Origin of the sequence: Oceaniovalibus guishaninsula JLT2003, assembly GCF_000299575.1 — a bacterium.
Lineage (GTDB): Bacteria > Pseudomonadota > Alphaproteobacteria > Rhodobacterales > Rhodobacteraceae > Palleronia > Palleronia guishaninsula.
The window spans coordinates 55,171-109,687 of record NZ_AMGO01000046.1; the positions used below are offsets into that span (position 1 = coordinate 55,171).

General features: G+C 68.1%; 53 protein-coding genes, 1 tRNA gene, 1 other RNA gene, 1 pseudogene and 1 riboswitch (2 of these 57 running past the window's edge). Of the genes and pseudogenes, 28 read left to right on the forward strand and 28 right to left on the reverse strand.

Annotation, left to right across the window (positions count from 1 at the left end):
* A protein-coding gene (locus OCGS_RS09585; RefSeq protein WP_007427041.1) for a gamma-glutamylcyclotransferase family protein crosses the window boundary here: on the reverse strand, positions 1 to 519 show its 5' portion. Its footprint begins 81 nt before the window's first position; the window shows 519 of its 600 coding nt (coding positions 1-519); it begins with the start codon at positions 517 to 519; its stop codon lies beyond the left edge, outside the window.
* Positions 520 to 581: 62 nt separating this feature from the next.
* Positions 582 to 682: riboswitch (glycine riboswitch) on the forward strand.
* 113 nt (positions 683 to 795) lie between these two features.
* Here OCGS_RS09585 and gcvT point away from each other — a divergent pair.
* From gcvT to gcvP, 3 genes are all read left to right on the forward strand, one after another.
* On the forward strand, positions 796 to 1,926 hold the full coding sequence (gene gcvT / locus OCGS_RS09590) for a glycine cleavage system aminomethyltransferase GcvT (protein ID WP_007427042.1): 1,131 nt from the start codon (positions 796 to 798) through the stop codon (positions 1,924 to 1,926).
* Positions 1,927 to 1,934: 8 nt separating this feature from the next.
* Entirely contained in the window at positions 1,935 to 2,297 is a 363-nt protein-coding gene (gene gcvH, locus OCGS_RS09595) for a glycine cleavage system protein GcvH (RefSeq protein WP_007427043.1), read from the forward strand.
* A 69-nt stretch (positions 2,298 to 2,366) separates the two neighbouring features.
* Positions 2,367 to 5,201 carry an aminomethyl-transferring glycine dehydrogenase gene (gene gcvP, locus OCGS_RS09600; protein WP_007427044.1) on the forward strand — a complete coding sequence of 945 codons (2,835 nt, stop codon included), beginning with the start codon at positions 2,367 to 2,369 and terminating at the stop codon, positions 5,199 to 5,201.
* A 7-nt stretch (positions 5,202 to 5,208) separates the two neighbouring features.
* Here gcvP and OCGS_RS09605 read toward each other — a convergent pair whose 3' ends face one another.
* Entirely contained in the window at positions 5,209 to 6,486 is a 1,278-nt protein-coding gene (locus OCGS_RS09605; protein ID WP_007427045.1) for a DUF2254 domain-containing protein, read from the reverse strand.
* Positions 6,487 to 6,575: 89 nt separating this feature from the next.
* Here OCGS_RS09605 and OCGS_RS09610 point away from each other — a divergent pair.
* Both OCGS_RS09610 and parA read left to right on the forward strand, forming a co-directional pair.
* Positions 6,576 to 6,651: transfer RNA gene (locus OCGS_RS09610), tRNA-Ala, on the forward strand.
* A 72-nt stretch (positions 6,652 to 6,723) separates the two neighbouring features.
* On the forward strand, positions 6,724 to 7,362 hold the full coding sequence (gene parA / locus OCGS_RS09615; protein ID WP_007427046.1) for a ParA family partition ATPase: 639 nt from the start codon (positions 6,724 to 6,726) through the stop codon (positions 7,360 to 7,362).
* A 54-nt stretch (positions 7,363 to 7,416) separates the two neighbouring features.
* Here parA and OCGS_RS09620 read toward each other — a convergent pair whose 3' ends face one another.
* Positions 7,417 to 7,623: a cold-shock protein gene (locus OCGS_RS09620; RefSeq protein WP_007427047.1), complete on the reverse strand. Its 207-nt coding sequence runs from the start codon at positions 7,621 to 7,623 to the stop codon at positions 7,417 to 7,419.
* 251 nt (positions 7,624 to 7,874) lie between these two features.
* On the opposite strand from OCGS_RS09620, the gene OCGS_RS09625 reads away from it, so the two are divergent.
* Complete coding sequence (locus tag OCGS_RS09625) at positions 7,875 to 8,231, forward strand: BrnA antitoxin family protein (RefSeq protein ID WP_007427048.1); 357 nt, start codon at positions 7,875 to 7,877, stop codon at positions 8,229 to 8,231.
* Between the two features lie 76 nt (positions 8,232 to 8,307).
* Here OCGS_RS09625 and OCGS_RS14850 read toward each other — a convergent pair whose 3' ends face one another.
* The 5 genes from OCGS_RS14850 to rimK all read right to left on the reverse strand — a co-directional run bounded on the left by OCGS_RS14850 (position 8,308) and on the right by rimK (position 13,660).
* Positions 8,308 to 9,123: a type II toxin-antitoxin system death-on-curing family toxin gene (locus OCGS_RS14850; RefSeq protein WP_162136608.1), complete on the reverse strand. Its 816-nt coding sequence runs from the start codon at positions 9,121 to 9,123 to the stop codon at positions 8,308 to 8,310.
* Between the two features lie 2 nt (positions 9,124 to 9,125).
* Positions 9,126 to 10,781, reverse strand: a complete 1,656-nt coding sequence (gene ettA / locus OCGS_RS09630) for an energy-dependent translational throttle protein EttA (RefSeq protein WP_007427049.1) — start codon at positions 10,779 to 10,781, stop codon at positions 9,126 to 9,128.
* A gap of 110 nt (positions 10,782 to 10,891) precedes the next feature.
* Positions 10,892 to 11,557 carry a hypothetical protein gene (locus tag OCGS_RS09635; RefSeq protein ID WP_007427050.1) on the reverse strand — a complete coding sequence of 222 codons (666 nt, stop codon included), beginning with the start codon at positions 11,555 to 11,557 and terminating at the stop codon, positions 10,892 to 10,894.
* Between the two features lie 61 nt (positions 11,558 to 11,618).
* Positions 11,619 to 12,653 (reverse strand): succinylglutamate desuccinylase/aspartoacylase family protein, encoded by a 1,035-nt coding sequence (locus OCGS_RS09640; RefSeq protein ID WP_007427051.1) that lies wholly within the window; start codon positions 12,651 to 12,653, stop codon positions 11,619 to 11,621.
* 101 nt (positions 12,654 to 12,754) lie between these two features.
* Positions 12,755 to 13,660, reverse strand: coding sequence for a 30S ribosomal protein S6--L-glutamate ligase (gene rimK, locus OCGS_RS09645; RefSeq protein ID WP_007427052.1), 906 nt, complete (start codon positions 13,658 to 13,660; stop codon positions 12,755 to 12,757).
* Positions 13,661 to 13,807: 147 nt separating this feature from the next.
* On the opposite strand from rimK, the gene OCGS_RS09650 reads away from it, so the two are divergent.
* Positions 13,808 to 14,287, forward strand: coding sequence for an MOSC domain-containing protein (locus OCGS_RS09650; protein WP_007427054.1), 480 nt, complete (start codon positions 13,808 to 13,810; stop codon positions 14,285 to 14,287).
* Between the two features lie 6 nt (positions 14,288 to 14,293).
* Here OCGS_RS09650 and OCGS_RS14590 read toward each other — a convergent pair whose 3' ends face one another.
* The 3 genes from OCGS_RS14590 to OCGS_RS09665 form a co-directional block, all read right to left on the reverse strand.
* Entirely contained in the window at positions 14,294 to 14,779 is a 486-nt protein-coding gene (locus OCGS_RS14590) for a CAP domain-containing protein (RefSeq protein WP_007427055.1), read from the reverse strand.
* Positions 14,780 to 14,844: 65 nt separating this feature from the next.
* On the reverse strand, positions 14,845 to 15,648 hold the full coding sequence (locus tag OCGS_RS09660; RefSeq protein ID WP_007427056.1) for an inositol monophosphatase family protein: 804 nt from the start codon (positions 15,646 to 15,648) through the stop codon (positions 14,845 to 14,847).
* A gap of 71 nt (positions 15,649 to 15,719) precedes the next feature.
* Positions 15,720 to 16,100: a helix-turn-helix domain-containing protein gene (locus tag OCGS_RS09665; RefSeq protein WP_040610878.1), complete on the reverse strand. Its 381-nt coding sequence runs from the start codon at positions 16,098 to 16,100 to the stop codon at positions 15,720 to 15,722.
* A 211-nt stretch (positions 16,101 to 16,311) separates the two neighbouring features.
* On the opposite strand from OCGS_RS09665, the gene OCGS_RS09670 reads away from it, so the two are divergent.
* Positions 16,312 to 17,304 carry an NADPH:quinone oxidoreductase family protein gene (locus OCGS_RS09670; protein WP_007427058.1) on the forward strand — a complete coding sequence of 331 codons (993 nt, stop codon included), beginning with the start codon at positions 16,312 to 16,314 and terminating at the stop codon, positions 17,302 to 17,304.
* On the opposite strand, the gene OCGS_RS09675 is transcribed toward OCGS_RS09670, so the two are convergent.
* Positions 17,289 to 18,143, reverse strand: a complete 855-nt coding sequence (locus OCGS_RS09675) for a LysR family transcriptional regulator (RefSeq protein WP_040610894.1) — start codon at positions 18,141 to 18,143, stop codon at positions 17,289 to 17,291. The genes OCGS_RS09670 and OCGS_RS09675 overlap by 16 nt on opposite strands.
* Positions 18,144 to 18,272: 129 nt before the next feature.
* Between OCGS_RS09675 and OCGS_RS09680 the strand changes: the two genes are divergently transcribed.
* The 3 genes and pseudogenes from OCGS_RS09680 (at position 18,273) to OCGS_RS15565 (ending at position 19,955) form a co-directional block, all read left to right on the forward strand.
* Entirely contained in the window at positions 18,273 to 18,485 is a 213-nt protein-coding gene (locus tag OCGS_RS09680; protein ID WP_007427060.1) for a DUF1127 domain-containing protein, read from the forward strand.
* A gap of 143 nt (positions 18,486 to 18,628) precedes the next feature.
* Complete coding sequence (locus tag OCGS_RS09685) at positions 18,629 to 19,399, forward strand: Bax inhibitor-1/YccA family protein (RefSeq protein ID WP_007427061.1); 771 nt, start codon at positions 18,629 to 18,631, stop codon at positions 19,397 to 19,399.
* Between the two features lie 112 nt (positions 19,400 to 19,511).
* Positions 19,512 to 19,955, forward strand: a pseudogene (locus tag OCGS_RS15565) (DUF6653 family protein).
* A 71-nt stretch (positions 19,956 to 20,026) separates the two neighbouring features.
* Here the strand turns inward: OCGS_RS15565 and rpmG are convergent.
* The 8 genes from rpmG to guaD all read right to left on the reverse strand — a co-directional run bounded on the left by rpmG (position 20,027) and on the right by guaD (position 25,904).
* Entirely contained in the window at positions 20,027 to 20,194 is a 168-nt protein-coding gene (gene rpmG / locus OCGS_RS09695; RefSeq protein WP_007427064.1) for a 50S ribosomal protein L33, read from the reverse strand.
* 102 nt (positions 20,195 to 20,296) lie between these two features.
* Positions 20,297 to 20,672, reverse strand: an RNA gene (gene rnpB, locus OCGS_RS14600) — RNase P RNA component class A.
* 11 nt (positions 20,673 to 20,683) lie between these two features.
* Positions 20,684 to 21,364 carry an N-acetylmuramoyl-L-alanine amidase gene (locus OCGS_RS09700; protein ID WP_338009675.1) on the reverse strand — a complete coding sequence of 227 codons (681 nt, stop codon included), beginning with the start codon at positions 21,362 to 21,364 and terminating at the stop codon, positions 20,684 to 20,686.
* The gene (locus tag OCGS_RS15095; protein WP_007427066.1) at positions 21,364 to 22,134 is read right to left on the reverse strand and encodes a hypothetical protein; all 771 of its coding nucleotides are present in this window, start codon (positions 22,132 to 22,134) and stop codon (positions 21,364 to 21,366) included. The genes OCGS_RS09700 and OCGS_RS15095 overlap by 1 nt, the downstream gene beginning before the upstream one ends.
* 37 nt (positions 22,135 to 22,171) lie before the next feature.
* A complete protein-coding gene (gene gatA, locus OCGS_RS09710) occupies positions 22,172 to 23,659 on the reverse strand; it encodes an Asp-tRNA(Asn)/Glu-tRNA(Gln) amidotransferase subunit GatA (protein ID WP_007427067.1) in 1,488 nt (495 codons plus the stop codon).
* The gene (gatC, locus tag OCGS_RS09715) at positions 23,656 to 23,943 is read right to left on the reverse strand and encodes an Asp-tRNA(Asn)/Glu-tRNA(Gln) amidotransferase subunit GatC (protein ID WP_007427068.1); all 288 of its coding nucleotides are present in this window, start codon (positions 23,941 to 23,943) and stop codon (positions 23,656 to 23,658) included. Before gatC ends, gatA begins: the two co-directional genes overlap by 4 nt.
* A gap of 30 nt (positions 23,944 to 23,973) precedes the next feature.
* On the reverse strand, positions 23,974 to 24,624 hold the full coding sequence (locus OCGS_RS09720) for a ceramidase domain-containing protein (protein ID WP_007427069.1): 651 nt from the start codon (positions 24,622 to 24,624) through the stop codon (positions 23,974 to 23,976).
* Positions 24,621 to 25,904, reverse strand: a complete 1,284-nt coding sequence (gene guaD / locus OCGS_RS09725; RefSeq protein ID WP_007427070.1) for a guanine deaminase — start codon at positions 25,902 to 25,904, stop codon at positions 24,621 to 24,623. The genes OCGS_RS09720 and guaD overlap by 4 nt, the downstream gene beginning before the upstream one ends.
* Before the next feature lie 119 nt (positions 25,905 to 26,023).
* Here guaD and mgtE point away from each other — a divergent pair, with 119 nt between their 5' ends.
* Positions 26,024 to 27,412: a magnesium transporter gene (gene mgtE / locus OCGS_RS09730; RefSeq protein WP_007427071.1), complete on the forward strand. Its 1,389-nt coding sequence runs from the start codon at positions 26,024 to 26,026 to the stop codon at positions 27,410 to 27,412.
* Positions 27,409 to 27,984 carry a 5-formyltetrahydrofolate cyclo-ligase gene (locus tag OCGS_RS09735; RefSeq protein WP_007427072.1) on the forward strand — a complete coding sequence of 192 codons (576 nt, stop codon included), beginning with the start codon at positions 27,409 to 27,411 and terminating at the stop codon, positions 27,982 to 27,984. Before mgtE ends, OCGS_RS09735 begins: the two co-directional genes overlap by 4 nt.
* A gap of 2 nt (positions 27,985 to 27,986) precedes the next feature.
* Here OCGS_RS09735 and OCGS_RS09740 read toward each other — a convergent pair whose 3' ends face one another.
* Positions 27,987 to 28,481: a copper chaperone PCu(A)C gene (locus tag OCGS_RS09740; protein WP_007427073.1), complete on the reverse strand. Its 495-nt coding sequence runs from the start codon at positions 28,479 to 28,481 to the stop codon at positions 27,987 to 27,989.
* A 137-nt stretch (positions 28,482 to 28,618) separates the two neighbouring features.
* Between OCGS_RS09740 and OCGS_RS09745 the strand changes: the two genes are divergently transcribed.
* From OCGS_RS09745 to OCGS_RS09760, 4 genes are all read left to right on the forward strand, one after another.
* Positions 28,619 to 29,434 (forward strand): TIGR00282 family metallophosphoesterase, encoded by an 816-nt coding sequence (locus tag OCGS_RS09745; RefSeq protein WP_007427074.1) that lies wholly within the window; start codon positions 28,619 to 28,621, stop codon positions 29,432 to 29,434.
* Positions 29,435 to 29,503: 69 nt separating this feature from the next.
* Positions 29,504 to 31,282 carry an SLC13 family permease gene (locus tag OCGS_RS09750; RefSeq protein ID WP_007427075.1) on the forward strand — a complete coding sequence of 593 codons (1,779 nt, stop codon included), beginning with the start codon at positions 29,504 to 29,506 and terminating at the stop codon, positions 31,280 to 31,282.
* The gene (locus OCGS_RS09755; protein WP_007427076.1) at positions 31,282 to 31,608 is read left to right on the forward strand and encodes a hypothetical protein; all 327 of its coding nucleotides are present in this window, start codon (positions 31,282 to 31,284) and stop codon (positions 31,606 to 31,608) included. The genes OCGS_RS09750 and OCGS_RS09755 overlap by 1 nt, the downstream gene beginning before the upstream one ends.
* Before the next feature lie 54 nt (positions 31,609 to 31,662).
* Positions 31,663 to 32,403 carry a YebC/PmpR family DNA-binding transcriptional regulator gene (locus OCGS_RS09760; RefSeq protein ID WP_007427077.1) on the forward strand — a complete coding sequence of 247 codons (741 nt, stop codon included), beginning with the start codon at positions 31,663 to 31,665 and terminating at the stop codon, positions 32,401 to 32,403.
* Between the two features lie 60 nt (positions 32,404 to 32,463).
* Here the strand turns inward: OCGS_RS09760 and OCGS_RS09765 are convergent, their stop codons facing one another.
* Complete coding sequence (locus tag OCGS_RS09765; RefSeq protein WP_007427078.1) at positions 32,464 to 32,736, reverse strand: DksA/TraR family C4-type zinc finger protein; 273 nt, start codon at positions 32,734 to 32,736, stop codon at positions 32,464 to 32,466.
* A gap of 161 nt (positions 32,737 to 32,897) precedes the next feature.
* Between OCGS_RS09765 and OCGS_RS14595 the strand changes: the two genes are divergently transcribed.
* Together OCGS_RS14595 and OCGS_RS09775 are read left to right on the forward strand one after the other, a co-directional pair.
* Positions 32,898 to 36,230 carry an ExeM/NucH family extracellular endonuclease gene (locus OCGS_RS14595; RefSeq protein ID WP_007427079.1) on the forward strand — a complete coding sequence of 1,111 codons (3,333 nt, stop codon included), beginning with the start codon at positions 32,898 to 32,900 and terminating at the stop codon, positions 36,228 to 36,230.
* Positions 36,231 to 36,263: 33 nt separating this feature from the next.
* The gene (locus tag OCGS_RS09775; RefSeq protein WP_007427080.1) at positions 36,264 to 36,767 is read left to right on the forward strand and encodes a VPLPA-CTERM sorting domain-containing protein; all 504 of its coding nucleotides are present in this window, start codon (positions 36,264 to 36,266) and stop codon (positions 36,765 to 36,767) included.
* Between the two features lie 4 nt (positions 36,768 to 36,771).
* Here OCGS_RS09775 and OCGS_RS09780 read toward each other — a convergent pair whose 3' ends face one another.
* The 4 genes from OCGS_RS09780 to OCGS_RS09795 form a co-directional block, all read right to left on the reverse strand.
* A complete protein-coding gene (locus tag OCGS_RS09780; RefSeq protein WP_007427081.1) occupies positions 36,772 to 39,915 on the reverse strand; it encodes an efflux RND transporter permease subunit in 3,144 nt (1,047 codons plus the stop codon).
* 19 nt (positions 39,916 to 39,934) lie between these two features.
* The gene (locus OCGS_RS09785; RefSeq protein WP_007427082.1) at positions 39,935 to 41,113 is read right to left on the reverse strand and encodes an efflux RND transporter periplasmic adaptor subunit; all 1,179 of its coding nucleotides are present in this window, start codon (positions 41,111 to 41,113) and stop codon (positions 39,935 to 39,937) included.
* Positions 41,114 to 41,239: 126 nt separating this feature from the next.
* Entirely contained in the window at positions 41,240 to 41,659 is a 420-nt protein-coding gene (locus OCGS_RS09790) for a MarR family winged helix-turn-helix transcriptional regulator (RefSeq protein WP_007427083.1), read from the reverse strand.
* Complete coding sequence (locus tag OCGS_RS09795; protein ID WP_007427084.1) at positions 41,656 to 42,081, reverse strand: SRPBCC family protein; 426 nt, start codon at positions 42,079 to 42,081, stop codon at positions 41,656 to 41,658. Before OCGS_RS09795 ends, OCGS_RS09790 begins: the two co-directional genes overlap by 4 nt.
* Positions 42,082 to 42,185: 104 nt before the next feature.
* Here OCGS_RS09795 and OCGS_RS09800 point away from each other — a divergent pair, with 104 nt between their 5' ends.
* Positions 42,186 to 42,779 carry a LysE/ArgO family amino acid transporter gene (locus tag OCGS_RS09800; protein ID WP_007427085.1) on the forward strand — a complete coding sequence of 198 codons (594 nt, stop codon included), beginning with the start codon at positions 42,186 to 42,188 and terminating at the stop codon, positions 42,777 to 42,779.
* Positions 42,780 to 42,811: 32 nt separating this feature from the next.
* Positions 42,812 to 43,669: a DMT family transporter gene (locus tag OCGS_RS09805; RefSeq protein ID WP_052026169.1), complete on the forward strand. Its 858-nt coding sequence runs from the start codon at positions 42,812 to 42,814 to the stop codon at positions 43,667 to 43,669.
* Here OCGS_RS09805 and ligD read toward each other — a convergent pair.
* Both ligD and ku read right to left on the reverse strand, forming a co-directional pair.
* Positions 43,666 to 46,122 (reverse strand): DNA ligase D, encoded by a 2,457-nt coding sequence (gene ligD, locus OCGS_RS09810; protein WP_007427087.1) that lies wholly within the window; start codon positions 46,120 to 46,122, stop codon positions 43,666 to 43,668. The genes OCGS_RS09805 and ligD overlap by 4 nt on opposite strands.
* Positions 46,123 to 46,950 (reverse strand): non-homologous end joining protein Ku, encoded by an 828-nt coding sequence (gene ku, locus OCGS_RS09815; RefSeq protein WP_007427088.1) that lies wholly within the window; start codon positions 46,948 to 46,950, stop codon positions 46,123 to 46,125.
* Between the two features lie 116 nt (positions 46,951 to 47,066).
* Here ku and OCGS_RS09820 point away from each other — a divergent pair, with 116 nt between their 5' ends.
* The 7 genes in view from OCGS_RS09820 to OCGS_RS09850 are tightly spaced (at most 52 nt apart) and all read left to right on the forward strand, a layout consistent with a single transcriptional unit that may run on beyond the window.
* Positions 47,067 to 47,579: a 2Fe-2S iron-sulfur cluster-binding protein gene (locus tag OCGS_RS09820; protein ID WP_156801031.1), complete on the forward strand. Its 513-nt coding sequence runs from the start codon at positions 47,067 to 47,069 to the stop codon at positions 47,577 to 47,579.
* The gene (locus OCGS_RS09825; protein ID WP_007427090.1) at positions 47,576 to 48,562 is read left to right on the forward strand and encodes an FAD binding domain-containing protein; all 987 of its coding nucleotides are present in this window, start codon (positions 47,576 to 47,578) and stop codon (positions 48,560 to 48,562) included. Before OCGS_RS09820 ends, OCGS_RS09825 begins: the two co-directional genes overlap by 4 nt.
* Complete coding sequence (locus tag OCGS_RS09830; protein WP_007427091.1) at positions 48,559 to 50,742, forward strand: xanthine dehydrogenase family protein molybdopterin-binding subunit; 2,184 nt, start codon at positions 48,559 to 48,561, stop codon at positions 50,740 to 50,742. The genes OCGS_RS09825 and OCGS_RS09830 overlap by 4 nt, the downstream gene beginning before the upstream one ends.
* 27 nt (positions 50,743 to 50,769) lie before the next feature.
* Positions 50,770 to 51,516, forward strand: coding sequence for an SDR family NAD(P)-dependent oxidoreductase (locus OCGS_RS09835; RefSeq protein ID WP_007427092.1), 747 nt, complete (start codon positions 50,770 to 50,772; stop codon positions 51,514 to 51,516).
* A gap of 10 nt (positions 51,517 to 51,526) precedes the next feature.
* Positions 51,527 to 53,161: an alpha-glucosidase gene (locus OCGS_RS09840; protein ID WP_007427093.1), complete on the forward strand. Its 1,635-nt coding sequence runs from the start codon at positions 51,527 to 51,529 to the stop codon at positions 53,159 to 53,161.
* Positions 53,162 to 53,213: 52 nt separating this feature from the next.
* Positions 53,214 to 54,383: a M20 aminoacylase family protein gene (locus OCGS_RS09845; RefSeq protein ID WP_007427094.1), complete on the forward strand. Its 1,170-nt coding sequence runs from the start codon at positions 53,214 to 53,216 to the stop codon at positions 54,381 to 54,383.
* Positions 54,380 to 54,517, forward strand: partial view of an SDR family NAD(P)-dependent oxidoreductase gene (locus OCGS_RS09850; protein ID WP_007427095.1) — the 5' end (the start) only. 609 nt of this gene lie beyond the right edge of the window; only the first 138 of its 747 coding nucleotides appear in the window; its start codon is at positions 54,380 to 54,382; the stop codon falls past the right edge of the window. Before OCGS_RS09845 ends, OCGS_RS09850 begins: the two co-directional genes overlap by 4 nt.

The following is a 54,517-nucleotide window of genomic DNA, read 5'->3' on the forward strand; positions in this document are numbered from 1 at the left end:
GGTATCGACCAGCGCGGTCTCCGCTGGGTCGAGCCGCCGCGCGCGGGGATAGAGCGGGGCCGCGCGGTCGTCGGCCACCGCGCCCCAGCCATCGGTCGTGGCGAAGAATCGCGCGACGCCTTCGGCCCCGAACTGGCGCGCATAGCCCTGCACCACCACGTCGAGATAGCTGAGCAGGACGGGACGCGCGGGGCCGGGCAGGGCATGGTGCGCGGGGATGGCATAGACGGCGATCGTCGTGTCGGCCCGCAAGCCGTGATCGACGCGGGGTGCCGGCAGGCGGTCATAGCCCGCCTCGCGCGTGTCGAGCGCCTGCCAGTCGGCGCCGGGCACGGGGGCGATCATGCCTTCGACGGCGTGACCGGGGGCCGGAACGGCCGTCAGAAAGGCGGCGCGGCGGCGGTCGGTCGTGCGCCAGACCCGCCGCCAGCCATGCAGGATCGCGGGCCGCGCCGGGGCGTAGTCGTGCGTGGTCAGGTTGACGAGGCTGCCATAGCCGAAAAAATGCGGATCGGTCATCGGCGGTGACTGGCAAGGCATGGCGGGGATTGCAAGGCGGCGCGTGCCGTGCATAAGCTGGCGGCGCAGCGACGGGAGAAGCCGGACCATGCCAGGCATGGCCCCGGTGCCGAAGGAGCAACCGCCCCGGTAAACTCTCAGGCAAAAGGACCGCCGCCGCGACGGACTCTGGAGAGTGGCGCAAGCCCGCCGACGGGATAGCGATCTCAGGCGACAGGACAGAGGGGGCATTCGGGGGCGCGGTGGCGCCGCAACTGGAATGCTGGGGGTGATGACATGACCGAAACGCTGCGCCGGACGGATTTGCACGATCTGCATCTGGAGCTGGGCGGCCGCATGGTGCCTTTCGCGGGCTATGCGCTGCCTGTGCAATACGCGCCCGGCGTGATGAAGGAGCATCTGCATTGCCGCGCCCAGGCAGGGCTGTTCGATATCGGCCATATGGGCCAGGTGGTCGTGCGGCCGCGATCCGGCGATGTCGAGGACGCCGCGCGCGCGCTGGAAGGGCTGACGCCCGCCGCCATCGTCGGGCTGCCCGAGGGGCGGCAGCGCTATGCGGTGCTGACCGCCGACGATGGCGGGATCCTGGACGACCTGATGGTGGCCCGGCGGGCGGACCATCTGTTTCTGGTCGTCAACGCGTCGCGCAAGGCGGACGATCTGGCGCATCTGCGCGACGGTCTGACGGATTGCGATGTGATCGAGGTGGCCGACCGCGGGCTGCTGGCGTTGCAGGGGCCGCTGGCCGAGGCGGCGCTGGAGGCGCTGGCGCCCGGCGCCGCGGCGATGCGGTTCATGGACGTGGCGACGCTGGACAGCGATTTCGGCGACCTGTGGGTGTCGCGGTCTGGCTATACCGGCGAGGACGGGTTCGAGATTTCGGTACAAGGCGGACAGGCCGAGGCGCTGGCGCGGGCGCTGCTGGCGCGGCCGGGCGTGGCGCCCATCGGGCTGGGTGCGCGCGATTCGCTGCGGCTGGAAGCGGGGCTTTGCCTTTACGGAAACGACATCGACGCGACGACCACCCCCGTCGAGGCGAACCTGCTGTGGTCGATTCCGAAGGTCCGCCGCGCGGGCGGGTCGCGGGCGGGCGGCTATCCGGGCGTGGACGTCATAGAGCGGCAGATCGAGGAAGGCCCCGCGCGGCTGCGCGTCGGGCTGCTGCCCGAAGGGCGCGCGCCGATGCGGGCGGGAACGCCGCTTTTCGCCGGGCAGGACGATGCCGACCCGATCGGCGAAATAACTTCGGGCGCGTTCGGCCCGAGCCTCGAAAGGCCGATGGCGATGGGTTATGTCGAAACCGGCCGCACGGCCGTCGGCACGTCCCTGTTCGCCGAGTTGCGCGGCCGCCGCCTGCCCGTCGCCGTCGCGGAACTGCCGTTCCGCGCCCCCACCGTCAAACGCTGAGGTCCAAGATGAAATTTACCGAAGAACACGAATGGTTGCGCCCCGAGGACGAGGAAGGCGTCGTCACCGTGGGCATCACCGAACATGCCGCCACGCAGCTGGGGGATCTGGTCTTCGTCGAGCTGCCCGAGGAAGGCCGGATGGTCGCCCGCCACGACGAGGTGGTCGTCATCGAAAGCGTCAAGGCCGCGTCCGACATCATGGCGCCCGTGGACGGCGAGATCGTCGAGGTCAATTCCGCCTTGATCGACAACCCCGCTTTGGTGAACGAGGATCCGCTGGGCGACGGGTGGTTCTTCAAGATGAAGGTCGCGGACATGGCCGATCTGGACGCGATGATGGACGAGGCGGACTACAAGAAGTTCGTCTGATCCGCCCGGCCGCCGCGCATGGGTATTTGAAGAAAGATGAAGGGGGCGCGCGTCGCCCGAGGAGCCGTCATGCCGTTCGAGCCTAGCGACTATCAGCCCTATGACTTTGCCAACCGCCGGCATATCGGTCCGTCCCCGTCCGAGATGGCGGCGATGTGCGACGTGCTGGGGGTGCCGGACCTCGATACGCTGATCGACGAGACGGTGCCCGCGGCGATCCGACAGCAGGAGCCGCTGGAGATCGGCGCGCCGATGTCCCAAAGCGCGCTGCTGTGGCATGCGGGGCAGGTAGCCAAGCAGAACCGCGTGCTGGAATCGATGATCGGGCAGGGCTATCACGGGACGGTCACGCCGCCCGCGATCCAGCGCAACATCCTGGAAAACCCGGCCTGGTACACCGCCTATACCCCCTATCAGCCCGAGATCAGCCAGGGCCGGCTGGAGGCGCTGCTGAACTATCAGACGATGGTGTGCGACCTGACCGGGCTGGACATCGCCAACGCGTCGCTGCTGGACGAGGCGACGGCCGCGGCCGAGGCGGTGACGATGGCACAGCGCACCGCCAAGGCCAGGGCGGGCGCGGTCTTTGTCGATGCGGAATGCCATCCGCAGAATATAGACGTGATCCGCACCCGCTGCGCGCCGCTGGGGATCGAGGTGATCGTCGGCGATCCGTCCGAGATGGACGCGGGGGCGGTGTTCGCGGGCGTGTTCCAGTATCCGGGCACGCATGGCGGGCTGACGGATTTCACGCCGCAGATCGCGGCCCTGCACGAACGCGGCGCGCTGGGCATCGTCATCGCCGATCCGCTGGCGCTGACGCTGCTGAAGGAGCCGGGCGCGATGGGAGCCGACATCGCCGTCGGATCGACGCAGCGGTTCGGGGTGCCGATGGGCTATGGCGGCCCGCATGCGGCCTATATGGCCTGCCGCGATGCGCTGAAGCGGGCGATGCCGGGGCGGATCGTGGGCGTCAGCGTCGATGCGCGGGGCAACAAGGCCTATCGTCTGGCCCTGCAAACGCGCGAGCAGCATATCCGGCGCGAAAAGGCGACATCCAATGTCTGCACCGCGCAGGCGCTGCTGGCGGTGATGGCGTCGTTCTATGCGGTGTTCCACGGCCCCGAAGGGCTGCGCGCCATCGCGCAGGGCATCCATTTCAAGGCGGTCCGCGTGGCGGACGTGTTGCGCAAGGCGGGCTTCGACGTTCGGCCGCAGGCGTTCTTCGATACGGTCACGGTGGATGCGGGCGCGCGGCGCGATGCCATATTCGACGCGGCGGCGGATCGGGGGATCAACCTGCGCCGTGTCGGGGCGACGCGGCTGGGCATCGCCGTGGACGAGACCACGCGCGACGACACGCTGGAACGGCTGTTCGCGGCCTTCGGTGCCCGCGACATGGCGGGCGAGGGCGGCGCGGCCATTCCCGACGGTCTGTTGCGGCGGTCGGATTACCTGACGCATCCGGTCTTTCACATGAACCGGGCCGAGACGGAGATGATGCGTTATATGCGGCGGCTGTCGGACCGCGATCTTGCGCTGGACCGGGCGATGATTCCGTTGGGAAGCTGCACGATGAAGCTGAACGCGGCGGTCGAGATGATGCCGATCAGCTGGCCCGAATTCAGCGCGATCCATCCCTTCGCGCCCGCCGACCAGACCGAGGGCTATGCCCGGATGCTGGCCGATCTGGCCGACAAGCTGTGCGCCATCACCGGATACGACGCGATGTCGTTGCAGCCCAATTCGGGCGCACAGGGGGAATATGCCGGGTTGCTGACGATCCGTCGCTATCACGCGACGCGCGGCGAGGGGCATCGCACCGTTTGCCTGATCCCGGTGAACGCGCACGGCACCAACCCCGCCAGCGCGCAGATGTGCGGCATGAAGGTTGTGGTGGTGAAATGCACCGAGCGGGGCGACGTGGATGTCGAGGATTTCCGCGCCAAGGCCGAAGCGGCGGGCGACGACCTGGCCGCCTGCATGATTACCTATCCCAGTACGCATGGCGTGTTCGAGGATACGGTGCGCGAGATCTGCGCAATCACCCACGACCACGGCGGGCAGGTCTATCTGGACGGCGCCAACCTGAACGCGATGGTCGGCCTGTCGAAACCGGGCGAGATCGGCAGCGATGTCAGCCACCTGAACCTGCACAAGACGTTCTGCATCCCGCATGGCGGCGGCGGCCCCGGCATGGGACCGATCGGCGTCAAGGCGCATCTGGCCGAACACCTGCCCGGCTATGGCGAGAATGGCGGCGCGGTCAGCGGCGCGCCCTATGGAAGTGCGTCGATCCTGCCGATCAGCTGGGCCTATTGCCTGCTGATGGGCGGCGAGGGACTGACGCAGGCGACGAAGGTGGCGATCCTGAACGCCAACTATATCGCCGCGCGGCTGGAAGGCGCGTTTCCGATCCTCTATCGCGGGCAGAACGGACGGGTGGCGCATGAATGCATCATCGACGTGCGCCCGTTCGAGAAGTCGGCCGGCGTGACCGTGGACGACATCGCCAAGCGGCTGATCGACAACGGATTTCATGCGCCCACGATGAGCTGGCCGGTGGCCGGCACGCTGATGGTGGAGCCGACGGAATCCGAGACGAAGGCCGAGCTGGACCGCTTTTGCGACGCGATGCTGTCCATCCGCGCCGAGATCGCCGACATCGAGGCGGGACGTGCCGACCGGGACAACAACCCGCTGAAGCACGCGCCGCACACGGTCGAGGATCTGGTGGGCGACTGGCACCGGCCCTATAGCCGCGAGGTCGGATGCTATCCGGCGGGGGCGTTCCGGGTGGACAAATACTGGCCGCCGGTAAACCGGGTGGACAACGTGTTCGGCGACCGGAACCTGGTCTGCACCTGCCCGCCGGTCGAGGCGTATCAGGACGCTGCCGAATAGCTGCCTGTCACGTCGGGGCGGCCGCCTCGTCGCTGCGATGGGGCGAGACGGCATGCACTCGCGCCCGGTCCTCGGCCAGCAGCAGCGCGTCGTCTGAAAAAGCCAGCGCGCGGCGCGAGACGATCCGCGCCGCCTCGCGCATTTCGGCGCTGTCGTGGCGTGCCAGCCGGGCCAGCGCACGCTGCACCTGCATCTGAACCTCGACCAGTTGGGCGCCGTCGCGGGCGATGAAGTCGAACCCCGCGAAGACCAGATCGAGGGCGGTCATGGGTTTTACATGCAGACGCGGCAGATCGGGTTCGGGGCGGGGGATCGCCTCGTCCTCCCACGGCGTTAATATCCGCAGGATCCGCAGAAGCACGGCGATGGCCGTTCGCGGATCGTTGATACCGGGCGACAGGGCGCGCTGTGCGATCTCGGACAGCACCTGGATGCCGAATTGCGGATCCTGGTCGTAGGATCGCGCGTCGCCGATGACCACGGCCTCGCGCAGCTTCTTCTCCTGCTCGTCCGTGATGCCCCAGATCGCCATGCGCAGTAGCGGATCGCCCGGATCGACCCAGTCGCCGGGGCTGGCGATGACCCAGATGTCGCCGTTCGACTCCTCGGCCAGATCGTTCAGCGCCACGGCATCGACGTATCGGACATAGCCGTGATTTTCGGCCAGCAGCGCGGCCGCGGCGTCGGGAATGGTGTCGCGCCGGATCAGGGGCACGCCGCCCAGACAGGGGCAGGACAGCCGCAGCTTCAGCGCCTCGATGGTCACGTCCTCGACCCGTTCCTCGGTCTGTTCCATCGAGCCGAGGCCCGACAGATGCTCGATCCAGCGGACCATCGCCACGATGACGATGGCAATGACGAGGATGGTGAAGAAATAGACGATGATGAAGTCGCGGTCGGAATAGGCCCCGGCATTCAGCATCACGATGGACATGATCGCATAGACGAACGCGCCCATGAACGTCGCCAGCACCGTCTGCGTGCGCCCATCGCCGCGCAGCAGCCGGTGCGCGCGGGGCGTGGCCTGGGAACTGGCGTAATGATGCGCGGCCACCATCACCGAAAGCGAGAACGTCGTCACCGTCAGCATCGAATTTGACAGGATCGACAGCAGCCGCGCCACGGCGTCCTCGGTTATCTCATAGGACAGATGGTCGGGCAGCAGCCCGGACGAGATCGACGAGACCCCCGCCGAGACCAGCGCGAGCGCCGACAGGATCGCGATGCGCGCCCAGATCGCCCGGGCCCATATGCGCAGGGTCCAGACCCAGTGCGTCAGCTTCATCCGGGCCCCTTTCGCGATTCCGCTGCGCACCTTATGGCGCGCCCGGTCGCTTGACAACGCGGCGATGCTGCGCCATTCAGCGCGCCAGTGGGGTCGTAGCTCAGTTGGGAGAGCGCGTCGTTCGCAATGACGAGGTCAGGGGTTCGATCCCCCTCGACTCCACCAATTTTCTTCTTGAAACGCGCGATTGCCGCCGGGGCCGGTCCGGGCTATGCTGCGGCGCGGCAAGGGGGTATTATGGGTCAGGTCATCACGGTTGCTCAGCAAAAGGGCGGGGCGGGCAAGACCACGCTGGCCGTGACACTGGCGGTCGCGTTCGCGCGGCAGGGATTGTCCGTTGCGCTGCTGGATACCGACCCGCAGGGATCGCTGGGACGATGGTACATGACCCGGCGCGAGGCGGGCGATCCGGGCATGGATTTTTCCACCGCTAGCGCCTGGGGCGTGGGGTACGAGTGCGAGAAACTGCGCCGCCAGCACGACCTGGTGATCGTCGATACGCCGCCCAAGGTGGATGCCGACCTGCGGCCCGCCCTGCGCGAGAGCGATCTGATCCTGGTGCCGGTCGCGACCAGCCAGGTGGACCTGTGGGCGGTGGATTCGCTGCTGGATCTGGTGGCGCGGGAGCGGCGGCGGGCGCTGATCGTGCTGAACCGCTTCAAGGCGGGGACGCGGCTGGGCGCCGAGATCGACGCGGCGCTGGCCGAGCGCGAGATGGGCCGGATGCGGGCCGTTCTGGGCAACCGCGTCGCCTATGCCGAGACGCTGGGACAGGGGCTGTCGGTGCAGGAAAAGGGCCGCGGCGCGTGGACCGGCGAGGTCGAGGCGCTGCGCGACGAGGCGGCGGAAGCCTTGCAGATCAACGCGTTGGCATAGAAAAAGGGCGCTACGGTTTCCCGTGCGCCCCCTGTCGATCGGATCCGGTCGGCCTCAGGCCAGTTGGATGTTCGTCGCCGATTCGCGACCGTCGCGGCCGGTTTCGAGGTCATAGGTGACCTTCTGATCGTCGGCAAGGCCGGTCAGGCCCGCACGCTCGACGGCGGAGATGTGGACGAACACGTCCTTGCCGCCCGTCGCGGGGGCGATGAAGCCGAAGCCCTTGGTGGAATTGAACCATTTCACGGTGCCGTTGGGCATGTGATGTCTCCTGTCAGTGTCTCTGTTCGCGGAAGTGCAACAGGGCGGCAAAGCTTGCCTTGATCGAGTGCGCTGAAGCCCGGAAAGGAAGACAGGGGATCGATAGAGGTCGTCTTAGCAATGCCGATCATGCCAGACCGCACGGCCCGAGGCAAGCGGTATGAATCGCGTCGGAGTCCCGTAGGATTTCCGTGCGACGCTGCGCGCGCGGCGTTCGGGGCGCGTTAACCGGTCTGCGGCAGGGTGGGCGCATGGCAAGAAAACTCACCAAGACCGAACGCATCGTCCGCGCCCGCATGATCCGCAACCTCGACCGGTTCGACGACGAGGGAACGATGCAATACGCGATCCGCGACCATTGCCCCGAAGCCTGGGCGCTGATCGAAAGCGACATCGACGTGGAGGAACGCAAGGTGCACGTCACCCTGCGGCTGGACGCGTCGGTGGCGCAATTCTATCGCGCGATGGGCAAGGGCTATCAGGCGCGGATCAACCGGATCCTGGCGACCTGGGCGCAGATGAAGATCTTGAAGGTGAACGAGCTGGAACGGGAGTCGGCGGCGGGGCTGGAGGAGATGCGGAGGATCAGGGAGGCGCGGGAGGGATGACATCGCCTAGAAGCAGACGGCATTGGATCGTTGAATTTTTGAGAACGAATTACTCGTATAATCTCACCATAGACTTCTAGCGATTGGCAAGACGAAGTAACGGTGCCTCGTACTCTCCAATAAGGGTTTTCAACGGATCAGCCCCTTTAAAGAAGACCTGCGCATCGTAACCGTTTTCCGCGGTCAACCCCGTCGCTTTTCGGATTGACATAAGTGCCTTGCGACCAACCTCTTTACTTTCAGAAGGATACCCCACCTTCAAAACTCTACTATCGCCTTTATAAACATCAATGTAATTTCCATTTGGGTTTCGCAAAGAACATCCATGCTGCTCCAGTATCCGTCTTAGTTCACGATACGTGATTATGTAGGATGTTGAACTATCACGCTCACGAAACATAGTTTTAAATTTTGAAGAAATTTCTGTGACAGTTAGATATCTCCCCTCTCTTGAGTTTAAACTCGCAATATCAACCATGAAGTCTTCAATCTCACTTATATCGACGCGGGGAACGTACCCACTTTCCAGCATGAAAAAGACAGATGATAGAAAGGCTGTGCGTTTGTTGGCATCATAGAATGGGTGGTTATTTACTAGCCCAAATATCAGGGAAGCTGCGATTTCCCATTCTGTATCGTAGACAAATGATCCTCCGGCTGAGGCTACTTGTCGACTAACGGCAGATGAAAGTAGCCCAATGTCTTTAGGGCCGAAGCCGCCTAAGCCTTCGCCTATTCTGTAGAAATGGTTGCAGATAAGATAGTGGGCATCTAATACATCCTCGCAGGAGAGATGATAGCGGTCCCCGGAATAGTCAAACTCATCAATTTGCTGCAAGTGCCATGTATAGTTGTTCCAGAGGTCTGGATGAATCTGCGTTTCTTCTAACACGGCTACCTCGCGAACTTCTTGAACTTCACCCGCTTCGGTTCCAGCGAATCCACGCCCAGGCGGCGTTTCTTGTCTTCCTCGTAGGCTTCGAAATTGCCTTCGAACCATTCGACATGGGCGTTGCCCTCGAAGGCCAGGATGTGGGTGCAGAGGCGGTCGAGGAAGAAGCGGTCGTGGCTGATGATGACGGCGCAGCCGGCGAAGTTTTCCAGCGCATCTTCAAGCGCCCTTAACGTTTCCACGTCAAGGTCGTTCGTGGGTTCGTCCAGCAGCAGGACGTTGCCCCCGGATTTGAGGAGTTTCGCCATGTGCACGCGGTTGCGTTCGCCCCCCGACAGCAGGCCCACCTTCTTCTGCTGGTCGCCGCCCTTGAAGTTGAACGCGCTGCAATAGGCGCGGCTGTTCATCTGCGCATCGCCGAGGTCGATCACCTCGCCGCCGCCGCTGATCTCCTCCCAGACGGTCGCCTGGGGGTCCAGCGCGTCGCGCGACTGATCGACATAGGCAAGGTGCACGGTATCGCCGAATTCGACGGTGCCGGAATCGGGCCGTTCCTGACCCGTCAGCATGCGGAACAGCGTCGTCTTGCCGGCGCCGTTGGGGCCGATGACGCCGACGATGCCGCCGGGCGGAAGCGAGAAGGTCAGATCCTCGATCAACAGCTTGTCGCCCATCGCCTTGGTCAGATTCTCGACCTCGATCACGCGGTTGCCCAGGCGTTCGCCGTTGGGGATGATGATCTGCGCGCCGGACAGACGCTCGCGCTCGGACTGGGAGGCAAGCTGTTCGTAGGCGGTGATGCGGGCCTTGGATTTCGCCTGGCGGGCCTTGGCGCCCTGGCGCATCCATTCCAGCTCGCGCTCCAGCGTCTTCTGCTTGGACTTGTCCTCGCGCGCTTCCTGCGCCAGCCGCTTGGCCTTCTGTTCCAGCCAGGCGGAATAGTTGCCTTCGTAGGGGATGCCGCGCCCGCGGTCGAGTTCGAGGATCCAGCCGGTGATGTCGTCGAGGAAATAGCGGTCGTGCGTGACGATCAGGATGGTGCCCTTGTAGTCGATCAGGTGGTTCTGAAGCCAGGCGATGGTTTCGGCGTCCAGATGGTTGGTCGGTTCGTCCAGCAGCAGCATGTCGGGCTGTTCCAGCAGCAGCCGGCACAGCGCCACGCGCCGCGCCTCGCCGCCCGACAGGGTGGACGGATCGGCGTCGTCGGGGGGGCAGCGCAGGGCCTCCATGCTGATATCGACCTGCGAATCGAGATCCCAGAGGTTCTGGGCGTCGATGCGGTCCTGAAGTTCGGCCATCTCGTCCGCCGTCTCGTCCGAGTAGTTCATGGCGAGTTCGTTGTAGCGGTCGAGGATCGCCTGCTTGGGGGCGACGCCCAGCATGACGTTCTCGCGCACGGTCAGGGCGGGGTCGAGATGCGGTTCCTGCGGCAGGTAGCCCACGCGCGCGCCTTCGGCGGCCCATGCCTCGCCCTGGAAGTCCTTGTCGAGGCCGGCCATGATCCGCAGCAGGGTGGACTTGCCCGACCCGTTGACGCCGACGACGCCGATCTTGACGCCGGGCAGGAAGTTCAGGCGGATGTTCTCGAACAGCTTCTTGCCGCCGGGGATCGTCTTGGAGACGCCATCCATGTGATAGACATACTGATAGGCGGCCATGGGGATGCTCCTGCTGGGGTTGCGCGGGGTTCTATCCCCCCCGCGCGGCAGGGGCAATCGGGGTGTCGGCAGCGGGGCCGGCCGCGCGGGGCGCGACCGGGCGGGCCGCGTCAGCCCCGGCGGCGGCGCAGGCCGAGCGCGAGAAGCCCAGACGCCAGCAGCACGCCGCCCGCGGGAAGGGGAACGACGGGGGGCGGGGTGATGGTGAGGTCGGTGGTGGTGTAGGAGACGTCGAGAAAGAAGCCTGGTTCGGTGTTGTAATTCGTCGTTCCCAAGGTGAACCAGACGATCCCGTCGGACGAGTAGCGGAAGCCGCCTGGGAACAAACCCGCCATACCGATGGAGCCATCCGTACTGGAGAAGCTGAAGAAACTGCGGTCCGCAGAGAGGCTTGCGAAGGCGGAGGGCTGGCTGAAGGTATCGCAGATGCCGGCGATCCCCGAGCAACTGAAATCCAGAACGTCGTTCGCATCGTTCACGGTCAGCGAGGCCGTGACGTTGGCCCTGGCAGCGTATGGACTTAGGAAAGGCAGGTTGTATCGGTTGTCGCGGAAGATCGCTCTGCCCCGGCAATCATGTGTCTGCGGATCGGCATCGGTCGTCGTGCAGTTGACCCCTTCGGGGACGACAGTGGGCGAACCGAACCCCCATCCGGTCACGTACATCGTAATCGGATCCAGATCCATCTCCATGTCGAACGTCACCGTCGTCGTGGCGGCTTGGGCGGTTGTGGCGGCGGTGGCGGCGAGGGCGATGGCGAGGAGGGGCGTGCGCATGAGGAATACTCCAGGTTGAAATTAACGAAAAGTTTACCTTTTCGTATCTTGCCGGCAAGCCTCAAAGAATCTCGTCCTCGTCGAACATCGGGTCGGCTTCCAGATCCGCTGCGAGGCGTTCCAGACGCGGGGCGGGATCGACCTGGGTGGCGGCGATGTGATAGACGGCGTCGCCTTCGTTGACGACCGGCATCATCGCGCGGCCCAACACGATGCCGGGGCCGGGGGCGGCGATCTCGACCTCGCTATCGCCGAAGGGGTTGGACACGATGGCAAGCGGGGTGCCCGCCTCGACCCCGTCGCCGGTCTGCCGGAAACAGCGCAGCAGGCCGCCGGCGGGCGCGCGGATCCAGGCGCTGTCGCGCGTGACGATGGGGGCGGCGCGGCGGCGGGGCAGGCCGCGCGCGCCGATCATGCCCATCGCGTGCATGACGCGCAGGATGCCCGACACGCCGACGCGGGCCGACAATTCGTCGAAGCGCAGCGCCTCGCCCGCCTCGTAGAGCAGGATGTCGACGCCGCGGGCACGGGCGGCGGCGCGCAGGCTGCCATCGCGCAGTTTCGCGCGCACGATGACCGGGGCGCCGAACGCCTCGGCCCGTTGCAGCGTAGCGTCGTTGCTGGCTGAGACACGGATCTGCGGCATGTTCGTGCGGTGCAGGGCGGCGGAATGCAGGTCGATGCCGAAATCGGCGCGGCCCACCACCTCGGTCATGAAAAGATGCGCGAGGCGGCTGGCGAGCGATCCCGCCTCGCTGCCGGGAAAGCAGCGGTTCAGGTCGCGCCGGTCGGGCATATAGCGCGACTGGTTGAGAAAGCCGAACGTGTTGACGATGGGCACGACCAGAAGCGTGCCGGCGATGGCGGCCAGTTGCGGTGCGCGCAGCAGGCGGCGGGCGATCTCGACGCCGATCACCTCGTCCCCGTGGACGGCGGCGCTGACGAAAAGCACAGGGCCAGGGCGGCGGCCGTGAACGACCTGCACCGACATGGTGACGGGCGTGTGGTCGCTGAGGACGGAAACCGGCAGATCGACGATGCGCGCCGTGCCGGGCGGAACCTCGACATCGCCGATCTGGAAGGGTGGTCTGGTCATCGGGCGGTGCCTGCGGAACGGTTGGAACGGGTATTTGGGGAAAGATGAAGGGCGGGACGGATCGGCACGGGCGGCGCGGGGATCGGCCGCCCGCCGCCGGTCTAGCCCTTGCCGACGGTGCGGGTCTTGCCGTGGGCGGCGTTCTTCTCGATGAATTCGACGATCTTGCCCGCGATGTCGATGCCCGTGGCCTTTTCCACGCCTTCGAGACCCGGCGAGGAGTTCACCTCCATCACGACGGGGCCGTGATTGGCGCGCAGCATGTCCACGCCGCAGACGTTGAGGCCCATGGACTTGGCGGCGCGGATGGCGGTGGCGCGTTCCTCGGGCGAGATCTTGATGGTCTGGGCGCTGCCGCCGCGATGCAGGTTCGAGCGGAACTCGCCCTCGGCCCCCGTGCGCTTCATCGCGGCGATGACCTTGCCGCCGACGACCAGCGCGCGGATGTCGGTGCCGCCCGCTTCCTTGATGAATTCCTGCACCATGATGTTGACGTTGGCGCCGCGGAACGCCTCGATCACCGATTTGGCGCTGCGGTCGGTATCGGCTAGCACCACGCCGATGCCCTGGGTGCCTTCGAGCAGCTTGATCACGGCGGGCGCGCCGCCGGCCAGTTTCAGCACCGCGTCGGTCTGCCGCGGGTCGTGGGCGAAGGTGGTGACGGGCAGGCCGATGCCGTCGCGCGCCATGAGCTGCATCGAGCGCAGCTTGTCGCGGCTGCGGCCGATGGCGACGGATTCGTTCAGCGGATAGGTGCCCTGCATCTCGAACTGGCGCAGGACAGCGAGGCCGTAGAAGGTGATCGACGCGCCGATGCGGGGGATGACGGCGTCGAATTGCGGCAGCTTTTCACCGTTATACCAAACTTCGGGGCGGCGGCTGGCGATGTTCATGTAGCAGCCGAGCGTCTTGATGATGGTGAAGTCGTGGCCGCGCGCCTCGGCCGCCTCTTTCAGCCGCTGGTGGGAATAGAGGTTGGCGTTCTGCGCCATCATGGCGATCTTCATGGGCTGACCTTCCTGTCGGGTGCCGCGCATGATGGACGCGAAACGGCGCGACGGCCAGCAGGAACCGGAAGGCGGGGTGGGCGATTGGCGGCAAGGGCGGGGGACGATCATGCGGTACGGGTGGATCGGGGGCGGCGCGGTGACAGCATGGAGGTGACGGGGCTGGCGGCGATGATGCGCCGCCATGCACGGCCGGGGCGGGTCGCGTGGATCGGCTTGCGGCCCGTGCGGCGCCGCCCGGTCGAGGCCATAGGGGTGGCCGATCTGGACGAGGACGGGCTGCGCGGCGATCACGCGCGGGTGGGCAAGCGGGCGTTGACGCTGGTGCAGGCGGAACACCTGCCGGTCATCGCGGCGCTGCTGGGCCGGGACACGGTGCGGCCCGAGGATCTGCGGCGCAACGTGCTGGTGTCGGGCATCAACCTGGCGGGGTTCCGCAAGGGCGATCTGCGCATCGGCGGTGCGGTGGTGCATGTCGAGGGGCCGTGCCCGCCCTGTTCGCGGATGGAGGAGACGTTCGGGCCGGGCGGCTACAGCGCCGTGCGGGGGCATGGCGGGTGGTATGCCAGCGTCGTGCGGCCGGGGCGGATCGCGGTGGGCGACGGCGTGGGGTCTGCCGATGGCTGACGGCGTTCAGCAGGGGGTGGCGAGGACCAGCACCTGTTTGCGCCCCACCTGGGCATAGCCGTATTCGCGCATCCGGGGATGCAGCATGTTGCGGCGGTGGCCGGGCGAGTCCATCCAGGCGGCCATCGCATCCGCGCGGGATTTCAGCCCTTCGGCGATGTTCTCGGCGGCGCCGCAGGGCGCATAGCCGGCGGCCCTGATGCGGGTGCCGTGGGTCGCGCCCTCGGGGCTGCGATGGGCGAAATAGGCGCGGTCGGCCATGTCCTGCGCATGGGCGCGGGCGGCGCGGGCGAGCTTGGGGTTGGGCGCCAGCGGGGTCAACCCGGCCTGTCGGCGGTAGGCGTTGAGGGCCGAGGCGTCGGGCGCGCCGACGGGTTGCGTGGCGGCGGGCGTCGTTCGGACGGTCGGGACGGGGACCGTGACGGGGACGGGGACCACGACGAAGCAACCGGCCAGAAGCGGGGCGAGGAGGAGGGGGGCGAGACGGCGCATCGCGGACCTTTCGAGCAGGCCATGAAGAACCGGGCCATAAACACCGGATCGCCGTCCGGTTGCAATCAACCGGCGGTTGCCAGCAGGTCCAGCACCTTGCGGTGGAGTTCGGGGCAGCCGGCGGCGACGACATTGCCGCCCCGCCAAACGGGACCGCCGCGCCAGTCGGTGACGACGCCGCCCGCGGCCTTCACCACGGCGAGGGGTGCGGCGATGTCGTAGCTTTGCAGTCCCGCCTCGACCACCAAGTCGATATGCCCGGCGGCGAGCAGGCCGTAGGCATAGCAATCCAGGCCGTAGCGTGTCAGCCGCACCTGCGCCGCCACGCGGTCGAACGCCGCGCGGTCGGACGGGGTGCCGATTTCGGGGAAGGTGCTGAACAGCGTCGCATCGTCCAGCGTCCGGCGGCGCGTGGCCAGCGGCACGCGGCCATGCGGCGAATCGAGCCAGGCGGCATCGGGGCCGCCGAAGAACCGCTCGCCTGTCCAGGGCTGGTCGATGAGGCCGAGGATGGGGCCAGCATCGTCGGCCACGGCGATCAGAACGCCCCAGCTTGGCGCGCCCGAGAGATAGGCGCGGGTGCCGTCGATGGGATCAAGGATCCAGGTCAGGCCGCTGGTGCCGGGGGTCGCGCCGTATTCTTCGCCCAGGACCGCGTCGTCGGGGCGCAGGCGGGCCAGCGCGTCGCGCAGGGCGCGTTCGCAGGCGCGGTCGCCTTCGGTGACGGGATCGAAACGGTCGGCTTCCTTGGAGCTGGCGGCGAGGTCTCGCCGGCGGAAATGCGCCAGGACGGCGGGGCGCGCGGCATCGGCCATGGCCAGCGCGGTGCGGGCCAGATCCGTCAGAAGGGCGGGATCGGTGCGGGTCATGCGCGGCTCCGGCATCGGGATGGGGCCGCGCTAGCGTCGGGGGGCGGCCCGGTCAAGGCCGCCGGGTCGCGTCAGGCCACGTCGCTGAGGACGCGGGCCAGTTCGAACAGGCGGCGGCGCTGCGTTTCGGGGATGGCATAGTAGGAGCGCACGAGTTCCAGCGCCTCGCGGTCCGCCAGGATGTCGCGCCGCACGGATCCTTCGTTGTCGGTGGCGGGCGCGTCGCCGTCGGGCTGGTCCATCCCTTCGAAGAAGAACGCCACGGGCACGTCCAGCGCGTCGGCAATGTCCCACAGGCGGGAGGCGCTGACGCGGTTCATGCCGGTCTCGTATTTCTGGATCTGCTGGAACTTGATGCCGACCTTTTGCGCCAGTTGCTGCTGGGTCATGCCGACCATCCACCTGCGGTGACGAATCCGCTTACCGACATGGACGTCAACCGGGTGCTTCATCTGCGTTCCTCACAACTATGCGCTGACCTTCAAAGACCCTCAAACAACCATTCCCGCAACCTGCCTTTATGGACAGGTCCGCGGGCCGGAGAGACCGTGGCCCGTGCATGAAGGCGTCGCGTGACCTGGCCGTGACCCCCCCATGTCAATACGGTGGCACACGGCAACAGGTTCCGGCAAGACGGTGGCGCAACCGCAGGAAAGGGGTTTCATGCGCGCTTTTCGACTGACCGAGACGGGCATGCCGCCCGCGCTGGCCGAGATTCCCGCGCCGTCGCCGGGACCGGGGCAGATCGCCGTGCGGATCGCGGCCTGTGGGCTGAATTTCGCCGATCTGCTGATGGCGAAGGGGCAGTATCAGGACCAGCCCGACCTGCCCTTCACGATGGGGATGGAGCTGGCCGGAACGGTCACGGCGCTGGGCGCGGGCGTGGCGGGGCCGGCCTTCGGCAGCCGGGTGGCGGTCTTTTCGGGACAGGGCGGGCTGGCCGAGCAGGGCGTCTTCGATGCGGACCGGGCGGTCGTTCTGCCCGATTCGATGCCGTTCGAGCAGGCGGCGGCGTTCCTTGTCGCCTATGGCACGTCGCATCTGGCGCTGGCGCGGCGCGGACGGCTGACGCGCGGCGAAAGGCTGGTCGTGCTGGGGGCGGCGGGCGGCGTCGGTCTGACCGCGGTGGAGATCGGCGCGCGGCTGGGGGCCGAGGTGATCGCGGTGGCGCGCGGCGCGGACAAGCTGGACATTGCCCGACAGGCGGGGGCGCGACACCTGCTGGACAGCGCGGCGATGGACGGAGACGGTCTGCGCGACGCGCTGCGGGGCCTGGGCGGCGCGGACGTGGTCTATGACGCGGTGGGCGGCGATCTGGGTGCGGCGGCGTTGCGCGCGCTGCGGCCCGAGGGGCGGCATCTGCTGATCGGGTTCGCCAGCGGCGATTTGCCCCGGCTGGCGGCGAATCATCTGCTGGTGAAGAACGTGGATGCGATCGGATTCTACTGGGGCGGCTATGCGGGCTTTGCGCCCGGCGTGATGCGCGACAGTCTGGCGGCGTTGCTGGACTGGTACGGGCAGGGCGGGTTGCGGCCGCATGTCAGCCACGTCCTGCCGTTGGAAAGGACAGCCGAGGGGCTGGATATGCTGCACCGGCGCGCATCCACCGGCAAGGTGGTGATCCGGTGCGACGGAGGCGGTCACATCGCTTCGTAATGCTGGCGCAAAAGGCGTTCCATCGTGTCGAAGACCGGCCCCGCCCCGGTGTCGCGGCAGTAAAGGTTGATGTTCTGCGCCGCCAGTTCCGGCAGGCCGCTGCCCGACCCTAGCCGTTCGGCGAAGGGCGGTTCAGCCCCCGCCAGCCCGGCGCAGACGGCCAGATCGGCGGAAACCAGCGCCTCGGCCGCGCGGGCAGCAATGGATTCGACGGCCGATTCCCAGGCGATGCCGGCGCGGTCCAGCGCCTCCTGCGCGCCGCGGCGGAAGATGCATTGCGTCGTGTGGGCAAGGCGCAGCGGGCGCTGTCGATAGGCGGTGCCGTTCTGCGCGCCCATCCAGACCAGCGGCACGGTGGCCAGCCGCTGCGCGCCTTCGGGCAGGATGTCCTCGGTCGTGACGATGAAATCGGCCTCGCCGCGGGCGAACATCGGCTTCAGCGTCGCGGTGTTGGACGAGATGAGCTGCACCTTCACGCGGGGAAATTCCAGCGCGAAGGCGCGCAGGACGCGGGGGGTCAGCGGATAGACGATGTCGTAGGGCACGCCCAGCACGACCTTGCCTTCATAGGCGTCGGCGGTCAGGCGGCCGATCACCTCGTCGTTCAGTTCCAGCATCCGTCTGGCATAGGCCAGAAGCTGCTCGCCGGTGGCGGTCAGCGCGATGGTGCGGGCGCTGCGGTCCAGCAGCGGCACGGCCAGCGCATCCTCCAGCCGCTTGAGCTGCATCGAGACGGCGGATTGCGTCAGGTTCAGAAACCCGCTGGCCCGCGTGACGCCGCCCTTTTCGGCAACGGCCACGAACGAGCGCAGGGCGGTCAGGTCGAGGTTGCGGGGCATATCAGCTTCCTTGATGGGGGCCGTCAAAAACATTCACTTTCCCTATACGATCCCGCACCCCATATCCATCGTCATACGTGATACGAACGCGGCTTTGCATCACGTGCATACGAGGAATGAGGTTTAGACATGACCAGCATGACCCGCACCCTTTCGCACGCGACGGCCCCCCGCCGCCCGTTGCTGGAGCGTCTGGCGGACTGGCAGTCGCTTTACCGTCAGCGTCATGCGCTGGCGGCGCTGGATGCCGGGCGGCTGCGCGACCTGGGATTGACGGCGCAGCAGGCACGGGCCGAGGCGTCGCGCCCGGTCTGGGACGCGCCTGCGACATGGCGCCGCTGAATATCGTCGCAATCGCGCCGATTTTAGCCCGGTTTCACCCTTCCGTGACCTTGTAACGCGCGTCCCTTCTGCCAATATCGGGACCAAGGGTTGCGGCCGTTCGACGGATGGCGCCCGACAAGTCAGTTTTTCGGAGGCGATCCATGGCTCAACATCAGACGATCCGCGCCGGTGTGGGTGCCCGCACCGCCGAGATCGATCAGGGGCTTCGCGCCCATATGTCCAAGGTCTACGGCACCATGTCCGTGGGCATCTTCATCACCGGGCTGGCGGCCTGGGCCTTTGCCGGGCTAGCCACGTCCGACATCGCGACCGTCGCGCAGGTGGCCGGCGACACGTATCTGACCGCGTTCGGGCAGGCGATCTATGCCTCGCCGCTGCGCTGGCTGATCCTGTTCGCGCCGCTGATCATGGTCTTTGCGTTCGGCGCGGTCATCAACCGCATCTCGGCCGCGGGCGCGCAACTGTTCTTCTATGCGTTCGCCGTGCTGATGGGCCTGTCGCTGTCGTCGATCTTCCTCGTCTATACGGGGGTCAGCATCGCGCAGACGTTCTTCATCACCGCGGCGTCCTTCGCGGGGCTCTCGCTTTGGGGCTATACCACGAAGAAGGACATCTCGGCCTGGGGGTCGTTCCTGATCATGGGCGTGATCGGCCTGATCATCGCGTCGATCGTCAACATCTTCCTGGTGTCGTCGTCGCTGATGTTCGCCATCTCGGCGCTGGGCGTGCTGATCTTCGCGGGTCTGACGGCCTATGACACGCAGCGCATCAAGACGGACTATATCAGCCATGCGTCGCAGATGGACCGCGAATGGCTGGACAAGTCGGCGATCATGGGCGCGCTGACCATGTATCTGAACTTCATCAATCTGTTCATGTTCCTGCTGAGCTTCCTCGGCAATCGCGAATGATCGCGGGGACATAGGCGGGACGGGGGGCCGGTGGGGACACCGGCCCTTTTTCATGGGCGGGGATGAGTTGCGCGGCGGGGATTTCTATCGCCGGACCGAACGTCTGATGCGGATGGACGATTCCGCATGGCGGCGTCACGCCAACCCGCTGAGCGTCTACAGCCGCTTCACCTGCCTGCCGCTGATCGCCCTCGCCGTCTGGTCGCGGGTCTGGATCGGCTGGTGGGCAATCGTCCCGCTGCTGCTGGCGCTGATCTGGACCTTCGCGAGCCCGCGCCTGTTCGGCGCGCTGGCGTCGCTGGACAACTAGGCCTCGAAGGGCGTTCTGGGCGAGCGGCTGTTACTGGACAGCAAGCAACGCGCGATACCGCCGCGGCATCTGCGGACGGCCCATAGTCTGACCTGGGCAGCGGCGCTGGGCGCGGTCGTGCTGGCCTATAGACTTGTCCTTCTGAACGGATGGGCGGTGCTGGGCGGGCTTACCCTGACGCTGGGCGCGAAGCTGTGGTTCATCGACCGGATGGTGCGGCTTTGGCAGGATCGCGGCGGCCGGTGATCGCCGGGGGCTGAAACGCAAAAGGCCGCACCCTGCGGCGCGGCCCCGGCGGCAATCGGTGGACGGCTGACCTACTTGATCTTGCCTTCCTTGTAATCAACATGCTTGCGCGCCACGGGGTCGTATTTCTTGATGACCATCTTCTCGGTCATCGTGCGGGCGTTCTTCTTGGTCACATAGAAGTGGCCGGTATCCGCCGTGGAGTTCAGGCGGATCTTGATGGTGGTGGGTTTCGCCATCTCTCTCTCCTCGATCGGGGACCGAAGGCCATCCCGGAAAACATGCTGAAGCCGCCTTCTAACCCCGGCGCGGGCGGTGTCAACCGCCAAGCGGCGGATGGGATGCGCGGATGGCCTGTAAGCCGGATTCTGTCCCCCGGCATCGCTGCCGGATGGATGGCCATTCCTCTGCGCCCGGCGTTGCCGACGGGCTGATGCTGCCTACCCGGATCCTTGGGCGAAAGCGGCCTGGCGACGAGCGCCGCAGGATCCCTATTCGGCATTGCTCCCGGTGGGGCTTGCCGTGCGGGGACCGTTGCCGGCCCCCCGGTGGGCCCTTACCCCACCGTTTCACCCTTACCGTCCCGAGGAACGGCGGTCTGTTTTCTGTGGCGCTTTCCGTCGGGTTGCCCCGCCCGGGCGTTACCCGGCACCGTGTCTTCCTGGAGTCCGGACTTTCCTCTGGTGCCTAAGCCCCAGCGGCCATCCAGCCATCCGCGCGCCCCCGACCTAGGCGGGGCTGCGGGCGGGGTCAACGGGCAAGCGCGCGGCGAGACCCAGCGCGATGCCCGTATCGCGCGCGTCGCGGGGCCCCTTGGCCCAGGGGCGATGGCGCAGGCGCAGGGCGGCCAGCAGATGCGGCAGATCGCCGGTGGCGGTATAGCCCGCGCGCCGCATCGCCGCGACGAAGGCGGCATCGTCGCCATCCGCACAGCCTTGGGGCGTCGGCAGGGCCAGACCGTTGCGCGCCAGGCGCGCCCAGTCGAATCGGGGGCCGGGATCGGCCTTGCGACAGGGGGCGCAATCCGAATGGCCGATGATTCCGGCAGGCGGGATGCGCCAGCGGGCCATCGTGCCGCGCAGCAGCGACTCGAGCGCGGCCATCTGCGGGGCGGGGAAGGGCGCCGCACCGTCATTGGCCAGCTCGACCCCAAGCGAATGCGAATTGACATCCGTGACGGCGCCCCATGCTCCGGCACCCGCATGCCAGGCGCGGCGGTCCTCGGGAACCAGGCGGAACAGGCGCCCGTCCTCGGCGATCAGCCAATGCGCGGAAACCTGCGCCACGGGGTCGCAAAGGCGGTCGAGCGCGGCCTCGGCGCTGGCCATCGCGGTGTAGTGCAGAACGATCAGGCGCGGCCGAGCGCCGTCGCGGCGGGGCCCGTGGTTAGGCGACGGCCGGTCGAGGATCAGTTGCGCGCGGCCCGGAACGGCGCCGGATCCCAGTAGCAGGCGAACCCGTCGCCGTCGGGGTCAAGGCCCAGACGGTCGCGGTCGGGTCCGCCGCGCGACAGGAAATCCTGCTGCGCCTTGTCGGGGGACGGATATTTGGCGCAGTTGCGGTCGAACTTGGCCTTCTGGTTCAGCCCGCCGCGCGAATAGATCCGCTGTCCGACGGCGTTCGACGTGTTCAGCGCGAATTCGACCACGTTCGGGCCGCTCGGCCCGTCGCGGGTCGGCAGGGCGGTGGGCTGGATGACCTGATACGCCTCGCGGTTGCGGGCGATGCGTTCGGCATCCGATTCGATCGTCTCGCGCGCGCTGACGGCGGCAAAGTTGTTTTCGTCGGAAATGCCGGGATTGTTCACATCGACCACCACGGGGGCGGCGGGGGCAAGCGGGGCCGCCGGAACGGCGGGCGCCAGCGGCGCGGACTGGATCGGATCGGCGGCCGGGAAGGCAGAGGCGCCGGCCGTGGGCAGGCCCGCGCGCGCCAGTTCGTCCGCGCCGATGACCGGGGCCGCGCCGGGCGGCACCGTGGGCACGGGGGTGAAGGGCGCGACGGGCACCCCGGCCAGATCGCGTTCGCGGGCAACGCGCGCGGCCTCGTAGCTGCCGTAATCGCCGAACCCCACCCCGGCAGGCGGCGGCGTGTCGGCGAACCTGGCGGGCGTCGAGGGCGCGCAGGAGGCAAGTCCCAGAGCGGCGACCAGAAGGGCGCAACCGGCATGAATGTGCATCGTTCCGTTCCCCGGCCTCGATCGGACAGACAGCGTTCTACCACCAACGATCGGGTCTGGCCACGAATCCCGCCGCACGTTCGAGTGAATATGCCGCGTCGAGCAGTTCCGCCTCGCCCCAGGGCCGTCCGATCAGTTGCAGGCCCAGCGGCAGGCCGGCGCCGTCCTGCCCAGTGGGCAAGGCGATGGCGGGCAGTCCGGCCAGATTGACGGTGACGGTGAACACGTCGTTGAGATACATCTGCACCGGATCCGCGTCCTGCATAGCCCCCAGCGCAAAGGCGGGCGAGGGCGTGGCGGGCGTCAGGATGGCATCGACGCCATCGGCGAAGGCACGGTCGAAATCGCGCTTGATCAGGGTGCGGACCTTGCGCGCGCGGTTGTAATAGGCGTCGTAGAAGCCCGCCGACAGAACGTAGGTGCCGACCATGACGCGGCGCTTGACCTCGTCGCCGAAGCCTTCGGCACGGGTCTTTTCATACATCTCGGTGATGCCGTCGCCCTGGTCGAGCGTGGCGCGATGGCCGAAGCGCACGCCGTCGTAGCGGGCAAGGTTGCTGGACGCTTCGGCGGGCGCGATGACGTAATAGGCGGGCAGCGCGTATTTCGTGTGCGGCAGGCTGATGTCGCGGATCTCGGCCCCGGCATCCTTCATCATGGCGATGCCGTCCCGCCACAGCGCGTCGATGGCGTCCGGCATCCCGTCCATGCGGTATTCGCCGGGGATGCCGATGACCTTGCCGCGAATGTCGCCTTTGAGCGCGGCCTCGAAATCGGGCACGGGCAGGTCGGCGCTGGTGCTGTCCAGCGGATCGTGGCCCGCCATCGCACCCAGCAGGATCGCCGCGTCGCGCACGTCGCGCGTCATCGGGCCGGCCTGATCCAGCGAGGACGCGAAGGCGACGATGCCCCAGCGCGAACAGCGGCCATAGGTAGGTTTCAGCCCGGTGATGCCGGTGAAGGCGGCGGGCTGGCGGATGGACCCGCCGGTATCGGTGCCGGTCGCGGCCAGGCACAGTCCCGCCGCGACCGCCGCCGCCGAACCGCCCGACGATCCGCCCGGCGTCAGCGCGGTGTCGTCGCCCGCCCGGCGCCATGGGTTCACGGCGGGGCCGTAGACGCTGGTTTCGTTGCTGGACCCCATGGCGAACTCGTCCATGTTGAGCTTGCCCAGCATCACCGCGCCCGCATCCCGCAGCCGGGCCGTCACGGTCGATTCGTATTCGGGGCGGAACCCTTGCAGGATGCGGCTGCCGGCCTGGCCGGGAACGCCCTGCGTACAGAACAGATCCTTGATGCCCAGCGGGATGCCGCAGAGGTCGGGCGCGTTCCCGTCCTTCAGCCGCGCATCGGCCGCGCGCGCCCGGTCCATCGCCAGATCGGGTGTGCGGTGGGCGAAGGCGTTCAGCGCGTCCGCCCCGTCGATGGCGTCGAGGCAGGATCGCGTCACGTCAACGGCGGTCAGGTCGCCCCGGCGCAGCGCGTCGCGGGCGGCGGCGACGGTCAGGTCGTTCGGGGCGGTCATTCGACCACCTTCGGGACGGCGAAGAACCCTTCGCGCGCATCGGGCGCATTGGCGAGGATCTGCGCCTGCCGGTCGCCGTCTGTCACCACGTCGTCGCGCCGCTTGAGCCGCTGCGGCGTGACGCTGACCATCGGTTCGACGCCCTCGACATCGACCTCGTTCAACTGCTCGATGAAGCCGAGGATGGCGTTGAACTCGGATGCCAGCGCGGGCAAGTCGTCCTGCGCCACGCGGATGCGGGCGAGGCGGGCCACACGGGCGGCGGTATCGGTGTCGATGGACATGTCGTTCCCTCGGGCGTGATCGGGCCGCGTTTAGCGCCACGTGCCGGTGGCATCAAGGCGGTGGCGGCGCAGCACGGTGATCATCCAGCCCAGCATCACCGCGTTGCACAGATGCCACGCGAAATGCGTGCCCATCGGGAAGGCCGGGCAGACGGCCCCGTCGAGCGAGCGGAAGACCAGCGAGACCGACAGGATCGCCGCCCCGGCCCAGAACCCCTTGGCCACGCCCGGCATCCGGCGGCGCAGGACGATGCCATAGGCGACGATCAGCAGCGGCAAGGGCCAGTAGACGGCCGAGATGTCGAAGAACGGCAGCAGGTCGAACGCCATCGCCGCCGCCAGCGCATAGGGCACGAACGCCGCCGCGCCCAGCGTCGCCCCCCAGGCCGGCCAGTAGAGCAGGCGGCGGTTCGCGACCCAGAGATAGGTCAGGATGAAGGCCAGGATCGGCAGGGTGTCGGCCGCGGCGGCCCAGGGCGTCGCATGGGTATGGAACAGCCACGATCCGACGCCGATTGCCAGCAGCAGAAGGCAGAGCACCCGTTCCGCCCCCTCGGCCCGCCGCCAGAGCCAGAGCGCCACGACGATGAAGGCGAGGTTGGTCAGCGCGTTGACGGGTTCGGCCCAGTAGCCGGGGCCGAGCCGTTCGCAATAGGCGTCGATGGGGTCGGTCCAGGTCATCGCGCCACCCGTTCGCCCGCCACCCAGACGCCCGCGACGGCACGGTCGTCGCCCATCATGATGGTCGGAAAGACCGCTTCCCAAAGGTCGTTCGCCCGGTTGGTGCGTTGCGCGATGGCAGGGGTCGAGGCCAGATCGAGCGCCACCAGATCGGCGTCGCTGCCCGGGGCCAGCGTGCCGATGCGATCCGACAGGTGCATGGCGCGGGCCGATCCGGCGGTGGCCAGCCACAAAAGCTGCACAGGATGCAGGGCGGTGCCGGCAAGCTGGCCGACCTCGTAGGCGGATGCCATCGTGCGCAGCATCGAAAAGGACGATCCGCCCCCGGTATCGGTGGCCAGCCCCACATTGATGCCGTCGGCCCGCCGTGCGGCGGTATCGAACAGGCCCGATCCGATGAAGGTGTTCGATGTCGGGCAATGGATCAGCGCGGCGCCGGTCTCGGCCAGCCGACGCCGTTCCCGGTCGGTCAGGTGGATCGCATGGCCGAAAAGCGCGCGGTCGCCCAGCAGGCCGGACGATTCGTAGGTATCGAGGTAATCGCGCGCCTGCGGATGCAGGTCGCGGACCCAGGCGACCTCGTCCACCTGTTCGCTCAGATGGGTCTGCATCAGCGCCAGGGGCCGTTCGGACCAGAGCGCGCCCAGCGCGGCAAGCTGGTCGGGCGACGATGTGGGAGTGAAGCGCGGCGTGATCGCATAGGTCGCGCGGCCCCGTCCGTGCCAGCGGTCGAGCAGCGCCTTGCTGTCGTCATAGGCCGATTGCGCGGTGTCGCGCAGCCCTTCGGGCGCGTTGCGGTCCATGCAGGTCTTGCCGGCCGCAACGGCCATGCCCCGCGCCTCGGCGGCCTGAAAGAACGCGTCCACGCTGGCGGGGTGGATCGTGCAATAGCTGCACAGGCTGGTGGTGCCGTTGGCCAGCGCCAGATCCAGCGTCAGGTCGGCCTGGGCGCGGGCATGGGCGGGATCGGCGAACCGCATCTCCTCGGGGAAGGTATAGGTGTTCAGCCAGTCGATCAGCCGCTTTCCCCAACTGGCGACGATGCCGGTCTGCGGATAGTGCATGTGGGCATCTATGAACCCCGGCAGGATCAGCGCGCGGCCCATGTCGGTGACGCGGGCGGCGGGGTGCGAGGCGCGCAAGGCGGCGGCAGCGCCCAGCGCCACGATCCGGCCGCCGTCGATGACGATGCCGTCATGCAGGCGCGCGCAATCCTCGGGAGGGGAGGCGAAGGGGTCGGCGGCGATGTCCAGCACGCGCCCAAGGATCAGTTCCGCCATCTTGCCCTCCTGCCGGTCGTCATGGCCTAGCGCATGGTGGCGCGGGACGGCAAGGCGGCGGCTGGCGCGGCGCCGCGAATGGCCCTAGAACGCTGGCAACCCCGCAGGAAGGAGATGCCATGGCCGACGCCCCGCCGACCGACGACGCCCTGCGCGACGACGAGGACGCCTATGCGCTGTCCCCGGACGCGATGCGCGAGATCCGCGATGCGGTGGAGCAGGGCGACGCCCCGCGCCTGACCGCGCTGATGGAGCCGCTGCACCCCGCCGACATCGCGGATCTGCTGGAACAGCTCGATCAAGGGCCGCGGCATCGGCTGATCGCGCTCTACGGGCGGGAGTTCGACGGCGAGATCCTGTCGGAGCTGGACGACAGCATCCGCGAGGACGTGATCGGCGCGCTGGCCCCCGACGTGCTGACCGATGCCGTGCGCGAGCTTGAATCCGACGATGTCGTCGACCTGCTGGAATATCTGGACGAACCGACGCAGGAAGCCATCCTGGAGGTTCTGGAAGCGTCGGACCGGGTCGCGGTCGAACGCGCGATGGCCTGGCCCGACCAGTCCGCCGGGCGGCTGATGCAGCGCGAGGTCGTGACGGCGCCCGAACGCTGGACGGTGGGCGACGCCATCGACCATCTGCGCGCCAGCGACGATCTGCCCGACCAGTTCTATCACGTCGTTCTGGTTGATCCGCGTCACCGGCCCGTCGGCCATGTCACGCTGGGCAAGCTGATGGCCGCCGACCGGGTGACGCCGCTGGCGGATCTGGTCGAACCCAGCTTCCGCACCATCCCCGCCACCCAGGACGAGGAGGACGTGGCCTATGCGTTCAACCAGTATCACCTGATTTCCGCCCCGGTGGTGGACGATGCGGGGCGGCTGGTCGGCGTCATCACCATCGACGACGCGATGATCGTGATGAACGAGGAGAACGAGGAAGACCTGCTGCTGCTGGCGGGGGTGGGCGACGAAAGCATCGCCGACCGCACGCTTCAGATCGCGCGGCAGCGGTTTCCGTGGCTGCTTGTCAACCTCGGCACCGCGATCCTCGCATCGGTGGTGATCTCGCAGTTCGACGAGGTGCTGGCGGCGCTGGTGGCGCTGGCGGTGCTGATGCCCATCGTCGCGTCGATGGGCGGCAACGCGGCCACGCAGTCGATGACGGTGGCGGTGCGGGGCCTGGCGACGCGCGACCTGACCGGCAACAACGCGCTGCGCGTCCTGCGGCGCGAGGTGGTGGCGGCGGGCATCAACGGCGCGGTCTTCGCCGTCATCATGGGCGTCATCGGCACGATCTGGTTCGGGCTGCCGATGCTGGGCGTGGTGCTGGGGGCGGCCATGGTCATCAACCTGCTGGTCGCGGGGCTGGCGGGGGTGCTGGTGCCGCTGACGCTGGACCGGCTGGGGATCGACCCGGCGCTGGCCTCGGGCGCGTTCGTGACCACGGTGACGGATGTGGTGGGGTTCTTCGCGTTCCTGGGCCTTGCGGCCATCGTGCTGCTGTGACCGACGCCAAGGCGACGGCGCGCCGCGCGGCCGAGGCGCGGCGCGCGGCAGTCCAGCCGGGACCGGGCGATGCCGACCTGCTGGCCGCGCGGCTGGCGGTTGCGGACGCGTCGGTCGTGGCCGGGTTCCTGCCTATCGGGTCCGAGATCGACCCCCGCCCGGCGATGGCGGCCCTGTCGGTGCCGGTCTGCGTGCCGGTGATGGTCGGGCGGGGCCTGCCGCTGCGGTTCCGGCGGTGGATTCCGGGCTGCACGCTGGAACGCGGGCCGTTCGGGGTGGCGGTGCCTGCGGATGGCGACTGGCTGGTGCCCGATCTGCTGATCGTGCCGCTGCTGGCCTTCGACCGGCGGGGGCAGCGGCTGGGCTATGGCGGCGGCTATTACGACCGGACGCTGGCGGCCTTGCGCGCGGCCGGTCCGGTGCGGGCCTGGGGCTTTGCCTTTGCCGCGCAGGAGGTGGCGGCGGTGCCGGTGGGGCCGCACGACGCGCCGCTGGACGCGATCGCGACAGAACGCGAATGGATCGTGCCGGGCGGCCGGGATCGGGCGGAACCGCCGGCCCCGCCCGGATAGGCTCAGTTCGTCGGCGCGCCGTGGTCCATGCCGCCGTGGTCCATCGCGGCACCGTCGCCCGGCGCCTCGACGTCGAAGGTGACGGGCACGCGGCCCGCCTGCCGGAAGATCAGCACGGCATCGACGGTATCGCCCGCGGAAAGCGGCGATTGCAGGCCCATGAACATCACGTGCTTGCCGCCGCGCGCCAGCGTCAGCGTCTCGCCCGGCGCGATCTCGAACCCGTCGGGACGCGGTTCCATCCGGGCGATGCCGTCGGCGCTGACGGTCTCGTGCAGTTCCAGCTTGGCGATGTCGCCCTCGATGCCGATCAGGCGGTCGGGCGTGTCGCCGTTGTTCGTCACTGTCAGATAGCCGCCGGCGGATTTGGCGACCGGCGTGGTTTCCAGGATCATCGGATGCCCGATGGCCAGATCACCGGCGGCGAAATCATGGGCCAGCGCCGGGATCGGCAGGGCGAGGAAGGCAGCCGCAAGGGCGGAACGCAGAAGGGTCATCGAAGGCATCCTGTTGGTTCGGACGGGTCGCGGGCGAGTCGCACCGGCGGGCCCTGCCGCCGTCCTAGCGCAGCCGCACGCGCCCGGAAAGCCGTCACGCCCTTGTTCCCGCTGGCGCCAGGTTCTATCGCGGGGGCATGAGACTGCTTTTTCTCGGCGATGTGATGGGCCGCGCGGGACGCGGGGCCGTGGCCGACGCGCTGCCGCGCCTGCGGGTCGAATGGCGGCTGGATTTCGTCGTCGTCAATGGCGAGAACGCCACGGGCGGGGCGGGGCTGTCGGTGGCCCATGCGCGCGGCCTGCTGGAGGCGGGCGCCGACGTGCTGACGCTGGGCGATCACGCCTTCGACCAGAAGGACATGCTGGATTTCGCCGGGACCGAGCCGCGCATCATCCGTCCGCTCAACTTTTCCAAGGCCGCGCCGGGACGCGGGGCGCGGGTGTTCGAGGCGCCGGGTGGGCGGCGCGTTCTGGTGGCGCAGGCGCTGGGGCAGGTCTTCATGAAGCGGCCCTTCGACGATCCCTTCTCGGCCCTGGACGGTGTGCTGCGCAACGCGCCCCTGGGCGGCGCGGTGCAGGCGGCTTTGGTCGATATCCATTGCGAGGCGACGTCGGAAAAGATGGCCGTGGGGCATTTCTGCGACGGGCGGGCCAGCGTCGTCGTGGGCACGCATACCCATGTGCCGACGGCCGACGCGACGATCCTGTCCGGCGGCACGGCCTATCTGACCGATGCGGGGATGTGCGGCGATTACGACAGCGTCATCGGCATGGACAAGGCCGAGCCCCTGCGCCGCTTCGTCACCGGGATGCCCAAGGCCCGGTTCGAGCCCGCGACCGGCGCCGCCACCCTGTCGGGGCTGTTCGTCGAAACCGACGATGCCACCGGCAAGGCGGTGCGCGTGGCGATGGTGCGGCAGGGCGGGCGGCTGGCGGCCAGCGGCCCCGACTGACGCGTCCCGCCTTGCGCGCGCGGCGGCGGTCGCTAAGGTCGGCGCGTTTGCGGATCACCAAGGCGCCCCATGCTTCCCTTCGCTTTCGATCCCACCGTGGCCGCACTGCTGAGCTTCGGCATCGTGATAGGGATGTTCGTCCTTTTCGCGCGCGAGACCTATCCGACCGAGGTGGTGGCCATCGGCGGCGCCGCCCTGCTTTTCGCGCTGGGCTTGCTGCCCTACGAGGCGGGGCTGGCCGTGCTGTCGAACCCCGCACCCTGGACCATCGCCGCGATGTTCCTGGTGATGGGCAGTCTGGTGCGGACGGGCGCGCTGCAATCGCTGACCGAACTGGCCGACCGCAACGCCGCCAAGAACCCCGCGACCGTGCTGATCGCCAGCCTGCTGGCGGTGGCCGCGGCATCGGCATTCATGAACAACACGCCGGTCGTGGTGGTGATGATCCCGGTCTTCGTGCAACTGGCCAAGCGGCTGGGCGTGGCCCCCAGCAAGCTGTTGATCCCGCTCAGCTATGCGGCGATCCTGGGGGGGACGATCACGCTGATCGGCACCTCGACCAACCTGCTGGTGGACGGGGTGGCGCGGGCGCAGGGGCTGGCAGCCTTTTCCATATTCGAGATTGCGCCCCTGGGGATTCTTCAGGTGGCCATCGGCGCCGTCTATATGGCGGTGATCGGCCGGCATCTGCTGCCCGAACGGCAATCCATCGGCGTCATGCTGAGCGACCGGCGGCGAATGAAGTATTTCACCGAAGTCGTGCTGCCGCAGGGATCGCCGCTGGCCGGGCAGCCGGTGCTGGAGATAGATTTGTTCAAGCCCGAAGGCGTGCGCGTCATCGACGTGCTGCGGGGCGACGCGTCGCTGCGGCGCGATCTGAAATCGGTGGTGCTGGAGGATGGCGACCGTGTCGTGCTGCGCACCGAGATGGCCGAATTGCTGAGCATCCGCCAGAACTCGGACCTGAACGCCGTCGAGAAGCTGAGCTCGGTCGAGACGGAGACGGTTGAGGTGCTGATCTCGCCCGGTTGCCGGATGATCGGGCGCAGCCTGGGCGCGATGCGGCTGCGGCGGCGGTATGGCGTCTATCCCTTGGCGGTGCATCGGCGGAACCAGAATATCGGCCGGCAACTGGACGATGTGGTGGTCCGTGTGGGCGATACGCTGCTGCTGGAAGGCGCGCCGGGCGACATTCAGCGGCTGGCGCAGGATATGGAGCTGCTCGACATCTCGCGCCCGACGGACCAGGCCTATCGCCGCAGCAAGGCGCCCGTCGCGCTGGGGGCGCTGGCGGGCGTGGTGATCCTGGCGGCGTTGGGCGTCGCGCCGATCCTGGGGGTGGCCGTCGTGGCGGTCGCGGTGATCCTGCTGGCGCGCTGCATCGACGCGGACGAGGCGTTTTCGTTCGTCGAGGGGCGGTTGCTGGCGCTGATCTTCGCCATGCTGGCCGTAGGGGCGGGGTTGCAGGAATCGGGCGCCGTCGCGCTGCTGGTCACGTGGCTGGAGCCGTTTTTGACCGGGCTGCCGCCTGTCGCGGTGATCCTGTGCATCTATCTGATCGCCTCGACCCTGACCGAGATGGTGAGCAACAACGCGGTGGGCGTCATCCTGACCCCGATCGCCATCGAGCTGGGGCTGGCGCTGGGCATCGACCCGCGCCCGCTGGTGGTGGCGGTGATGTTCGCGGCCTCGGCCGCGTTTTCCACGCCTATCGGATACCAGACGAACATGTTGGTCTTCGGGCCGGGGGGATACAAGTTCACCGATTACCTGCGGGTGGGCATTCCGCTGAACATCCTGCTGGGTCTGACCGCGTCGCTGGTCATCCCGCTGATCTGGCCGGTCTGATGCGGGCGCTTATCCTGTTGATAACACTGGCCGGCTGCGCGTCGACCACGGCTATCGCGCCGCGCGAAGCGGTGCCGGCGCGGGTGACGCTTTACCGCGACACGGTGACGGTGGAGGCCAGCGACGGGGCGCTTTGCACCGCCGTCAGGCCCGCGGGGGCGGGCGGATGGACCGGGGTGCTGGCCGGGTGTCCGCACCCCTGGCCGGTGGCAGTGCTGCGCCCCGCGAACCGCGCGCGGGTGCCGCTGGGGCCGGTGGCGGCGGATCCGTGGGTGACGGTCGCGCCGCCTTCGGGGGTGCTGGGATACGGGCCGCGATCCCCTTGAACGGGGCTGGCCGGGTGCCTTATAACGCGGCGCATTCACACGGAGAGAACGACGATGGCGGGCCATTCCAAATGGGCGAATATCCAGCACCGCAAGGGACGGCAGGATGCGGCGCGGTCCAAGCTGTTCTCGAAGCTGGCCAAGGAGATCACCGTCGCGGCCAAGATGGGCGACCCCGATCCCGACAAGAATCCGCGGCTGCGGCTGGCCGTGAAAGAGGCGAAAGCCGTCAGCGTCCCCAAGGATGTCATTGATCGGGCTATCAAAAAGTCGCTCGGCGGGGATTCGGAGAACTATGAGGAAATCCGCTATGAAGGCTATGGGCCGTCGGGGGTGGCGATCATCGTCGAGGCGATGACCGACAACCGCAACCGCACGGCGTCGGTGGTGCGGTCCACCTTTACCAAGAACGGCGGCAATCTGGGCGAGACGGGAAGCGTGTCTTTCATGTTCGACCGCAAGGGGCAGGTCGTCTATCCGGCCAGCGTCGGGGATGCCGATACGGTGATGATGGCCGCCATCGAGGCCGGGGCGGAAGACGTTGAAAGCAATGACGAATCGCACGTCATCTGGTGCGCGGACACCGACCTGAACGAGGTTTCGACCGCGCTGGAAAAGCAGTTGGGCGAAAGCGAGACGACCAAGCTGGTCTGGCGTCCCAGCACCACGACAGAGCTGGATCTGGAAGGCATGCAGAAGCTGATGAAGCTGATGGATGCGCTGGACGACGACGACGACGTGCAGAACGTCACCGCCAATTTCGAGACGTCGGACGAGGTGATGGCCCAGCTTTGAGGGCCGAAACGTACAAATTGTACATTTCGCGGGCCGAAACGTACAAGTCGCGCGGCCCGGCTATTTCAACTGGCTGTCCTTGCTGCCGCGGCGGTTGAAGCCCGCCGCAGGGCGGTAGCGGGCATCGCGGGCCGACTGGCAATCGACGCAAAGCTGCACGCCCGGACGGGCGGCGCGCCGGGCTTCGGGGATCGGTTCCTCGCATTCCGCGCAATGGGTCCGCGAAGGGGCCGTCGCCTGACGCTGGGCCGCGCGCAGGCGGGCAAGCTCGTCGCTGATCGACGCCTCGATTTGTTCGTTCACCGCGCCGTCGCGCGTCCATCCACCGGCCATACCGACACTCCTTTGACCCTGAGGTAGGCAGGCGGGTGCCCCTGGACAAGACCGGCCCGGAGGACGGAAAGGATTGCCCGATCGTTAACTATCTGTTTACGATTCCGTGATGGGGCGCCCGGCCGGCGGGTTGAAGACCCCGGCAACGACGGGGCGATACCATGCGGCGCACGATCTTTACCGAGAATTTCAACACTTTCGACGGGTCGGGTCTGGCGGCCGATCCGGCGGCGGGGCAACTCGATTCCGATCTGTGGGGATTTACCGGCTTCGGTTCCGCCGACGATCTGTCGCGCGGCATCGCCAGCGGGCCGGTGGGCACCGGCGGCGTCTATGCGGTCGAGGTGGGCCTGGGCGATTACGGCCTGCTGATCCAGCCGGGCGGCAGCGACTTCACTCCCGGCACGGTGACGCTGACGCTGGAAACCGGGCCGAGTGCGCTGAGCGATGTGGTGGTGGCCTATGAATTGCTGGTGCGGAACGACCAGCCGCGCGCCAACAGCTTCGATCTGGCCTATTCGGTCGATGGCGGCGCGTTCACCCGCATCGCGCCCTTCATCACCACCGAGGCGCCCGATGCGGACGGGCTGCGCAACTTCGTCTTCAATGTGACGATCCCGCAGGACATCGCGGCGGGATCGACGCTGGTGCTGCAATGGACGGGCGACGATGTGAGGGGCGGCGGTGCGCGCGACGAGGTCGGGCTGGACAATATCCGCGTGGACGGGCTGGAGACCGACGCGCCGCCGGCGCCCGGCATCGTCATCAACGAGGTTCTGGCCAGCACCACCGGGGCGGATTCGGAATATATCGAGCTTTACGGCACGCCCGGCGCATCGCTGGCGGGGCTGAGCCTGATCGAGGTCGAGGCGGCGGACGGGTTGGCGGGGGCCATCGACTTCCGCTTCGACTTCGCCGACGACGCGGTGCTGGGCGATAACGGGTTCCTGCTGCTGGCCAACGCGATGGCGCAGGCGACCTATGGCGTGACGGCGAACGTCACGCTAGACGACAGCCTGGAGAACAGCGCCGTCACCTATGCGCTGGTGCGGACCGACAGCCTGTCGGGCGACGATGTGACGGGGGCCGAGACGGTCATCGACACGGTGGCCAGCGACGATGGCGCGGCGGGAAACACGTTCTATTTCGGCGCGCCGGTGGTTGGGCCTGACGGCACCTTCTTTCCGGCCGGGCTGGGCCGGATCACGGATGGGCTGGACACCGACAGCGCGTCCGATTTCCGCATCCTGAGCTTTGGCAACGATCCGGCGGTGAACACGCCCACGGCGGGGACCGGGCTGGGCGGCGGCGGCGGCGGAGGAGGCGGCGGCACCATCGACGATCCGGCGACGCTGATCTCGGCCATCCAGGGGACGGGCGACGACAGCCCGTTGGTCGGTCAGCAGGTGGTGGTCGAAGCCATCGTCACCGGCGATTTCCAGAACGGCGACGGCGATCCGACGCGCGATCTGGGCGGCTTTTTCGTGATGGAGGAATTGGCCGACCGCGACGGCGATGCGGCCAGTTCGGAGGGGCTGTGGATCTACGAGGGGTTCGCGCCGACCGCGATGGACGTGTCGGGCGGCGATCTGGTGCGGCTGCTGGGCACCGTGACCGAACGGTTCGGCAAGACCACGCTGGAGGTGACCGAGATCCGCGTGGTGACGCCCGGCGCCGTCGATCCGGCCAGCCTGGCGGTCGAGACGGCGCTGCCCGACGCCGATGCGCGCGAGGCGCTGGAGAACATGCTGGTCACGATTTCCGAGCCGCTGACCTTCACCGAGAGTTTCGACTATGAAAACTTCGGGGTGGCGACGCTTTCGACCGATGGGCCGGTCTATCAGTATACGCAGCAGAACGCCCCCGATGCCGCCGGTAACGCGGCCTATCAGGACCAGATCCGCGACCGGACCATCCTGATCGAGGACGGGCTGGACGGGCGGCGCGACGATTTCGACCCGATCCTGCAACCCGACGGCACCCCCTTCACCTTCGGCGACGGGGTGCGGATGGGGCAGTCGGTGGACGACCTGACGGGGATCGTCGATTTCAGCTTCGGCGAATACCGCCTGCGGCTGCCCGAGGACGAAAGCTTCGATCTGAACCCGGCGACGAACCCGCCCGAGGGCGCGCCGCAGGATGTCGGCAGCAGCTACAAGGCGGCATCGCTGAACGTGCTGAACTATTTCACCACGCTGTCGGGCCGGACCGACATCGGCGCCAGCCCGCGCGGCGCCGACAGTGCTGAGGAGTTGGCGCGCCAGACTGACAAGCTGGTCAGCGCGATCCTGGGGATGGATGCCGACGTGATCGGCCTGACCGAGATCGAGAACGATTTCGCGGGCGACAGCTTTGCCTTGCAGACGCTGGTGAACGCGCTGAACGACGAGCTGGACGAGGACGTGTGGGCCTATGTCGATCCGGGGCGGCAATTCGTCGGCGACGACGCCATCGCGGTGGCGTTCATCTATGACACCACGACGACCCGGACGGTGGGCGGCGCGGCGATCCTGGACGACGCGTCGTTCCTGGACCCGCTGGGGCCGCTGACATCGGGCGACAGCTATAACCGGGCGGCGCTGGCGCAGACATTCGAGGATATCGACGGCGGCGGCATCTTCACCGCGTCGATCAACCACCTGAAATCCAAGGGATCGCTGACCGGCGCCGATGCGGACACCGATCAGGGCGACGGGGCGGGCAACAACAACGCCACCCGTGCCGCGGCCGCGCAGCAACTGGCGGACTGGCTGGCGACCGATCCCACCGGGTCGGGGGATGCGGACCGGCTGATCCTGGGGGACCTGAACGCCTATGCCATGGAGGAGCCGTTGCAGGTGCTGGAGGCGGCCGGGTATTCCAACCTGGCGGCGGTCTATGAGGGCGACGACGTCTATTCCTATCGGTTCAGCGGGCAGATCGGGACGCTGGACTATGCGCTGGCCAATGGCGCGCTGCTGGATCAGGTGACGGGCGCGACGACCTGGAACATCAATTCGGATACGCCGGTCTTCTTCGACTACAACCTCGACGGGACGTTCGTGCCGCCGCTGAGACCGCTGGATCAGGGCCTGTTCGACGGCGGCGATCCGGCGCGGTCGTCGGACCACGATCCGGTGATCGTCGGGCTGGATCTGGACGACGACAGCGGGCCGCTGGTGCTGATGGGCACGACCGGGGCGGACCGGCTGAACGGCACCGACGCGGACGAGATCGTGATGGGCTTGGGCGGACCGCTGGACGTGGTGACGGGCGGCGGCGGGGCGGACACGTTCGTCTTCGGCGATCTGGAGGGCGCGCGCGACACGCTGCGCATCCTCGACTTCGACACCGATGCGGACATGCTGGATCTGGCCGGGGCCGACATCGCAAGCACGCGGGTGCTGGGCGGCAACCTTCTGATCCAGCTCGAGGACGACCGCGACACGATCTTCCTGGCGGGGATCAGCGATTTCGGCGCGGTGCAGATCGTGGACGGGCTGGGGCTGGCCTGATCCTATCCAACCACAACGACAGGGACGAACCACATGCAGACGATGAAGATTGCGGCACTTGCGCTGGCGATGACGGCGCCGATGGGGGCCAGCGCGGCGACGACCGTTTTCGAGGCGACGGGCCTCGGCCTTTTCGACGGGATGTTCGGGGATTTCTTCGACGTGGACGGCGACGACGTGGATGTCGGCGTCACGGTCGAGACGGACGGCACGTCGCTGACATCGGCGACGCTGCTGGTGTCGGATGCCAGCGGCGTCCTGCTGGAAAGCGGCGACGCGTTCGACGCGATGCTGTCGGGCGGAACGGCGTCGCTGTCGTTCCGCAACCTGACCGGCAGCAGCGCGTCGCTGTTCGGCGGCGACACGGCGCGGGTGATCTTCGGCTTCGATCCGGGGCAGGTGGCGGGCGGCACGTTGGACCCGGTCAGCGTGCAGGTGACGGCGACCGACCTTGCGGCGATCCCGGTGCCCGCATCGCTGCCGCTGCTGGCCGCGGGGATCGGCGGACTGGCGCTGTTGCGCCGCCGCCGGGGCTGATCCGTCAAGTGGCTGGGGTCGCGGTGTCGGGCGCGTTGTCGTCCGGTTTCGCGGCCTTGCCGCCCGTCAGGCGGGCGATGGCCACGAAGAAGACCGGCACGAACAGCACACCCAGAACGGTGGCCGAGATCGTGCCGCCCAGCACCGCCGAACCGATGGCCGTCCGGCCGCCCGACCCGGCCCCGGTGCTGAGCACCAGCGGCAGCACGCCCAGCGAGAAGGCCATCGAGGTCATCAGGATCGGGCGGAAACGCTGTTCGGCCGCCTCGACCACGCCGGCGTAGAGTTCCTTGCCGGCTTCCATCTGTTCGCGGGCAAACTCGACGATCAGGATGGCGTTCTTGCCGGTCAGGCCCACCACGGCCAGCAGGCCGACCTGGAAGAACACGCCGTTGTCGAACGTCCCGATCCATGCCGCGACGAGCGAGCCGAGAACGCCGATGGGCATGGCCAGCATCACCGCGAAGGGGATCGACCAGCTTTCGTAAAGTGCCGCAAGCGCCAGGAACACCGCCGCCAGCGACAGCGCATAGAGCAGGGGCGCCTGGCTGCCGCTTTCCTGTTCTTCCAGCGACAGGCCGGTCAGCGCGATGCCGAAACCGGGCGGCAACTGGTCGGCCAGCGCGCGGATCTCCTCGATCGCCTCGCCCGAGCTGACACCGGGGGCGGGATCGCCCTGAATCTCCATCGCCGGAACGCCGTCATAGCGGTTGATGCCCTGCGGGCCGTATTCCCAGTTAGCATCCGCGAAGTTCGAGATGGGCACCAGACCGCCCGTCGCGTTGCGCACGCGCCATTTGTCGAGATCCGATGGCGTCGCGCGCGAGGACGGTTCGCCCTGCACATAGACGCGCTTGATCCGGCCGCCGTCGATGAAGTCGTTCACATAGCGCCCCGCCCAGCCGATGGTCAGCAGGTTGCCGACATCGGTGGCCGATACGCCCATCGCGCCCGCCTTGCGCCAGTCGATGTCGAGGTTGAACTGCGCCGCGTCCTCCAGCCCGCTGGGGCGGGCCGAGGCGATCAGATCGCTTTGAGCCAGCATTCCGAGCATCTGGTTGCGGGCGGCGAGAAGCTCCTCGTGGGTCTGGCCGCCGCGCGCCTGGATGTAGAAGTCGAAGCCCGAGGCGTTGCCAAGCGACGGGACCGAGGGCGGCACGATGGGAAAGACCTGGGCGTCGCGGATCTGGCTGAGCGCACCGAAGGCCCGGCCCGCCACCGCCTGCACGCTTTCGCCCTCGCCGGTGCGTTCTTCCCAATCCTTGAGCCGCACGAAGGCCAGGGCCTGGTTCTGCCCCTGTCCGCTGAAGCTGAAGCCGACGACGCTGAACACGGTTTCGACGAGATCGTCTTCCTGCGTGAGAAAGTAATCCTCGACCTGCTTGACCGCTTCGAGGGTGCGGTCGGCGGTGGCGCCGGTGGGGGCGGTGATGAGGGTGAAAAGGATGCCCTGATCCTCGTCCGGGAGGAACCCGCCGGGGGTGCGCATGAACAGGAACACGGCGGCGACGATGATCAGCACATAGATCACCGCGACGCGCAGGACGCGCCGGACCATCCACGACACGGTGGAGGCATAGCCCGACAGCATCTTGTCGAAACCGATATTGAACCATTTGAACAGGCCGCCATGCTTCTTGCCCTCTTTCGGGGGCTTGAGAAGTGTGGCGCAAAGCGCGGGCGTCAGCGTCAGCGCCATGACGACCGACAGGATCATCGCCGAGATGATGGTGATCGAGAACTGCTTGTAGATCACGCCGGTCGAGCCGCCGAAGAACGCCATCGGCGTGAACACCGCGACCAGCACGACGACGATGCCGATCAGCGCGCCGGTGATTTCGCCCATGCTCTTGCGCGTCGCCTCGCGCGGGCCGAGGCCCTCCTGTTCCATGATGCGTTCGACATTCTCGACCACGACGATCGCGTCGTCCACCAGCAGGCCGATGGCCAGCACCATCGCCAGCATCGTCAGCGAGTTGATCGAGAAGCCCGCCACCGCCAGCACGCCGAACGTTCCCAGCAGCACGACCGGCACGACCAGCGTGGGGATGATCGTGGCGCGCCAGTTCTGAAGGAACAGGAACATGACCAGGAACACCAGCACCACGGCCTCGATCAGGGTCTTGACGACCTCCTCAATGGAAATGCGCACGAAGGGGGTGGTGTCGTAGGCGATGACGTAATCGACCCCTTCGGGGAAGAATTGCGCCAGTTCTTCCAGCCGTTCGTTGACCAGCGCCGCGGTGTCGAGCGCGTTGGCGCCGGGCGCGAGGCTGATCGCCATGCCGGTCGAGGGGGCGCGGTTGAACCGCGAGATGGTGGCGTAGTTTTCCGCCCCGATCTCGACCCGCGCCACGTCGTCGACCAGCACCAGGCCGCCATCGGGTTCGGCGCGCACGACGATCTGGCGGAAATCCTCGGGGGTGCGCAGAAGCGACTGCGCGGTGATCGTGGCGTTGAGCTGCTGGCCCTCGATCGTGGGGCGCGATCCGAACGAGCCGGCGGAGATCTGGGCGTTCTCCTCGGCGATGGCGGCGGCGACATCGGCCGGCGAGAGGTCGAACGCGGCCAGCCGGGACGGGTCGAGCCAGATGCGCATGGCGTATTGCGCGCCGAAGACCTGCGCGCTGCCCACGCCGTCGATGCGGCTGATCTCGTTCACCAGGTTGGTAGCGAGGTAGTCGGACAGATCCGTCGCGTCGAGGTCGTCGTTCTGGGAAATCAGCGCCACGACCATCAGGAAGCCCGACGACGATTTTTGCACCGACACGCCCTGACGCTGGACGATCTCGGGCAGCAGCGGGGTGGCCTGAGCGAGTTTGTTCTGCACCTGCACCTGCGCGATGTCGGGATCGGTGCCCGTCTCGAACGTCAGGGTGACGCTGGAGCCGCCTGCCGAGGTCGAGCTGGACGAGATGTAGCGCAGGCCGTCGAGACCGGTCATCTGCTGTTCGATGACCTGGGTGACGGTGTTGGCGACCGTGTCGGCCGACGCGCCCGGATAGGACGCGTTGACGCTGACGCTGGGGGGCGCGATTTCGGGATATTGCGCGACCGGCAGAGCAAGGATGGCCAGCACCCCCAGCCCCGAAATGAAAAGCGCGATGACCCATGCGAAGATGGGACGGCTGATGAAGAACTGGGCCATGGCGTACTTTCGGGTGGGATCAGTCGGTGACGGCTTCGGCGCGTTCGTCCGCGGGGACGGGGTTCGCGGGGGCGCGTTCCTCGGGGGTGACGGGGGCGCCGGGGGCGACTTTTTGCAACCCCGCGACGATCACCCGGTCGCCGTCCGCGATGCCGCCATCGACGATCCATTCGCCGCCGCGGTCCTTGACGACCGACAATTCGTGCTGTTCCACGATGTTGTCGGCGTTGACGACCATCGCCGTGGCCTGCCCGCGCCGGTCGCGGCTGACGCCTTCCTGCGGAACGAGGAACGCGCCGTCCAGCGTGTCGGTCGGCATCTCGACCTGAACATACATGCCGGGCAGCAGCAGCTTGTCGGGGTTGTCGAAGGTCATCCGCAGCGTGATCACGCCGGTCTGTTCATCGACATGCGGTTCGGCGGCGGTCAGGGTGCCGGTCTGGTCGAACAGCGTGCCGTCGGCCAGCACCAGCGACACGACCGGATCCTTGACGCGCATCTGGCCGGGGCCCTTGTTGCGCCGCCATTCCAGCAGGTCGGCCGAGGATTGGGTGACATCGACATAGACCGGGTCGATGTTGCGGATCACGGCCAGCGGTTCGGCCTGGCTGGCGGTGACGAGAGCGCCCTGGCTGGTGAACGAGCGCCCGATCTCGCCCGACAGGCGCGCGCGGATGGTGGTGCGGTCCTGTTCGATCTGGGCCGAGGCGAGCTGTGCCTGCGCCGCCTGGAGGTTGGCCCTGGCGCTGGCCAGTTCGGCGTCGGCCTCGTCGGCGTTCTGGACGCTGACGACCTGACGCTCGCGCAGCTCGTCGATGCGGGCGGCGTTCTTCTGGGCGCGGTCCAGTTCCGCCTGGGCCTGGGCGACGGACGCCTCGGCGCTGGCGACGGCGGCGTCATAGGTCGCGGGGTCGATGCGATAGAGCGGATCGCCCGTCTCGACCCGGCCGCCTTCCTCGAACAGGCGCTCGGTGATGATGCCGGCGACCTGGGGGCGCACCTCGGCCTCGGCCGAGGCGACGACGCGGCCGGGCAGGGTGGTGGTCAGCACGACCTGCTGCGGTTCCATCGTCACCACGGTGACGGCGGGGGGCGGACGGTCGCCGGCGCCCTGCTGGGCATGCAGGGGTGACGCCGACAGCAGGCAAAGCGCCAGGGCGCGCAGGGTTCGGCCGGGATGCGGCAGCCGCTGGGTCATGCAGGGTTCCTCGGGTTCGGATGCGTCCCATATAGGACAGGGACCGCAAAGGGCGACTAGGGCCAAACGCGCCGGGAACACAAGACCGTGCGCGGAATGAACCCAAGGCGACAAGGGCCTGCCGCGCTACGGGGTTCCCTTTCGATGGAAGAAGGCGCGGTCGTGGGTTTCGACGAGGGGCATGGCGCGGGCGAGGGTGTCGTGGCCGGCGGGGGTGATGCGCAGCACCTTGGCGCGCAGGTCGGTCCGAGACGCGCGGCGCAGGATCAGACCGTCGCGGTCGAGGCGCGAGGCGATCTGCGAGATGTGCATACGGTCCATGCCGAGAAAATCCACGACGTCCTGCTGGGTGATGTCGCGGCCGTCGCGGGTCAGCCAGCCGCAGACCGCCAGCACGGCAAAGCGCGGCTGGGTCAGGTCGAGGGGCTTGAGCGCGGCGTTGAGGCTGCGCTGCCAACGGGTGAAGTCGCGCCAGAGCGTGAAGCCGGGACTGTCCTGCGGTCCGGGAAAGGACGACAGCGGCCAAGGCGGGGCCGTCGCCGTCATCGCGCAGTCTGGCGGCCCTCGGCCACACGCTTGAGCCCGAGCAGGGTGTCGGGCAGGGTCGCGTCGATGCCGGTGCCGATCACCCGGCGAAACAGGAAGGCAAGCGGGCCGGTGAAGCGCACCCAGTGGGTCGCTTCGGTCTGCACGCCGTCGTCTTGCAGGTCGTGGCCGAAGACCATGCGGCAGAACGGCAGGCGACTTTCGACCGTGAAGGACCGTCCCGGCCGAACCTGTGTGACCTCGATCCGCGCCTTCGGTCCCTTGCAGGGCTTGAGCCATCCCGCCGACCCTTGGGTCAGACCGCTTGGCAGGGATACGTCTTCGGTCTGGCTGTCCCATTCGGTCCATGAGGGGACATCCGCGTAAAGGACGAAGACGGCTTCGGACGGGGCGCCGATGCGGATGGTGTGCGTTATGGCCATGACCGATCCTCATATGTAAATGCATTTACATTATATGGAGGTCTGGGGGCGCGGTCAATCGGCCCGGTCTGGACGCCGTGGCGGGGCGCGGGTAGGGCTGGCGGATGACTGCGTTCCTGCCCGGCTTTGCGCTGGGATTGTCCCTCATCCTCGCCATCGGGGCGCAGAACGCCTTTGTCTTGCGGCAGGGATTGCGGCGCGCGCATGTGCTGCCGGTCAGCCTGACCTGTGCGGCATCCGACGCGGTGCTGATCGCGGCGGGGGTCGCGGGGTTCGGCTGGCTGGTCGAGGCCGCGCCGTGGCTGGCGCCGGCGATGACCTGGGGCGGGGCGGCGTTTCTGGCGGTCTATGGCGCGCTGGCGCTGCGCGCGGCCTGGACGGGCGGCGGCGCACTGAAGGCGGGCGAGGCGGCGGGCGGATTGCGCGCGGCGCTGGCGACGTGCCTGGCGCTGACATGGCTGAACCCGCATGTCTATCTCGACACGGTGGTGCTGCTGGGATCGGTGGCGGCGACCTATCCCGCGCGGTGGGCCTTCGGCGCGGGGGCGGTCGCCGCGTCCTTCGTGTGGTTCTTCACGCTGGGATACGGCGCGCGGGCGCTGGCGCCGTTGTTTGCGCGGCCCACCGCGTGGCGGGTGCTGGACGGGATCGTGGGGCTGACGATGTGGGCGCTGGCGATCAGGCTGGTGGCGTCGTGACGCCCGCGCGGCCCGTGGCGGGGGCGGTCTGGATGCTGCTGACGGGGGTGCTGTTCGTCGGCGTGACGGCCATCGTCAAGCATCTGGGCGACCACATCCCCGCGCCGCAGGCCGCGTTCCTGCGCTATGCGATGGGGCTGGTCTTTCTGCTGCCGGTGCTGGGGCAGTTCCGGCGCGCGGATCTGGGCGCGCGGGAATGGCGGCTTTTCGCGATGCGCGGCGGGCTGCACGCCGCGGGGGTGATGCTGTGGTTCTATGCGATGACGCAGATCCCCATCGCCGAGGTGTCGGCGATGGGATACCTCGCCCCCGTCTATGTCACCGTCGGCGCGGCGCTTTTCCTGGGCGAGCGGCTGGCCTGGCCGCGCATCACCGCGATCCTGGTGGCGCTGGCGGGGGTCGTCGTGATCCTGCGGCCGGGGTTCCGCGAGATCTCTCCGGGGCATCTGGCGATGCTGGGGCAGGCGGTGCTGTTCGCGGGCAGCTATCTGATCGCCAAGCGGCTGTCGGACAGCGTGGCGCCGGGGATCGTGGTGGCGATGCTGTCGCTGGGGGTGACGGTGGGGGTCGCGCCCTTTGCGCTGGCTGTCTGGGTGACGCCCACGCCCGTCGAGCTGGCATGGCTCTTCACGGTGGCCTGCATCGCCACGGCGGGGCACATGACGATGACGCTGGCCTTTCAAGCGGCGCCCATCACGGTGACGCAGCCGGTGACGTTCCTGCAACTGGTCTGGGCGGTGGCGCTGGGATATTTCGTCTTCGGCGAGGGGGTGGATGTCTGGGTGATCGCGGGGGGCGCGGTCATTCTGGGCGCGGTGCTGGTCATCACGGTGCGCGAGGCGCGGCGCGCGGGCCGCACACCCGCCGGCGTGAACGAAGCGAAATACTAGCCGTCCAGCCGGTCGATGGTGGCGGCGTTCAGCGATTGCGGATCGTCGAGCGCGGCCAGATAGGGGCAGGGCGCGGCCAGGCGGTCGGCCATATGGGCCATGCGGAACGTGTCGGCGGCGTCGAGGCCGGCCAGTTCGTCCCACGCGACCGGCACTGCCACCGGCGCGCCGGGGCGGGCGCGGACGGAATAGGGGGCGATGGCGGTCGATCCGCGTTCGTTGCGCAGCCAGTCCACGAAGATGCGGCCCTTGCGCCTGGCCTTGGACATGGTGGCGACGTAGCGGTCGGGCGCGTCGCGTTCGAGGATATGCGCGAAGGTCCGCGCAAAGAGTTTCACCGTGTCCCATTCGCGGGTCCGGCGCAGGATCGTGCAGACATGCACGCCCTTGCCGCCCGTGACGACGGGGGTGCTGGCCAGACCCAGCGCCGCCAAACGATCGCGCACGTCGAAGGCCGCGTCGCGCGTCTGCGGCCATCCCAGCCCCTCGTCGGGGTCGAGGTCGAAGACCAGGCGGTCGGGGCGGTCCAGACGGTCGGTGCGCGCGCCCCAGACGTGAAACTCGATCGCGCCCATCTGCACGGCGGCGACGAAGGACGCGGGGCGCGTGGCATAGAGGTATTCGGCGGGATTTCCGTCGCTCTCCGCAATCTCGATGCGCTGCAATTCGGACGGCCAGCCCTTGCCCGCGTGTTTCTGAAAGAAACGCTGGCCCTGCAACCCGGTAGGCAGGCGCAGCAGCGACAGCGGGCGGTGGCCGGCGATGCGCGTCAGCCGGTCGCCCGCCGCCTCGACATAGCGGGCGAGGTCGCGCTTGGTGCAGCCGGCGCGCGGAAAGATCTCCCGGTCGCCGGACGACAGCCTGACCCCGGCGATGCGGGGCGTGTCGTCGGATGCGGGGCGTTCCGGCGTCACCCCGGCGGCGGGCTTGTCGTGGCGCAGGCCCAGAAAGCTGCCGTGGCGGACATGGCCATCGGCGGTCAGTTCGGTGAAATCCACCTCGGCCACCAGATCGGGGCGGATCCAGCGGGCATCCCTGGCAATGGCGCGCGGCACGTCGTCGAAGGGCGATGTCTGGCGCGGGGTAAAGGCGGCGGCGAGGGCGACAAGGTCATCCGCCGAAAACCCGGTGCCGACGCGGCCGCGATAGGCGAGCGCGCCGTTTTCCATCTGCCCGACCAGAAGCGATGCGAAGGGGCGGCCGGGCTTGTCCGAAGGCGTGTAGCCGCCGATGACGAATTCCTGCCGCCGGGTGCATTTGACCTTGACCCATGCCCTGGTGCGCGCGCCGCGATAGGGGGCGTCGGCGCGTTTGCTGACGATCCCCTCGGCGCCGGCCTTGCACGCGGCGGCGAAGAGGGCGGGGCCATCGCCGACGGTGTGCGCGCTGATCCGCAGGGGGCCGTTCGGCGGCAGGCCGGACAGCAGGTCGGCCAGCCTGGCCCGCCGGTCGATCAACGGCGACCTGCGCAGGTCGGTCCCGTCGAGCGACAGCAGATCGAAGGCATAATAGACCAGCGGCGCGCCGTCCTTCAGCGCGCGTTGCAGCGACGAGAAGGCCGAGCCGCGGATATAGGCGGCCATCACCTCGCCGTCCAGCAGGGCCGCGTCGCAGGGCAGCGGATCGAAGGCGCGCGACAGCGCGGCGAAGCGGTCGGTCCAGTCCTTGCCGGACCGGGTGTAAAGCCGCGCGCCGCCCTTGCCGATGGCGGCGAGACAGCGATAGCCGTCGAACTTGGTCTCGTGGATCCAGTCGTCGCCATCCGGGGCGGCATCGACCAGCGTGGCGAGCTGCGGCGCGGTGAAGGCGGGGCGTTTCTTGCGCCGCGCGGGGGTGTCGGGTTCTGGCGGATCGCCAGGCGGCGCGCCTTGGGCGATGGCGTCCATCGCGCGGCCGGTCTGCACCGACAGCAGATGGTCGCGCGTCAGGCGGTCGGCATCGTCGCGCGCGAAGGCGTCGCGTTCCTTGATCAGCAGCCAGTTCTCGCGCTTTTCGCCCGGTTTGCGCCGCATCCTGACCAGCGCCCAGCCGCCGCGCATCCGGTGGCCCTGAAGCGTGACCTTCAGCTTGCCGGTCTCCAGCCCCGCATCCATGTCGGTGTCGGGGGTATAGGTGCCGTGATCCCACATCATCACCGTGCCGCCGCCATACTGGCCCGCGGGGATCGTGCCCTCGAACGTGCCGTAATCCAGCGGATGATCCTCGGTCCGCACGGCGAGGCGCTTTTCGTGCGGATCGTCGGACGGGCCGCGCGTGACCGCCCAGCTGAGCAGGACGCCGTTCCATTCCAGCCGGAAATCCCAGTGCAGTCGGGTGGCGTCGTGCTTTTGCACCAGAAAGCGCAGGCCGTCGCGCCGGGCCTCGGCCAGGGTGCCCGCGGGTTCGGCGGTGCGGTCGAAATCGCGGCGGGCCTTGTATTCGGCCAGCGGATCGGGGTCGCGCGCGGCGGACATCTAGGACGCCTTTTTCTTCGCCGGCTTCTTGCGGCCGCCTTCGGCCTTGAGGCTTTGCTTGAGCGCGGCCATCAGATCGACCACGTTCTCGCCCTGCGGGGCGTCGTCGCCGTCGCCGGCGGGGACGCGGCGGGTCTTCTTGTTCTTGCGCTTGGATTCCAGCAGCGCTTGCAACGCGGCGGAATAACTGTCCTTGAAGGCGGTGGCGTCGAAGGGCGCGGTCTTACGCTCGATCAGCGAGGTGGCGACTTCCAGCAGGTCGGGATCGGCGGGGTCGTCCTCGATCTGCTGGAACAGGGCGTCGCTGGCGCGGATTTCGTCGGCATAATGCAGCGTTTCCATCAGCAGGCCGTCGCCGCAGGGACGCACGGCGGCCAGGTATTCCTTGCCGCGCATGGTGATCTGGCCCAGCCCGGTCTTGCCGCTGGCGCGCAGCGCGTCGCGCACCACGCGGTAGGCGTCTTCGGCCAGATCGTCGGACGGCACCAGATAATAGGGCCGGTCGAACCAGATGGGCGGGATCTCGCATGAGCCGACGAACTGCACCAGCTCGAACGTCTTTCTGGTTTCCAGCTTGATCGCGTCCACCTCGTCCGGGTCGAGCAGGACGATCTGGTCGTCGTCGGTTTCCCATCCCTTGACGATGTCGTCGGACTTGACCGGGCCGATACCCGGCACGGTCTTTTCATAGCGCACCCGCTTGCCCGAGGGCGCGTGGATCTGGCGGAAGCTGACCTTGGCGGAACTGTCGGTGGCCGAATAGACCTCGACCGGGATCGAGACGAGCGAGAGGCGAAGCTGGCCTTTCCAGAGCGCGCGCGGTGCCATTGAGTGACCTTTCATCGGACATCGGGATGAACGCGCGATCCGTCGCGGGGGTTTCGTGCCACGGAACCGCGCGGCGCGCGGCGTGTTCGGGCACCAGCAAGGGAGGCATTGCCGGCATGAGAACCGAACTGACCATCAACGGGGCGACGCATGCGCTGGAGGCCGATGCGCGCACGACGCTGCTGGACGCGCTGCGCGACCATCTGGGGCTGACCGGCAGCAAGAAGGGATGCGATCACGGGCAATGCGGGGCCTGCACGGTGATCGTCAACGGGCGGCGCATCAATGCGTGCCTGACGCTGGCCTGCATGCATGACGGCGACGAGATCGTGACCATCGAAGGCCTCGGGACCGCCGAGGCGCCGTCGGAGATGCAGCGCGCCTTCGTCGCGCATGACGGATACCAGTGCGGATACTGCACGCCGGGGCAGATCTGTTCGGCCACCGCGATGCTGGACGAGGTGGCGCAGGGCTGGCCCAGCCATGTCAGCGACGACCTGACCGGCGAGATGGATCTGAGCGATGCCGAGATTTCCGAGCGGATGAGCGGCAATCTGTGCCGCTGCGCCGCCTATCCCAACATCGTGGACGCGATCCGCGCCACCGCGCGCAAGGAGGCCGCGGAATGAAGCGGTTCGATTATGCCCGCGCCGCCGACGTGGCCGAGGCGCTGCGCGAGGGGCAAGGCGACGGCGCGGCGTTCATCGCGGGGGGCACCAACCTGCTGGACCTGATGAAGCTGCGGGTGCTGACGCCCGACAGGCTGGTGGACATCAACCGCCTGGCGCTGGGCGGGATCGAGCGGGACGGCGACGGCCTGCGGATCGGGGCGCTGGTGACTAACAGCGATCTGGCGGCGGACGAAACCGTGCGCCGCGATTATCCGGTGCTGAGCCGCGCCTTGCTGGCCGGGGCCAGCGGCCAGTTGCGCAACAAGGCGACGACGGGCGGCAACCTGCTGCAACGCACGCGGTGCTATTATTTCTATGACATCGCCATGCCCTGCAACAAACGCGATCCGGGGTCGGGGTGCCAGGCGCGGGGTGGCGTGACGCGGCTGCATGCGATCCTGGGCGGCTCGGACAAGTGCATCGCCACCCATCCCAGCGACATGGCCGTGGCGATGCTGGCGCTGAAGGCCGAGGTCGAGGTCGAGGGCACGGACGGCGCGCGTCGGCGGGTGCCGCTGGACGATTTCTATGTCCCGCCGGGCGACACCCCGCAGGTCGAGACGGTGCTGGGCGCGGGCGAACTGATCACCGCCGTCATCCTGCCGCTGCCTGCGGGCGACCGCCAGATCTATGCCAAGGTGCGCGACCGGGCATCCTATGCGTTCGCGCTGGTGTCCTGCGCCGCGGTGATCGGGATGGACGGGGACCGGATCGGCCATGCGGCGCTGGCCTTCGGCGGCATCGCGCCGCGCCCCTGGCGCAATGCGGAGGTGGACGGCCTGCTGACCGGGCAGGCGCCGTCGGACGATCTGTTCCGCCGCGCCGCCGATCTGCTGCTGGCCGATGCGAAAGGGCATGGCGGCAACGATTTCAAGATACCGCTGGCGCGTCGCGTGCTGATCGACACGCTGCGCAAGGCAACCCGAGGGGACGCGGCATGAACAAGCATCTGAAGATGGACCGGCCCGCGACCGAGCGGTTCCTGGACGAGACGGCGCAGAATGTGCTGGGCACGCCGATGGACCGCCCGGACGGTCCCGCCAAGGCGGCCGGGCAGGCGACCTATGCGCATGAATGGCAAATCGAGGGGCTGTGCCACGGCGTGCTGGTGCGCGCCACGATTCCCGCGGGCCGGGTGGCGCGGATCGACGCCGATGCGGTGACGGGGCGCGACGGGGTGCTGCGCGTGATCTCGGATCCGCGCATGCTGCGGGTGCCGGCGCAGGGCGGCGCCAACGAGGCCCCGGATCAGGGGCCGGACGAGGTGGCGTATCTGGGCCAGCCCATCGCGCTGGTCGTGGCCGAGACGTTCGAGGCCGCGCGCGATGGGGCGCTGGCGCTGCCGGTCGAATACGACCCCGCCGATTTCACGGTGGACCCGGACGCGGTCGAGCCCGAGGTGCCGAAGAAGAAGCAGGCATCGCAGGGCGATCTGGAGGCCGCGATGCGCGAGGCTGCCCACAGCGTCGATGTGACCTATACGACGCCCGGCCACAATTCGGCGGCGATGGAGCCGCATGCCGCCATCGCCGTCTGGAACGGCGACGACCTGCTGCTGCGCGGCAGTTACCAGATGCTGAAATACAACCGCAACGAACTGGCCGACGCGGTGGGCATCGACCCCGCGCATGTGCGGATCCTGTCGCCCTATGTCGGCGGCGGGTTCGGATCGAAGCTGGGCATCACCCACGAAGCGGTGGCTGCGGCGCTGGCATCGAAGGAACTGGGGCGGCCCGTATCCGTGACGCTGTCCCGCCAGCAGGTGTTCGAGACGACGATGCGCCGGTCCGAGACGCGCCAGCGCTTCCGGCTGGCCTGCGATGCCGAAGGGCGCATGACGGCGGTGGGCCACGAGGTTCTTGTCAGCCAATTGCCCGGCCAGCAATTCTCCGAGCCGGTGACGCAGGCCACGCCGTTTGCCTATGCCGGGCCGAACCGGGTGATCGGCCACCGCATCGCGCGCGTGAACCGGACCTGTGCGGGATCGGTCCGCGCGCCGGGCGAGGCGGTGGGCATCACCGCGATGGAAAACGCCATGGACGAACTGGCCGAAGCGGCCGGGATCGACCCCGTGCAGTTTCGCATCCTCAACATCCCTGAAAAGGATCCGACCAGCGGCAAGCCGTTCTCGTCGCATACGCTGGAACGGGCGCTGCGCGAGGGGGCCGAACGGTTCGGCTGGTCCGAACGCCGCGCGCCGGGCCAGCGCCGCGAAGGCGACTGGCTGATCGGGATGGGCATGGCCAGCGCGATCCGCGTCAACATCCTGGCCGAAGCCAAGGCGCGCGTCACGCTGGAGCCCGATGGCCGCGTTCTGGTCGAGACGGACATGACCGATATCGGCACCGGCACCTATTCGATCCTGACGCAGGTGGCGTCCGAAACGCTGGGCGTGTCCACCGACCGGGTCAGGGTGCGTCTGGGCGATACCGATCTGCCCCCCGGCCCCGGTTCGGGCGGATCGTGGGGTGCGGCGTCTTCCGGGTCGGCCGTCTATCTGGCCGCCCGCGCCGTGCGCGACCGCATCGCCGAGGCGATGGGCGCCGACGAGGTGACGCTGAAGGACGGGCACGCCATCGCCGGCAACCGCAGGGTCGATCTGGCGGGGCTGTTCGACGGTCCGGTGACGGCCGAGGGCCATGTCGAGCCCGGCAAGACCATGAAGGAAACCCGGCAATCGTCCTTCGGCGCCTATTTCTGCGAAGTGGCGGTCAATGCCGTCACCGGCGAGACGCGGGTGCGGCGGATGCACGGCACCTTTGCGGCGGGGCGCATCCTGAACGCCAAGACCGCATCGTCGCAATGCCTGGGCGGCATGACCTTCGGCATCGGCATGGCGCTGACCGAGGAGTTGCTGCACGACCCGCGCGACGGCCACATCGTCAACCGCGACCTGGCGGAATACCATCTGCCGGTGAATGCGGACGTGCCGCAGATCGACGTGGTGCTGCTGGAGGAACGCGACGATTATGCCAGCCCGATCCAGGCCAAGGGCATCGGCGAGCTGGGCATCTGCGGCGCGGCGGGGGCCGTGACCAACGCCATATACAACGCCTGCGGCGTGCGGGTGCGCGATTATCCGGCAACGCTTGACAAGGTGCTGGCGGTGCTGCCCGACTGAGCGGGCAGACAACGCGAAGGACGGCCCATGACCGACAGACCCATCGCCCTGATCACCGGAGGCGCGCGCGGCATCGGGCGCGCCTGCGCCGAAGCCCTGATCCGTGACGGCATGCGCGCGGTGCTGGCCGATCTCGACGGTGCCGACACGACCGCCGCCGAACTGGGCGGCGACGCCGTCGGCTATGCCTGCGACATGGGCGATCCCGCCGCCATCGCCGCGCTTTTCGACCGGATGGAGGACGAGATCGGCACGGCGACGGTGCTGGTCAACAATGCGGGGATGGCCCGAGGCGCGCCGTTCCTGGACATGACGCTGGACGATTGGCAGCGCGTCATCGACGTGAACCTGACAGGCACGTTCCTGGCCACCCAGCGCGCCGGGCGGGCGATGGTCGATGCGGGGCTGAAGGGTGCCATCGTCAACATGTCGTCGATCAACGCGCAGGTCGCGATCCCGACCATCGCGTCCTATTGCGCGTCGAAAGGGGGCGTCGCGCAACTGACGAAGGCGGCGGCGCTGGCGCTGGCCCCGCACGGCATCCGCGTCAACGCGGTGGGGCCGGGCAGCATCGACACCGCCATGCTGGCGGGCATCAACGACGACGCCGCGGCGCAGGCCCGCGTCCTGTCGCGCACGCCGCTGGGACGGATCGGCACCGCAAGCGAAGTGGCGGATGTCGTCGCGTTCCTGGCGGGGCCGCGGTCGGGCTATGTCACCGGCGAGACGATCTTCGTCGATGGCGGGCGTCTGGCGCTGAACTATACCGTCTGAGGGGCGCGCGATGGACGACGCAAGATGGTGGCAGCGCGCCACCGGCTATCAGATCTATCCGCGCAGCTTTCAGGACAGCGACGGCGACGGGGTGGGCGACATTCCGGGCATCGTGTCGCGGCTCGACCATCTGGCGGATCTGGGGGTGGGGTTCGTCTGGCTGTCGCCGGTCTATGCCTCGCCCATGGCCGATAACGGTTACGACGTGTCCGATTACCGCGCCATCGCGCCCCAATTCGGCACGATGGCCGATTTCGACCGGCTGGTGGACGCGGCCAGGGCGCGCGGCATCGGCATCGTCATGGATCTGGTGGTGAACCATTCCAGCAACGAACACGCCTGGTTCCGCGCCGCCCGCGCCAGCCGCGCCGCGCCCGAGCACCAGTATTACATCTGGCGCGATGCGGGGCCGGATGGCGGGCCGCCCGACGACCGCCGCGCGGCCTTCGGCGGCCCCGCCTGGAGCTGGGTCGAGGAGATCGGGCAGTATTACCTGCACCTGTTCAGCCCGCAGCAGCCGGATCTGAACTGGCGCAACCCCGCCCTGCGATCCGAGATCCACGACATGATGGATTGGTGGATCGCCAAGGGCATCGCCGGTTTCCGCATGGATGTGATCGACCTGATCGGCAAGGACGTGGATGCCGGCCTCTACGAGGAAGGGCCCTATCTGCACGACTATCTGCGCGAGATGCACGCCCGCGTGCTGAAGGGCCGCGATCTGGTGACGGTAGGCGAAAGCTGGTCGGTATCGCTGGATACGGCGCTGCTTTATTGCGGACGCGACCGGGGCGAATTGGACATGCTGTTCCAGTTCAACCACATCCGCGAAAGCTGGGACGAGACGCTGGGCAAGTTCAGCCCGCTGCCCTTCGACCTGGTGGCGTTCAAGAAGGTGATGAACGACTGGCAGGCGCTGATGAACCGCGACGGGTGGAACAGCCTGTTCCTGAGCAATCACGACCTGCCGCGCCAGGTGTCGAAATACGGGCAGGACGGCGAATGGCGGGTGCGGTCGGCCAAGCTGCTGGCGACGGTGATGCACCTGATGAAGGGCACGCCCTTTGTCTATCAGGGCGAGGAGATCGGCATGACCAACGTGCCCTTCGACCGCATCGACCAGTTCCGCGACCTGGAGACGCTGAACGCCTATGCCGAACAGACCGAGGCGGGCGTGGCCACCGCCGATTTCCTGCGCGGCGCGCGCGCCAACGGACGCGACAACGCGCGCACGCCGATGCAGTGGACGGACGGGCCGCAGGCGGGCTTTACCGACGGAACACCCTGGATCGAGGTCAATCCGAACCACGGCGCGATCAACGTCGCCGCCGACAGGGCCGACCCGGACGGGATCATCGCGCATTATCGCCGCCTGATCGCGCTGCGGCGCGACAGCGACCTGGTGGTGTTCGGCACCTATCGTCCCTTTGCCGAGGATCATCCGCAGGTCATGGCCTATGACCGGCGGCTGGGCGACCGGCGGCTGGCGGTGCTGGCCAATTTCGGCAGCGATCCGGTGCGCTTCGACGTGCCGGACGCCATGGCGATCCGCGGGCGCTGCGCGATCGCCAATGCCGGGCCGCGCGAGGCGCTGGAAGGAACGGTGACGCTGGCCCCGTGGGAGGCGGTGGCGGTCGCGGATTGACGGCGGCGCGGGCCGGGGCGAACATCCGCGCGCAGCGAAGAAGGAGACGCCCATGCCCGTCCGCAACCGCCTGGCCGAGATGCACGACGAGATCGCCGCCTGGCGGCGCGACCTGCACGCGCATCCCGAACTGCTTTACGATGTGCACCGCACCGCCGGCTTCGTCGCCGAGAAGCTGCGCGGTTTCGGCTGCGACGAGGTGGTCGAGGGGATCGGGCGGACCGGCGTGGTCGGGCTGATCCACGGCAACCGGGGCCGGGGGCGCACCATCGGGCTGCGCGCCGACATGGACGCGCTGCCCATCGACGAGGCGACGGGCGCGCCCCATGCCTCGACCGTGCCGGGGCTAATGCATGCCTGCGGCCATGACGGGCATACCGCGATGCTGCTGGGCGCCGCGCGGCATCTGGCCGAGACGCGCAATTTCGCGGGCACCGTCGCCGTCGTCTTCCAACCGGCCGAGGAAGGCGGTGCGGGCGCCGACGCCATGGTGCGCGACGGCCTGATCGAGCGGTTCGGCATCGCCGAGATTTACGGCATGCACAATTCGCCGCTGCTGCCGGCGGGGGCGTTCGGGATCCGGCCGGGGCCGTTCTATGCCGCCTGCGACAGTTTCGAGATCGCTGTCACGGGGCGGGGCGGCCATGCCGCGCGGCCGAACCAGACGGTCGATACCACGCTGGCCGCGTCGGCCATCGTCATGGCGCTGCAATCCATCGTCGCGCGCAACACCGACCCGCAACAGCCCGCCGTGCTGTCGGTCACGTCGTTCCGCACCGCTACCGATGCGTTCAACGTCATCCCCGAGACGGTCGCGCTGCGCGGCACGGTGCGGACCTTCGACGCGGATGTGCGCGCCACCATCCTGCGGCGTCTGGACGAGGTGGCGTCGCTGACCGCGCGGTCCTACGGCGCCGAGGCGCGCGTCACGGTCGAGGAGAAGGGCTATCCGGTGATGGAGAACCACGCCGCCGAGACGGATCATGCGGCGCAGGCCGCGCGCGCCGTGGCGGGGGCGGTCGATACCGACGTGCCGCGCACCACGGGCGGCGAGGATTTCGCCTATATGCTGCAAGCCTGCCCCGGCGCCTATATCCAGATCGGCAACGGCCCGTCCGCCGGGCTGCATCATCCGCAATACGATTTCAACGACGACATCATCCCGGTCGGCGCATCCTGGTGGGTGACGCTGGCCGAATCCCGTCTGGCGGAGGCAGCATGAAGATCGGACAGAACACCCGCGCCATCGTGACCGGCGGCGCTTCGGGACTGGGCGGCGCGGTGGTCGCGGCGCTGCTGGAACGGGACGCGTCGGTGACGGTGTTCGACCTGTCGGCTGGCCCGTCGGCCGCCACG

What these genes read in the sequence shown, in the direction of transcription:
- mgtE (WP_007427071.1), top strand. Translation starts at nt 26,024, where the DNA reads ATGGCCGACGCCCCGCCGACCGACGACGCCCTGCGCGACGACGAGGAC.
- guaD (WP_007427070.1), bottom strand. Translation starts at nt 25,904, where the DNA reads ATGGCGGAACTGATCCTTGGGCGCGTGCTGGACATCGCCGCCGACCCC.
- OCGS_RS09835 (WP_007427092.1), top strand. Translation starts at nt 50,770, where the DNA reads ATGACCGACAGACCCATCGCCCTGATCACCGGAGGCGCGCGCGGCATC.
- gatC (WP_007427068.1), bottom strand. Translation starts at nt 23,943, where the DNA reads ATGTCCATCGACACCGATACCGCCGCCCGTGTGGCCCGCCTCGCCCGC.
- OCGS_RS09760 (WP_007427077.1), top strand. Translation starts at nt 31,663, where the DNA reads ATGGCGGGCCATTCCAAATGGGCGAATATCCAGCACCGCAAGGGACGG.
- ligD (WP_007427087.1), bottom strand. Translation starts at nt 46,122, where the DNA reads ATGTCCGCCGCGCGCGACCCCGATCCGCTGGCCGAATACAAGGCCCGC.
- ku (WP_007427088.1), bottom strand. Translation starts at nt 46,950, where the DNA reads ATGGCACCGCGCGCGCTCTGGAAAGGCCAGCTTCGCCTCTCGCTCGTC.
- OCGS_RS09755 (WP_007427076.1), top strand. Translation starts at nt 31,282, where the DNA reads ATGCGGGCGCTTATCCTGTTGATAACACTGGCCGGCTGCGCGTCGACC.
- OCGS_RS09605 (WP_007427045.1), bottom strand. Translation starts at nt 6,486, where the DNA reads ATGAAGCTGACGCACTGGGTCTGGACCCTGCGCATATGGGCCCGGGCG.
- OCGS_RS09620 (WP_007427047.1), bottom strand. Translation starts at nt 7,623, where the DNA reads ATGCCCAACGGCACCGTGAAATGGTTCAATTCCACCAAGGGCTTCGGC.
- OCGS_RS09840 (WP_007427093.1), top strand. Translation starts at nt 51,527, where the DNA reads ATGGACGACGCAAGATGGTGGCAGCGCGCCACCGGCTATCAGATCTAT.
- OCGS_RS09650 (WP_007427054.1), top strand. Translation starts at nt 13,808, where the DNA reads ATGGAGGTGACGGGGCTGGCGGCGATGATGCGCCGCCATGCACGGCCG.
- OCGS_RS09680 (WP_007427060.1), top strand. Translation starts at nt 18,273, where the DNA reads ATGACCAGCATGACCCGCACCCTTTCGCACGCGACGGCCCCCCGCCGC.
- OCGS_RS09740 (WP_007427073.1), bottom strand. Translation starts at nt 28,481, where the DNA reads ATGACCCTTCTGCGTTCCGCCCTTGCGGCTGCCTTCCTCGCCCTGCCG.
- OCGS_RS09670 (WP_007427058.1), top strand. Translation starts at nt 16,312, where the DNA reads ATGCGCGCTTTTCGACTGACCGAGACGGGCATGCCGCCCGCGCTGGCC.
- OCGS_RS09825 (WP_007427090.1), top strand. Translation starts at nt 47,576, where the DNA reads ATGAAGCGGTTCGATTATGCCCGCGCCGCCGACGTGGCCGAGGCGCTG.
- OCGS_RS09745 (WP_007427074.1), top strand. Translation starts at nt 28,619, where the DNA reads ATGAGACTGCTTTTTCTCGGCGATGTGATGGGCCGCGCGGGACGCGGG.
- OCGS_RS09845 (WP_007427094.1), top strand. Translation starts at nt 53,214, where the DNA reads ATGCCCGTCCGCAACCGCCTGGCCGAGATGCACGACGAGATCGCCGCC.
- OCGS_RS09790 (WP_007427083.1), bottom strand. Translation starts at nt 41,659, where the DNA reads ATGACGGCGACGGCCCCGCCTTGGCCGCTGTCGTCCTTTCCCGGACCG.
- gcvT (WP_007427042.1), top strand. Translation starts at nt 796, where the DNA reads ATGACCGAAACGCTGCGCCGGACGGATTTGCACGATCTGCATCTGGAG.
- gcvH (WP_007427043.1), top strand. Translation starts at nt 1,935, where the DNA reads ATGAAATTTACCGAAGAACACGAATGGTTGCGCCCCGAGGACGAGGAA.
- OCGS_RS09675 (WP_040610894.1), bottom strand. Translation starts at nt 18,143, where the DNA reads ATGCCCCGCAACCTCGACCTGACCGCCCTGCGCTCGTTCGTGGCCGTT.
- OCGS_RS09795 (WP_007427084.1), bottom strand. Translation starts at nt 42,081, where the DNA reads ATGGCCATAACGCACACCATCCGCATCGGCGCCCCGTCCGAAGCCGTC.
- gcvP (WP_007427044.1), top strand. Translation starts at nt 2,367, where the DNA reads ATGCCGTTCGAGCCTAGCGACTATCAGCCCTATGACTTTGCCAACCGC.
- OCGS_RS09660 (WP_007427056.1), bottom strand. Translation starts at nt 15,648, where the DNA reads ATGACCCGCACCGATCCCGCCCTTCTGACGGATCTGGCCCGCACCGCG.
- ettA (WP_007427049.1), bottom strand. Translation starts at nt 10,781, where the DNA reads ATGGCCGCCTATCAGTATGTCTATCACATGGATGGCGTCTCCAAGACG.
- OCGS_RS09800 (WP_007427085.1), top strand. Translation starts at nt 42,186, where the DNA reads ATGACTGCGTTCCTGCCCGGCTTTGCGCTGGGATTGTCCCTCATCCTC.
- OCGS_RS09640 (WP_007427051.1), bottom strand. Translation starts at nt 12,653, where the DNA reads ATGACCAGACCACCCTTCCAGATCGGCGATGTCGAGGTTCCGCCCGGC.
- OCGS_RS09820 (WP_156801031.1), top strand. Translation starts at nt 47,067, where the DNA reads ATGAGAACCGAACTGACCATCAACGGGGCGACGCATGCGCTGGAGGCC.
- OCGS_RS14595 (WP_007427079.1), top strand. Translation starts at nt 32,898, where the DNA reads ATGCGGCGCACGATCTTTACCGAGAATTTCAACACTTTCGACGGGTCG.
- OCGS_RS09625 (WP_007427048.1), top strand. Translation starts at nt 7,875, where the DNA reads ATGGCAAGAAAACTCACCAAGACCGAACGCATCGTCCGCGCCCGCATG.
- OCGS_RS09750 (WP_007427075.1), top strand. Translation starts at nt 29,504, where the DNA reads ATGCTTCCCTTCGCTTTCGATCCCACCGTGGCCGCACTGCTGAGCTTC.
- parA (WP_007427046.1), top strand. Translation starts at nt 6,724, where the DNA reads ATGGGTCAGGTCATCACGGTTGCTCAGCAAAAGGGCGGGGCGGGCAAG.
- gatA (WP_007427067.1), bottom strand. Translation starts at nt 23,659, where the DNA reads ATGACCGCCCCGAACGACCTGACCGTCGCCGCCGCCCGCGACGCGCTG.
- OCGS_RS09665 (WP_040610878.1), bottom strand. Translation starts at nt 16,100, where the DNA reads ATGAAGCACCCGGTTGACGTCCATGTCGGTAAGCGGATTCGTCACCGC.
- OCGS_RS15095 (WP_007427066.1), bottom strand. Translation starts at nt 22,134, where the DNA reads ATGCACATTCATGCCGGTTGCGCCCTTCTGGTCGCCGCTCTGGGACTT.
- OCGS_RS09775 (WP_007427080.1), top strand. Translation starts at nt 36,264, where the DNA reads ATGCAGACGATGAAGATTGCGGCACTTGCGCTGGCGATGACGGCGCCG.
- OCGS_RS09805 (WP_052026169.1), top strand. Translation starts at nt 42,812, where the DNA reads ATGCTGCTGACGGGGGTGCTGTTCGTCGGCGTGACGGCCATCGTCAAG.
- OCGS_RS09765 (WP_007427078.1), bottom strand. Translation starts at nt 32,736, where the DNA reads ATGGCCGGTGGATGGACGCGCGACGGCGCGGTGAACGAACAAATCGAG.
- OCGS_RS09830 (WP_007427091.1), top strand. Translation starts at nt 48,559, where the DNA reads ATGAACAAGCATCTGAAGATGGACCGGCCCGCGACCGAGCGGTTCCTG.
- OCGS_RS09685 (WP_007427061.1), top strand. Translation starts at nt 18,629, where the DNA reads ATGGCTCAACATCAGACGATCCGCGCCGGTGTGGGTGCCCGCACCGCC.
- rpmG (WP_007427064.1), bottom strand. Translation starts at nt 20,194, where the DNA reads ATGGCGAAACCCACCACCATCAAGATCCGCCTGAACTCCACGGCGGAT.
- rimK (WP_007427052.1), bottom strand. Translation starts at nt 13,660, where the DNA reads ATGAAGATCGCCATGATGGCGCAGAACGCCAACCTCTATTCCCACCAG.
- OCGS_RS14590 (WP_007427055.1), bottom strand. Translation starts at nt 14,779, where the DNA reads ATGCGCCGTCTCGCCCCCCTCCTCCTCGCCCCGCTTCTGGCCGGTTGC.
- OCGS_RS09780 (WP_007427081.1), bottom strand. Translation starts at nt 39,915, where the DNA reads ATGGCCCAGTTCTTCATCAGCCGTCCCATCTTCGCATGGGTCATCGCG.
- OCGS_RS09720 (WP_007427069.1), bottom strand. Translation starts at nt 24,624, where the DNA reads ATGACCTGGACCGACCCCATCGACGCCTATTGCGAACGGCTCGGCCCC.
- OCGS_RS09785 (WP_007427082.1), bottom strand. Translation starts at nt 41,113, where the DNA reads ATGACCCAGCGGCTGCCGCATCCCGGCCGAACCCTGCGCGCCCTGGCG.
- OCGS_RS09635 (WP_007427050.1), bottom strand. Translation starts at nt 11,557, where the DNA reads ATGCGCACGCCCCTCCTCGCCATCGCCCTCGCCGCCACCGCCGCCACA.